Below are 55,051 nucleotides of genomic sequence, written 5' to 3'. Positions count from 1 at the left end.
TCAACCTCATTATCTTTATAGATTACTACAAACTCGTGTTTACAATGGGGACATTTAAAGGATAACTTAGTAACTTCATTAGTTACTTTAGTTTCCTTAAGCATTTTTGCTTTAATTTTGAAGCTTTTCTTACATAGATCACAATATGTTTTAATATTTTTAGTTATCATACTATACTACCTTTAACCATTTATTTAAATAATCAATATCTTTTCCTCTTATCCATTGCCCTAAATCTCTTCCTATATCATCTAGACTTTTAGTAATAACACAAGTTGTATAACATAAGCATTGTGGGTGTGGAATAGGTACCTTATTCTTAGGGAAATTACCTGTCCCTAATTCATAATCATTTTGATTAGCATAATCGTCACATTCATCTTCTCCAAAGTGTTTTACTTGTCTTTCATAATGTTGTGACGATAAATTCCAATGCACAGCTTCAACATAAGGATTTTCCATTGCTTTCTGAATGCTTGTAACATGAAAAATATGATTTACACTTGTCCTTAATAATCTTTGAGCATTATAATCAACTGTTTTATTTTTTACTCCTGGATATACTTTTGAGAGTTGCCAATCTTTCTTTTCTCCTGGTTTTAAATAATTCTCTAGGTCTTTAATTATCTCCAAATAAGATTTTTGAGATCCTAATCCATGTGTAATTACGTATTGTACATCCTTTTCCATACTTCTAGTATGTCTCCATATACGCTCAGAAAGGCCTCTATTATCTTTATACATTTTCCCATCTAATACCTTTAGCAATACATCATCACTAATGCTATAGGCAAAATTTATAAGCTCTTTATCAATATCAAGTTCATATTTGTCTTTTACATATGACACGAAATCTCCATTTACACTTGCTGCTATTTCTGCACCTGTCTTTATAGCTTCTGTTTCTAACTTAACTAAGTTATTATTTAACTCCATGATTTTATTTTTTATATATTTTTCATAATCCTTAGTCCAAGCTATAGTAAATCCACCTCTTGAAGTAGATGCTTTTCTAATTAGATCTTCTGCTATATCTTCATATAGTATTCTAATATTTTTTACACTAGTCGAAGTCAGCTTGTTTTTATCATTTATTGCTTCATTTAATAACTTTTTATAAAGAATATCACTATCACTCATTTAAGTTATTCCCTTCATTTTTACTCTTTCCGCTAAATTCACCTAGTTCTATTCCTTCTATTATTGATTTTTCATTCAGAATCTCATTAAACTCTTCTTCTGCATCTTCCGCTTTAGAATATTCATTAATATATGATTTTCTACTCCTTACATCTGCAATTACTTCATTTAATGCTATTTGTTTCTTTTCTTCTTCATCACTTGGAATAGGATAATTATGATTAAATGATATAGTAAAATCAATCTTATTCCATTCAGCTTTAAAATTAGGGATTTTACACTCTGATGCTATAGAAATTATATATGTTATGAGCTCTTTTAATATAGGCTCCCAATCATTCCACTTTTCTTCACATCTAGCAATTAAATCATTGTATAAATATCTCATAGCCTTAGCACTTGGAACATTATTCAAATCTTTAAGGCTTGGCATATCTAATATAAAGTTCATATCATCTTTGCATGTCTCTAAATAGTCATTTATAGCCTGTGCATTTCCCATGTTATATTCTAACCTTTGATGTATTGCTTGCTTTCCTGAAGCTGCAACAGTTTCAGCCGTCCTTATTGCATGTAGTGAATTAGGTGCTATACTAAGTTTATTTACATCATCTGGATTACCATCTATTATAGAGTCAGAACCAAACATTTGAAATCTTAATGCATCAGCAAAATCACTTATTCTCTTATTGTAATTTTTCTGTGGCTCAATTAAATCATATAAATCTGACTCTCCATATTCATCTCCAAGCTCTCCACCATTTTTTATTAACCAACAAGGAATCTTGTTAATTGTATATCCTATCTCTTCACTTTTTATTCCTATAGGATTATCTAAATCTTCTCCCGTATATGTTTCAATAGTATATGCTGCTGAAAGTACTTCATCTTCTTTAAATTTCATATATGAATATTTATGGATATAATATTTTTTATCCTTATCTTCCTTATTATAATTTCCTAAATCTTCTTGGAAGAACCTAATTTCTATTAAATTATCATCTATTTCTTTATAACTGAAATTATCTATATCATCATATCTTATTTTAACTTTACCATCTTTTGCTGAAATTCTTAGTAATACTCTTTTCTTTATTGTGCTGATTAAAAAGGCTTTTCTAGTTTTCTTCCAAAAGTGTTGAGTGTCTAATAGCTTATCAATAAATTGTCTTAACTCTTCACAATTATTCTTATCAGCTTTATTTATTGGAGTAATAATAATGCTTGGTTCTTTGCCAAACATCCATCTTGCCTGTTTTTTCAGCAATGGTTTTACTCTATTTCTAATATCCTGCGTAGGTTCATAATCAACATTATCATTGTTTACCCAATTTTGACCTAATAAATCTTCATCTATTTTTGCTGCATCTCTATTTTCCGATATTCCTTTATAAAAATAATAATCTTTTTTAGCTTTTTTTCGTTCCTCTATTTCATCAGAAGATAGCCTTAATAGTTTTTCTTTTACTGTACTCATTAAAATACGTTTCCCCCTCTCTTATAAGTTTCTTGATGTTTTTTAATTCCTTTTCCTTTGTCATAAACAGAATCATCATAAGGCTTACTCTTACCTTTTAAAATAACTGTGCTTATAAAATATCTTATAGAGTCCATGCAGTGATCATTTTCTTTTACTGGCTTATCTTCACCTCTATTAGTGGCTTTTTCATCCCAAACATAAGAAAAAAACTCCCTAAAACAATTGATACAACAGTTATTAAATGCTATTAAATCTTCATTAAGGGATCTTCCTACTTTTCGTATTCCATCTAAGACATCATTTTGAGCAGGTAATACTTTGTATTTTCCTTTTTCCCTTATTAATGCTATAAATGATGCGGCACTTGGATCTATAATAATATACTTAGGTATTATTTCCCCTAAGAATAATTCTAAATCATCATAATACTTATCATCAGGCTTTTGTTTTACTGAATCTCTACCTGAATAATAATACTCCTTGACTGCGTACCATTTTCCTTTATACTGTCCCCACAAAATGAATACAGTCGCATTTTGAGTACCATAGTCAATGCTTACATAATATTCGGTGTATTTTCTATCTACAGTCTCTACCTTATGTCTTTCTTCATCAAACATATCAAAAATAATGCCCTCAGCCATTACCCAAAGACCTAATATATATCTTTTAAAGAAAACTCCTGAGTACATTTTTTTATATCTATCTTTTACTTTTTCTGAAAGACTAAGATTGTCATCCATAGTAAAATGTAAATATAGTAAATTTTTTTCATTTTTCTTGTCTATCCAATTAGTTTTAAACCAATGATAAGGACCATCTGGATTACAGTTAAACCAGTATTTTGAACCATCAACAGAACATCTTCCAGTTGCCTGGTTAACAAAGCTTTCTGGCATCAATGCAACTTCATCAAAAAAACAACCTGCTAATGTTATCCCTTGAATTAAATCTTGAGATCGTTCATCTTTACCACCAAATATATAGAAATAATTTGATATTCCCTTTCTCGTCACAATAACTAGATTATCAGCTCTTAAATCCTCTACTTTATAACCTCTTGATTTAAGCATTAATTTCAACCAGAATAAAACGTTACGTCTAAAAGAACCTATTGTCTTACCACACATTCCAAAGTTTTGATATTTGAAATTTTCCATGGCCCAAATAATATAAGATAGCGACATAGATAATGTTTTACCGCTTCTTATGCTTCCATCTGCTATTATTCCATCTTTCTCCTTAACAGGAGATTCATTCATCCACCAAGTTAAAACTTTTAATTGTTTATTAGAAAATGGACTAAATTTAAATATAGCCTTTTTTATTTTATTAACTATTTTCTTCATCAATCCATACCTCAGCTACTTTACTTCCCAAAGCTTCAATAAATCCATCATCTTCATTTTCTTCCTCTGACTCCTCATCAATAGATGCCTTTATTCTTTTTATTTCAGTTTCAAGCTTTATGTTCTGTAGCTTTCTATTCTCTATCTCTAGCTTGATTTTTTCTTCATCATTTAATAAGTTACAATGCTTAGTTAGAAAATCCATAGCTTTCATTTTATCTAGTAGCTTAAATTTAATTCCATCTTTTCCTTGAGATACTTCGCTTATTAGTGTTGTATCTACCATAGTACTCTCTTTTAAATCTATATAATTATATTGATACTCCTTTTGCTCACCAGTTTCAGGATCTATTATTGGTTTAGGATTACCTTCTTCATCTACTCCCCAAGCTCTTTCTGTTTTCTTTCCAAACTTAATATAGTCTCCTATATCAGAAAAAGCTATGTCCATATATTTTTGAATTAAACCTCTTGTTAAAAATTCTTTATTTAACTCACTCGCTAGTAAGCTATTAATCTGATCATTAATCTTAGTGTTTTTTAGCAATCTATTAGCATTTACTGCTGCAGTTTCATAAGTACATTTATAAGCTTTTAAATATGCCTTTGTAGCATTAAATGATTTAGTATAGAAAATACAAAAAAGCTTTTGCTTATCAGTTAAATCAGTATTTTCTATAACCTCTATAACTTCATCAGCAACAGTTTCTTTTTTACTGTTATTCTTTTTATTATTTATCTTTTTATTGGAGCGTTCCTTATTCTTTTGGAGCGTTCCATTTATTTTATCCGACCATTTATCTTTTGCTTTCCATCCCCTCACCGTTCCAGGTGATATGGATAGTATTTCTGCAATTTTAACTAAATCTATATTACCATTATTCTCTTTATAAATCTCAAATGCTTTATCCCTTGCTGGACTTCTTACTCTAGCCATTACATATACACCACCCACCTTTATTCTTTATATACTATACATTCATTTGATAGTACCCATTATGAGTTCTCTTTACTTCCTTGCCTTGTTTTCTTAATCTCTTCGCTTCGCTCTTTGTTATTCTTTTCATTTTAACATCCACCTTTTCAAAATAAAAAAGAACTCCTATACCTATAAGAATTCTTTATATATATTTAATATTCAACTTTTCTCTCTAACTCTTCAACCCTATATTTAATGTTATTAATCTTATCATCATTCTCATCACAACTTTCTTCTACTTCTCTTAATTTCCATTGCAAATCATATATATCATTATCTAAACTATAAATATTATCTTTATTATTTTTCTCTTTTTCTGTTAAATCACTAATTTCATTAACTAAACATTCTACTTTATTAGTTAACTCTTCAACTTTATCAGAGAGTACTAGAAACTTAAATTCTTCTTCACTTATAGAATTTAATTCCTTATCTACTAATACAGTTCTTACTTCTTCATCACACTCTACACATTTAGCTGACCAACTTTCATTTCCTGATTCATCTATACTAATTTTAGCTTTAAAAACTTCACCATTACATTCTGTACAAACAGAAGGTATAGTTCTATAGTCTCCACATGAAGCATTTGCTAATTCTTCACCACAAGCTATACATACAAGTCTAACTCTACTGTATTCAGGATAAATCTTAATTTTTACTTCGCCACACTTTTGACATGCAGCTGTAATTGTTCTAGTTTTCAAAATAACAACCCCTTAAATATTGTATATGTTATATATATATTTACTTGGGATTAATTTTATTATTTTATTTTTGATGTAATGCACCATTTACTCTCTTATAGCTCCTAGCACTCATACATTCTTTTAAGCTATCTGTTTCCTTCATCTTTTCGATTTTCTTTTTACTACAGTAAGGGCATGCTATAAATCCACCCTTAATCTTTGTATTAAGTAAGTCTTCAGTTAGTAATACAAATTCTCTTTTACACGTTTTACATTTATAGCTTGTATATTCTTTCATACCCTCACCTCACTTTTATATAAAATAAAAAACACTCATATAATTTAATGAGTGTTTTTAACTAAATTTCATCTTATTTACTTACATGCAACTTTTGTTTCTTTTCCACATTCTGAACATTTATATACTTCATATCTATTTCCATTAATTACTTCAAATTTGTAAAAATTAAATACTCCATCTTCACAATTATTACATACATCATCTTCTATATCTGAATGATATATATTACCATCCGAAACATAAGCAAACTTTATATAATCTCTTATATTCTTTATATCAACCTTATAATTATTCATTTCTTTCATATAAAAATCCATGGCACAATACCTAGAGCAAAATAATTCTAATATAGCCCTACTACATTGTAAATTCATTTTATCTGTTAATTCTATTGAACAATTGTGGCATTTCATTTTTTCCATTAGCTGATTTCCTCCTATTTGCTTTTGTTTATGTAAAATGATAATTTAAAATTGTTAATCCTTTAGTATTTCAATATTAACCAAGTCTTTACAATTAATTAATACCATTTTTCTATCGTCATCATATTCCTCTATTATATCTTTTGTATCTATAGTGTATGATGTATATGAAGTTAATAAAATTTCTCTATTATTCTCTTCTGGATCAATAGTATAATTTTCTAACTTACCTTCATAAAGTATATTATGTTCATACAAGTATACTCTTACCCAAGCTCCCTTAGGTGCTTTCATAGCTTTATTCCAAACGTTACTTTGTGAATTCATATTGCAGTTCAATATTTTGTTAATATATTTTTCTAGTGAACTATCATAATATAGTACCCATAAACATCCTATTAATAATGATATTAAAATTAGAATTAAATTTTTATTCATTTCACTTATAACTAATTGTTTATTTATTAATTTACTAATCCCAAATAATAGAATTTCTGTAATGGATGTTATTATAAAACTTACTACTATACTTATTATAATCATATGAGTATCTTTAGAATCTTTTTCGCTTTTAAAATGTTTCTTTATACTTAAAGCCATATATCCTGGTATAAAATATAAAAATAATTTAGGTATAATATCTACAATATCATTTATCTTCATTTAATTACTTCCCCGGTTTTGTGAATCCTGGCTTAACACTTGTAGGTTTAGGATTTTCTCCTATTCCATCCCTCTTTTCAAAAATATTATTTCCTCCAGATGGTCTATGTAATTCACCCTTTTCAAATATTTTACTCCCTCTTTTCTCCGTCATAATTCTCACCTCCTAGCTATTAAATTCTACATATAATTATAAATCCCTTCAAAAAAGCACCTGTTAAATAGTTATTTTTTCAACTACAACAAGCGCTTTTCTATAAAAGGGTACTGAGAATTTATGAGAGAGATTTTAGTGTATCCTGGATCACCAATGGTTACAACACTCAGCACCTATCCATTAAGTTAATTCCATAATCTCGAAGGTAATTAACTTAACCCTTTTGGAGATAGTAGGCATCGAACCTACTCTAGATTAACTAGTACCAAGTCTTTTATCCCCACGTTACACCTAGCTTTTATACTAGGTGCTATAATTATAGGAGGTCAATCCACAATGAAAAACCCTGTCCAAGCTTTCCACAATATTATTAAACCATACTTCCTATATATAAATTATTCTAGTTTTATTCCAAAATTATTCCACCTATTCCACTCATTTATGCTTTGTATAGCTTGTCTTATCTTTTTGTTAACTTGGCTCTGACTTAAATGTACTTCATTAGCTATTTTGTATTCATTATATTTCTTACCATACTTCATTTCTAGAATTATTTTATGTTCTGGACTTAATTGGAATATTACATCTTCTATTTCACTTATATCTCTTTCTATAGTATCTAGTAATTCCTCTTGCTTTTCCCTCTCAAGTTTCTTTTCAGTTACTCTTCTTATCTTCATTTCTGTAACTCTCATTATTTCTCTTTCTGCATAGCTTATTCCACTTCCAGATGTTTGTACTCTTTCTTCAAAAGATGATGACATACTTTCTTCTGGATCTATATTAAAGTTACAATCTCTTAAGTCCTTTTCTATCTTATTTATTTGTTCATCTAATATTTTAATAGTCTTTTGTATGGATTTTATCTTCTTCTCTTTTTGATAATATCTTTTAACTTTTTCTTCTGTTTCTTTAAACTCCTTTTTATCCATTCAACCCCTCCTTAAACTCTCCATTTACTGCTATTATTTCTCTTCCATCTATATTTAATATCAATACTCCATCTATACATTTGAGCTTGTCTTGGTCTATTCTAGTGTTAATACATATATATCCTGCATTATTCCATCTACAAGATACTTTATTACACATATGTTATTCCTCCTTAGCTTCTTTTATTAAATCTAACCTTCTTAATATCTCATTTCTTTCAAAAGCTAGATTATCAGCTCTCACATTCATGATTGCCCTCTGTTTTCTTGTGATGCTAAATACATCTATGTTAATAACTTTATCTCTATGCTGCTCAATCTTCTTTTCTACCTTATCCAAAGCTTTCTTTAGTTTATCTTCTGCTATTCCTAATATAACTCTTTTATCTAATTCTAATTGTCTATCCTCGCTCATTCTTGCTGGATTCCAAAAGCTCAATTCCCATCCCTCCTTAGAGTGGACCATATAAGATCCACTCGTAATATGTCTTATTTCTGAATCATTAATTATCTATAAATATTATTCATCTGCTCTTTTTGATGATTAGTATGTTCTTTATGGAAATGAATTGCTTTCCCTTTTTCTTTCAATGAATTTACTATAGAAACATATGCATAAGCATAAGCCATACTATCACAGGCATATATAAATCCATTTCTATTGCTATTTCCACACTCTGGACATATAGTTTCATTGGCTGTAGTTGTTTCAGCAAACCAAATAAGTCCACATTCATCACAACAAAATTCTCTTTTATATTTAGGTAATTCTATATCAGTATTTAGCCATTTATCTAGTTTTTTATTTGCATTTTCTTTCATATATTCTTTCTCCTTTGCAGCCAAATCAAAATACGTTTTATAATTGAATGACGTATTACTTGGAACACTCTTCACTTATTATCTTTTCATAAGAATCCAATGCTCTTAATCCTATTTTAACAAGTCTTAATTCACTCTCACTTAGAGATAATGCCACTTCATCACTCTTACTTGCTTTTTGAAATTCTTCTGCTTTTGATACCTTATTTAATAAACTCTCTCTAAACTTATTCATTTCTTCACTCCTTTTACTTCGTAATATTATCAAATTACTCTTCTTTATCATTTCTAGTAGCTCCATATATCAATGCACAATAAAATAGTAATGCTATTAACCATATAACCACTATTTTCATATGCTACCCTCTCAATCTTTTATCCAATCTATCTATTTTCTTATCTATCCATTCTTCAATCTTTTTCTTATCATACATAAGTTCTAATTGCATTAACATAATATATACATCTGCAATTTCTTCTTCTACATTATGATCTCTCCCCCTTAAATCTTTAGACAAAGCTTGTTGTAGTTCTGCAAGTTCTTCCATCGCAACTATCTTCTGCATATCTTCTCCAAATGTGTCTATTGCTCTTGCTTTTATTTCTTCTCTGATTTCTCTATCTCTTTCACTTTTAATATCTCTATAAAGCCTTTCTATAGATGGCACTTTAAGAGTTGTTGTTTCTCTTAAATGCGTTACTATTTCATCTATGTTCTTTTTCCCTATATTTTCTTTTATATATTCTCTAACAACTGATGAAGAGTATCTATTTCCAACCTTATTCATAGCCTTATATCCTTTCAAATACCTTTTTAAATTCATTACAGAAGCTTTCTAACTCCTCTATATTTCTGAAAGCTAGTTTATATCCTTCACTTTCAAGTGCTACTCCTAGTCCTGTTTTTGCTTCATACACACCGTTCTTTCCTTTTAACTTAACTTCTTTTATGACAACCTCTTCTAATACTTCTAGTCCATCTGATTCTTTTGCTTCTGCCTTTTTGACAACATCGGTAATACGATTTTCTATTGATATTTCCTTCTCTAATTGTCTTGCTACTTCTGCTGCTATCTTCTTAGCATCTTCTTTTTCTATAGCTTTCTTAATATTCCTGTTATCTTCTAAAATATAGGCTGCTGCATTTTCTATCTCTAATTCTTCTAATATTTTCCCATAAGCATTATTTACTGCTGTTTTGCTTAGTTTAGGAAATTTAAACATAGTCCCTTCTACAACTTCTTTTCTTCCTTTACCACTTTTCATTAACCCTTCGATAAATTCCTTTACTTCTGCTTGTAACTTAGCCATATCAATATTCCCCTTTTCTAATATTTTTATTGATTCTGCATCTTCTCTCATAAACTCTTCTAGTTCACCTTGCATTTCTCTTATCTCTTTAAAAGTCCATCCTCTACTTACTAAAATAGCTGACATACTTCTATCTATAATCTTCATTACCTGCTCTGTCTTAGTTTTTGTTACCTTCTCTATAATTTCATTTATCTTTATTACTTCTCTTTCAGGCAACTTTTTAATTAAATTCATATCCTTATCTATTTCTCTATCTCTTTTTCTTCTTTCTTGCCTATTCATACGCCCTCCTATAGTCTTTCACACCACTCTTTTAACGGACCATAAAAAGTACCATCTAGTTCTATAATGTAATTGTTCTCATGTTCAAATAAGAAGTTCCATACAGAACCTAAAGTAAATTTACTATTAAGTTCTGTACACTCTTCTTTGAATCTAATAAAACTAAATCTAAGTTGCTCCATCAGAATGGCATGTCCCCATCATCTACTGGTGTCATTTCATCCTCAAAATTCATTCCACCAAAGTTATTTTGAGGTGTATTCCCTTGATTATTGTTATTACCTTGTCCTATAAACTCAAACGAATCTACTACTATATCAGTTGTATATCTCTTAGTTCCATCTTTAGCATCATAACTTCCAGTTCTGATGCTTCCAGTAACAGCTAGTTGTCTGCCCTTTGTAAGATATTGTGCTATTGTTTCTCCTGTCTTTCCAAAAGCTATACAATTTATAAAATCTGTTTCATCTTTCTTAAAAGGTCTTGTTACTGCTAAAGTAAATCTTGTTACTGCTGCTCCAGTCCCTGCTGCAAAATTAAGCTCTGGATCCTTTGTAAGTCTACCTAATAAAATTACCTTATTGATAAGTCATTCCCCCTTCTTATTCTCAATGAAGCTTTTTGTTGTATTCTCTTTGCATTATTTGTCCATTTTTTAAAGTCCTTATTTTTCCTAACTATAAATATCTCTTTTTTTAACTCTTCTTTACTTCTTCCACAAGCTATTATATGATTAGTTCCTCTTTGCACCATTACATATTTGAAATGTGGGAAACATAATCTTAGGTATGTTCTAAAATCACAATCTCTATAATTAACATCTTTTTTAGTTTTTCTTCTCATATAAGGCTTTAAATACGCACTTCTATATTTCCTCATTATTTTCATTCCCTCTCTCTATTCTTTCAAACTCTATTACCCATACCCACGGATTAGCTTTATAACTATAAGTTTCTATATCTTCGTTTTTTATTGTGCTATCCCATAATTTCCTAAATTCATCTTCTGCTAATGGTGGAAATTCTTCCTTAATTCCTTCTCTTTGTATATCTTTCTCTGTTATAACTAGTAGTCTTTCTGCTTTTACCTTAGTTACTCTTAAGTATGTTCGAGCATATTTTTTAGGCATATGGATTGAAGGCTTCCATTGTATTGACTCATAGTCAATATCCTCTATTCTTTCATCAGCCCTATATAAAACTACTCCTCTATCCTTAATCGTTTCATCTTCATCTAATATATCTCCAATAAACCATGTTTCTCTTACATAAAGAATATCTCCTGGTTTATATGGCGGTCTAACATGCTTATCTATAATTGCATTATCTATATCCTCAAAACTCCCCTTCCCAAATGCTGCTTTACCTTCATCGCCTTTTGGTACTGAACAGGATACAAAACCTATAAAATCCATATCTTTAACATCTTTTATAATTCTTCTAGTAACTGTCTTTCGTCCTTCAATTATTGCCTTAACCATTTCAGTATTAAATAATATTGGCTTCTCACTCATTCTTGATCTCCTTTTTTATTTTTCTATATAATTCACGACATTCTTAATTGTCATATTAATACTTCCGTCACCATTCTTGGTTATCTCAAACCTTGAAATATCCTCATATGCTTCTTTACTAATAGTTATGTCTATCTCTCTGTCTATTTTTAACTTTATTTTATTTATCTTCTTTTCCGCATAAACCTTATCTATTTTTATTTCTTCATCAACATGTCCAGACATAAACATTTTAAAGTTATCAGCAAATCCATCTTCCTTAATTATTTCTTCTGCAAACTCATTAATGTTTATAGTTTCATTTTCTTCTAACTGTTTTCTAATTTCTCTTCTCATGCTCTCTGCTTCTACTGCATCATCTGGATAAGTTTGTCTTATCCATCTTTCACTTAGATTTATAAAATTTCTAGTTTCATCTCTTTCATTTGTTATTTGAATACATCCTAAGAAGTTATTTATCCAATAGTTTGATCCATATTCTTCATCATCAGATTTCTTTTTATCTAATACCAATAAATCAAAATCTGTATTTTCTCTTGTAGGTTTTATAAACGCTGCCTTCTCTATTCTTTGACTACTTGCTGGTAAACCTGTTGCTTGAGTTACTAAATCAACACCTACTTTATTTTCAATAAAGTCTATTTGATGTATAAAACTCTTTTTATAATCTAATTTAAGTATTCCTATCATTGGTCCTTGATCTGTTATTAAAGAAACTATTATCAAATCACATGAAGGGATATTTATATTTGCCTTCATTCTTATAAATAATTGTCTTGCTAGCTCTTGTGATAGTCCTATTAAATTGCTATCTACCCCATTTAAATAATCTTGAACTACTTCCTTTACTATATTTCTTTCTTCATTAAATTTTGCATATTTTAAATCTTCACTCTTTAGGCTTTTTTCTATATGCTTATAAAGATATTTATAGACATCCTCATTAATCTCTAACATATATTCATTTAATATAGGTTCTCCACTATTTGAATCTAAAACATGAATTACAGCTTCTTGAATATTTATATCATTTATATATTCCATTATCCTGACTTTCTCCTTACTAAATTAAATTTTTCAAACAATGCTTTAGAGCTTCATTTTCTCTTTCAAGTGCATCATTTTTATTTTCTATTTCATTAATCCACTTTCTAACTTCCAAATTTTCATTCGAATACTTTTTATTTAGTTCTCTTAACCTTTGTGTTTCTTCTAACAACTCTTTTAAGGAAATAACTTTTGTGTATATACCACATTGTAAGTAGACATTGTTACTTGTAATACCCATGGCTGATAATTTTTCATGATCACATTTAGGCATATTAGTTTTTCCTCCTTATTATTTTTACTTTTCCATAACACTCTTCACAATTGCTATCACATCTTAATGGGCATTGTTCATAATCAATACACTCACCACACATTTTTTCATAGCAACTATCAAGTTTATTAAACTTACACTTTTCTACGCTTGTAATTAATATTTTTTCTTTCGATGCTGCTTTACAGAGTTTTAATCCTATAAAAATTGAAATCACTATACATACTAAAATTGTAATCAGATCTATCATATTCATCTTTCTACACCTACCCTCAACACATTACCTTTAAGATCTCTTATCTCTTGTGTCAGCATATTTACTTTAGCCTCTTTAGTAATTCCATTTACTTTATACCTACAACTTGTCCAATTAGATTCTTCTATGCCCTTATTGTTTATTTCAAGTGCCTTGGCTGCATATTCTTCAAACTTTTTAGTATCTCCATTTAATAACCTAACTATACTTTTCATGCAGTATTCAACACATTCTTTAGTAACACCTTGATTAATTAGAGTATTATTCATTTTTAATTACCTCCTTGCAAAAGTGCCCTAACATTTATTTTTTATTCCTATAGAATGAATATTCTGTGAATTTAAGTGTTTAGGTAATTTGCTCTATCATAAGCTAAAAGACTTCTTAAAATTTCACTATTCATTCTTTCATTTTTAAGTTTTTCTTTGCAAACATCATAGTTTATCCTTTCTACATCTCTTTTGTATCTTAAATCAGCTATTTCAGGAGTTCCTTTAGCTATGTCTAAAGCCATGTTTGAAGGATAGTTATTCCCCCTACTTTTTAAAGATATTTCTTTAACTGCTAGAGCTTTTCTATATTCCTTTTCCGCTATTGCTAAGTTAATTCCAAGTTCTTTAAGATGATCCGTTATATTATCTAAATTCATCTTACTTTTTTCTAACAACTCAACTTTTTCACTAGGCAATGACATATTTATCACCTCTCCAATTGAATAGGACCTCTAAATCATACTTATATCTAACTTTCTTTTTAATCATTGACACTTCTATTCCATTTTCTATGCACCAATCCATTGGAATTGATTTTCGCTCTCTACTTTCTATAAATTTCTTTATCTTTATAGCTTGTACTGCATAACACTTTTCTTTATCTCTAAAACATATAATGAAATATGCTTCTATATTTTTATGATTTATTACACTTAATCCCTCAATTTGATTAGATTTAATATTGTTTAGTGGTAAACTAGATCCTTTTGTGTTCTTTAACTCTAGTAAGAATAATTTGTTATTAGTCATAACTTGGCAGTCACATATATTCTTAGCCTGAAATCTTACTTGTTTATTTTCTATATCCCTGTTATATGCTGCTGTTCCATCTTTAAATCTATAGTACCAATGCTCCTTTGAAACAGAGTTCTTAAATTCTTCTTCAAATATCTTACCTATATTTTTAGCCATATAATTTACCTCCCATAGCTGCTCTTATGACATCCTTTTTGTTATATCCCACTATATTATCCTTAACTGAAATTCTTGAAGGTTTTATTAATCTATAAGAATCCTTTTTAGGCACTAGTAATATTTTCCCAATTTCCTCTTCAGTGAATATTTCTTTAGAACTAAACATTCCATTTAGTCTATCTTGAAGCTCTTTCTTATACTTAATATCTATTCTCCTATCCATATGTGGAGATTCTTTCCCAAGATGATGATCATAACAAAGATTAAGTTTATTGTGAGGGCAATTTATCATTGCTGGTTGCTGCTTTCTAAAAACTATATGATGTTCTTCTGCGAATGGACTTCCACAAACAATACAATACTTATCTTCCTTCATTACATTGCTTCCTCTTCTAAAAGTCTTTTTATAATATAAACTTGTCCTTTTCCTGTAACTCTTGTAGTAAACTTTGTTTCTACTCCATTACTTCTTTGAATTACAAATTCCGATTTCTCAAATAATCCTTGCTCTAACGCTCTTTGCATTGGCTTAGTTGAATTCTTTTGTATTAATCCCCATTCCCTCAATTTATTCCAAAGTCTTTTTTCACCAATTTTCAAGTCATTCTTAGTTGCCAAGTGTGCAACATCCCTAACTAATATTGAATTTGAGCTTGATGATATTTGGTTTAAAAATCTGTTCTTGTTTTCAATTTCTCTATCTTTAGCCTTTATCAATTCATCTTTTTTCTTCAAAGTATTTTGAGCTATCAATAAAGCCTTTGCTAATATGTCCTGCTCGCTTTCTTCTTCATCTATTGGTATATATCCACCTGTTTTCCTTATCTGCGGTAGTACCTCTGATGTTATCCATCTTTTAAATTTTTTAGCTCCCTCTAACTTACTACTAAGTATTAAAGAGTAAAGTCCACTTTCATTTATAATTTTCATGTTTCTATTTTGGCTACCGTCGTAAATTGCTACGTCAGCTTTATCTTCATCATCTACATGACTTTTTAATGCATCTCTTGTATTTGAATATCCTAAAACTTCAGCTATATCCTTTCCTATAAACCAATTTTCACTTTCTTTTGTAATTACCCTTACTTGTCCAAATTCAATATTCTTAAATATTTGTATATCATTCAATTGTTCTTCCCTCCTTAAATAACCAAGGAATATAACTAGATGCTATTTCTCCAGTTTCTAAAGACTTAAAGCAAATGTATTTCTCTCCCTCTGGCATATATACATATAGTCCGTTTTCCCTAGCTTGTTTTATTAAATCAGTAATTTTCTTTTTATAGTAAATAGGATCATCTTTTCTTAATTTCATCTATTCACCTCGTTTATTTTCTTTTCTAATTTAACTAAATTTAAAGCTGTCTTAGTTATTTCTGCGCTGCCTTTTTTTATATACTTGTATTTATTAAGTAGTGCTAATTCTGCTCTAGTTACTAATAACAAATTGTCTAAATCAAAATTTTGAGTATTACCATCTGCAAATACTATTACATGATTTTTAGGGATCTTTCTCTCGTGTGCTTTTTCCCAAACTATTATTGATTTTAATCTCCACTTATTTGGATCAGCTATTTTTACCATTACATATCCATCTTTAGTGAATCTCTCACTACCAACCGATCTGTAATTTATAGGTTTATTCCCCTTCTTAAACCAAGTCTTTTCACAACCTTTTGCACAAATTCCTTTCTGCCCTTTGTTGTGGGGAGTTCTCCCTTTCTTAAAACACCCTGTAAGTCCAGTATTTAGTTTATATCTCTTTATTGCTGCTGATATTTGTCGTGTGGTAAAGTTCATTTTAAACTTTTCACTCATTAATTTTTGAATTTCTTTGTGATGCCTACCTGGTGCTATCTCTTTTAGATAAGCTTTTTCTTCATCTGTCCACACTTGGCCTTTTGCTCTATCCATTTCTAACCCTCTAACATTTTAGGAGCTTGCACTTTGCTTCTTCCTAAAGTTTCAGCTTTAAACTCTTCTGCTCTTAAAACTAAGTTAGCATTAGATATAATTTGTGAAGCTATTTCCTTAACTGCTTTAGCTCTTTCTATCTCTTCTTGCAACTTCTCACCTTGTAACTCTTCTTCTGATAGCCTCTCTAGTTGCATAAATAAATGATTGTTTAAATCCCCTAAAGTATTTTTCATTTTACTTCTCCCCTTTATTATTTGATTATCATATGATAATAGAAACATATAATCGTAACTATTTATTCCCATTCTCCTTATTCTAATGAACGATTTATTATTTAATATTAAATTTCCTACATGCTGAGTAAAAATTATATTTTTCACCAGTTAATATTTTATATAAATATTCATTAGTTGCTGATACTTCAGGAAGTAATCCTTCTTTTTTATCCTTAGATGTGTCCCAGGCTGTACAATTTCTAGCTATAGTTTCCATAATATCTCGTATAGTAATTTTATTTAATATTAACTTGCTTACTAAGCCAGCATAAGGTTCATCTTTATTAACAACTAAATAATTATTTAATTTCTTACAGTCAAGTTCTCTTGAATCTTCAATAATTTCTAAACAACCATATAAAGCAATTTTCCCTTTATCATTAAGATACTTATCTATATCCTCTTTCTTTATTACAATAAACTTTTCATTTAAATCTACCATTATATATATCCTCCCTATTATAAAAAACATTAATTATATTCTTATGCTTCCAACCTCTAGTCACTAGTTTTTTGTTATGTCTATTACTTAACTGTAATAAACTAAACCCCTTTTTTGTTAAGATTACTAATATCCTTATGCATACCTGGATTAAATCAAAAACTTCTTCTGCTATGTGAACATCATCATCTTCTTTTATTGCTTCCTGAAGCTCTTTATATTCTTTCCTAAGTTTCTTGCTAACTTCTTCATAAGAATCCTTTCTGTTATTTTCATGAGTTTCTATATTCTCATCTAATACCATTAATCTTAATTTCACCAACTATACCTTCTCTTTCTGCTATTGTCATAATTAACTTTATTGAATCCTCAGCTGATTTTCCTTTTTCATATTCTATTTTAGCTTGTATTGTTAATTCATTAATTCTATTTTGTAAATTCTTTATCTCACAATCTTTAGCCTTAATTACTTGCCTTAGATATATGTTTTCAGTTACTGGATTCTTGAGCATTTCTTTAAGAATTTCTTTATCCAACTCTTCACTTGCTGCTAAAGTATCTTTATGATTTATCCCCTTAATTTCTATACTCTCATATAATTTTACTTTACTAACTCCCATCCCTTATTCTCCTATTCAGCCTTCATAATATTTCTTAATCTATAATTGTACCCTTGCCCTTTTATTAAAGTTATGTTTTTACCACAGGACTCCACAATTCTACCAGCTAAGGCTTCATCCAATTCTAAAAGCATATCTATATCACACTCTGTTGAAAATATAGTTGGAATTTTATTTAGATATCTATGATTTAATATAGGGTATATATGCTTCATATCAGCTTCTGTCAGTTCTCCAGTTAATTTACCACTCTTAACTTTATCTTTAAACAAATCATCTATAATAAGCACTTGTGCTTGTTTGTATCTGTTAATTAGTCTGTTATAATACTCATCATCCATTGTATTAGCCTTAAGTTCCCTCATAACCTCTAGGTATGGCATATAAACCACTTTATAATTTTGGTTTAATAATGCTGCTCCTATAGCTATAGATACATGACTTTTGCCTGATCCACTTTGTCCAAGCACTCCAAAACTATTTTCTCTTTCTGAATAAATTTCTTTAAATTGGTTAATATAATTACTAGCCTTAGTTTTAAGGTTGGTGGTTAAGGAATCAAATGGTTTAAATTCATTTAGTTTCTTAACCTCTTCTGCTTTAATACCGTAATTTTCCCAAAGCCTTTTTATATAATCCATTTCATAGCAACTACACCTTACGCATCCCGTGTCCTTTAATATCCATGTAGTATCTTTACATCTATTACATTTATAACTAGTACTCTGTCTCAATGTCTTTTCCGTCCCATTCTTCATCTGATCCTGTGAATTGGCTATAATCATATTTGATTTCGCCTGGCTTATCACTCTTTCCAGAACTTCCTCCAATGACATTAGTATCATTCCTTCCTTTGCTCTGCCAATTTTGTAATATACCCAAAACATATTTATAATTATTAATCTTCGCTCTGTTCATTGCTTCTTTAGCTGCATCCATTAACCACTCTTTACTATAGACTTCTATATCTGCAGCTATTTGTTCCATTAACATTGAACTAATAATAAATCCACACTTTTCAAAGTGTTTAAATACTTCTAAATTACCTTTAACAATATAACTACTATTACTATTACTAGTAGTAGTTGTTGTTTGGATATTGGATTTTGGATATTGGTTTATGGTTATTGGTTTATGGTTATTGGTTTTGTCGGCTTCACGTTCACTTATCGTTGACGTATCGTGGTACGTATCGTTATTAATATTGGACAAGTATTCTTCGATAAATAACTTTATAGAAACATTTTTAACATTCATTAGCATGTCTTTTACTAAATTTATATCCTTGACATTAGACAAGTCTTTTTTTATACAATCAAGCATTGGTTTTCCTCCTCTGTTTAAATTGTATTTCCCATAATGAATGATACATATTTCTTTAGTTTCATTGTTATATTTAATGAGTTTATGAAAATTTATAAATCTTTCCATCAAACTATTTACAGATTCTATGCTATATCCTAAATCAAATGCCATCTGTTTCTTTACTATCCTATAGACTCCTATCATGTTTGTGTTAGGATTAGTAAGTAAATATAGATAAAAATACTTATCTTCTGGAGTCATTTCCTCCATAACTTTAGGATCCTGCCAAAACTCTGTATATACTAATCTAAACGGCATATTATCCCTCCTTTTAAGGGGCATAAAGCCCCAAATAATTAATTATCAAATGGTGTACCTTCAAACATACTACTTTGATTTGTTTCATTTACAATATAGTTAGGTTCTACAATTTCTTCGGAAGTAACTGGTGCAGCATCTACATCAACATAATTAAAATTGCTTACTTTTTCTTCTTTAGCTTCTGATTTATAATCCAAATCTAATGCTTTAGCCATTTCTACTGATTTAGGAGCAAACTTAAGAACATCAATTAGCACTGTTTTTTTAGCCATACTATCAAAATTTTTAAACCAAACTGAATTTTTATTTACTGAACCTTTATAAGTATAATTTTTTGAAAATTCTCTTGCATGTTGATCTACTCTCTCCCTTGACCATACTACAAAGTCAAATCCACCATTTTTTAATTTATATACTGCATAATAATGAGTTATTTCTTCACTTGGAACATCCGCAGGTTTATGAATCAAACTTTTATTTAATCCATATTCATAAGAAAACTCATCACCTTTTCTTACTTCATGCGCATATATAGCTTCATATTCACCAGTGTTAAATGCCATCTTTAATATGCCTTTATAACCCACTTGAAAGTTTATTTCTACTATCCCTTTTGAGGTATTCTTATAAGGTATAACATAAGCTTCTCCAAGAACTGTATTAGGTTCTAATCCACATTGCGCACTTTGCATTAGTGCGCTTAAAAAACTTGTTGTATCAGCCTCCCAAAATACAGGGTTTCCATTGAATAGACTTAATGCAATTCTGCTGAATCTTTCAGGTGTCATTGCCTTTCCAACTGCTTTCTTTATTTCAGGTAACATTTTCTCTAATGCACTTGCCATTTTCTTTTGTGGTGTAATTTGTGTTGAAGGAGTATTGACTCCTTTATTAGTTACTAAACCACCGTTAACATTTGCCATTTTTCATTCCTCCTAAAAAGGTAAATTTTTATTTTCTAAATTTGAATATGGTGGTACTCCAACATTGTTGATTGCTATAGGAAAGTTCTTGTACCATTCAATAGCCTTACTTTCAAATACTTCATTGTGTTCATCATCATTAAAAACCTCAAATTCCTTATAACACACCTTTAAGCTTTTAATATTCTTAAAGTGTTCATATGACATTTTTGCTTCTTGAGGTGATTACCAATAATAATTAACTGTCTTCCAATTAATTATTTCATTATCTTCATTTAATAGAACATTTGCATAAATTTTATGTGGGTATATATCACTCCAATGTTTCATAAATTTTCCCCTTATTTACATTTACTTACCCTCATACTTACATATTCTGTTGTACCTTTTTTTACTGCATCATAAGTTGTAGGATACTTTTCCTTTAACAACTTATTATCTAATGAATCCTTACTTACCATATATCTACTTAGCTTATAAGAACCATCTGTAGCCTTTTTACTATTACCCATTTCTAAGAATATTTCTTGTTTAAGCCTTTCTTTTTCTTTCTCAAGTTCTTTTATTTTTTCAGATACATCATTATACTGAGTTAACTTATTATCATTTATGTTAATTTCATCATCATCAATTAGTGTTTGATTTTCTAATATCTCTTCTGTTTCCTTCTTAATTCCTGTTGGAGCTGGTGGAATCTTAGTTAATATGTGACTTTCCCAAAACTCATTACCTATAGCTCTAAGTGCAGCAATATCTTCTTCACTCCTAGGTACTACTTTCCAATTTATTTCTTTACCTAGCATATAAATTATTAAAAAGTAATTTAATCCTGTAACTCCCATATACCATTGACATTGACAATAATATGAATCAGGAATCTCTTCTCCTACCCACATTTTCTTTAAAAATTCCGAACCAGTTTTAATTTCTAATCCAAACTTCTCACCTTCAGGAATATATTTGATTTCTCCTGTATCTCTGTTTTCCCAATAGACATAATCTTTTTCTAAAATACCTATTCCATCAATGTTTGCACTAAAATATTCAAATTCCTTATCTATCATCATATATGGATATTCATATGCCTTAAGTTCAATATTAGTTTCCTTTTTAAAGTCCTCCTGGATCCATTCTCTAATCAATGGCTCCATACGATTACCAAACTGTGTATGAATATTCCCTTTGAACTTTTCAACTAAACCAAGCTTTTCATTAAATACTGTTAATGCACTTCCATAATTACTAAATCCAGCTATAGCTCCTATTTCTGAGCCACCTATTGAATTACATCTTATAGATAACCATTTATCTCTTTCTTCACTATCTTCTCTTGTGTCAAAAATTACTTTTGCACTTTTAAATAAGTTTCTATCTTCTATCATTCCAATCATAAAATTCACCTATCCTATCTTTTCAATTTCTACCTGATTACTTTCAGTATTCACAACTTCAGTAACAAAGTATTGATATTCGTCAATAGTCATTTCTGCTAATAGCTTAGCTTGTGAAACTTTATCTAATGATTCAAACTTATCTACACATATAAGCTTAAGCTCACCACATTGAACCTTAGCAATTTTCATACTTAATGCAATCTTTTCACCATCTGATAACCCATCTAATAAAGTACCATTAATTCTTACCCTGCCATCTACATCAACTGAAATCCCTTCAATTGGCATTTTAGCAGTCTTTAAAAGCTCTCCTGGTAAATTTCTAGCCTTCTCTATCTTAGTAGTAAGTTCATTTGAATAAACTTGTTTTGATGCCAATATTCCGTCCCTAGTTTCAATAATTCTATCCCAATCTCTTAGATAACTTACCATTTCAGCAACCTTATCAGCTTCATCTTGAAGCGGTTTTATATCTATTTGTTTATTTTCTTTTAAGTATTCTGAAGCTTTTCCTATTCTAATTTCTTCTTTTTCTATTTCAGATTTAACCTTTTCATCTACTGCTATTTTTTCAGCTTCTTCTTTTTCATCCAAGCTTCTTAATTCTTGTTCTTTAGCTGTAATTTTATTTTGGTTAATATAAATAATTTGCCTTTGTTCTTCAACCGAATCAAATACTTCTCTCTTCTTTTTATCCTTTAAGATAGAATATTTTTGAAGCAACTGCTGATATTCTTCATCAAGTTTATTATCTAGCTTGTTTAGTTCTAGTTCTAAAATATTATTAGAATTTTCTATGAAGTTATTAGCCTTTGAGATCTTACCTTGTGCAAGAGTTATAATGTCCTTTATATCTTCACATTCTTCCTTGTATTTTAAAGTAACCTTTGATTTTTGATTTTCTCCATTTGCCTTAATACTTTCAATTTTTGTATCAAAGTTCTCTTGTAATGATCTTGCCATATCAATTAATCTGTTAACTTCTTGCGCCTGAGATACTTTTGCATAATATTCTTGTATTTTTACACTTCTCCAGTCTTCTCCGTCATATTCTACTGGTAATTCTTCATATAAAGTCCTTATTCTAGATTCTAGCTCCTTAATCTCTCTATTGACTTCTTCCCTTGTTTTGTAGTATTTTTGTTCTATACTCTTAAGAATGAGTAGAATATGTTGTGAGTAGTCGATATCATCCACTAGGTCACCAAACCAATTCATGATATCCTGCTCACTCCATTCAATTTCTAACATGCTTAGCAATGATTTTGTTTGTTCCTTAACACTAAGATTTACCCAATCCAAAGGCCTAAATATATCTCCATTTATAAGACTTCTAAGAAATTTCTCTGTACTTGGAACTCCTTCATCAGCTTTTCTAACTTTTAAATAGTCACCTTTTTCTGACCTTATTCTTCTATCAACTTCAAGACCATCATCAAGTTCAACAAATAATGTTGCTTCTTCTTCACCATGTTTTATTATTTCTGTCCTTCTATTTTTATTAGTGAATGTTTTTTCTATAGCTTCAACTACAGATGTTTTACCACTTCCCATAGGGCCTTTAAAAATATTTATCTTTCCTGGTTCTAGCTCTAATTCATCTACACCTAAAAAATTAGAAACTTTTAAAAATGATATTTTTGACATATACTTTCCTCCTTCTATAACTTTGAAATTTTAATAAACAATTTTGTTATTATTGATTCATCTTTAGTAGCTGTTCTAACAATGATAAATATTCCTAAAACTCCAAGTATTCCAGAACCCCAGATACAAGTAATTTTAATTAGAAACATTACTGATAAATATAAATAATAGCTTAACATTTTTACTCCTTTACTTTTTTTAAATATGTTAACCTTTTGTATATAAGAAAGAATTTTTATTCTTTCCTTAACTCTTCTAATATAAGTTCAGCACCTTTTCTTGAATATTGAGCTATTAAAGCTATAACTAACCTTTTATTAAAATCATCAATTAGCCTGTCAGTAATTTTACCTTCTACCTCAACTTTAATCTCTCTCACTTCTACACCTTCTCAAAATCCTTTTTAATATCTTATTCTTTTAATGAATATTTGCTACAGATTTCAAATTAAAATGATATTTACATCTGCTACATCTGATATCAAAAACTATACTTCCACTTAATTCAAATCTAAAAATTAGTTTATTGCATTTTGGACATCTTACTTCTTTAAGCATTACTATGCCTCCCTTTATTTCCTTATCCCCCCTTGTATTATTAATATATAGTTGAATAAACTAACTATATTGACTTGAACTAAATTCAAGTTTTTCATCAAAAAAAATTTCTACTACTTTATCTGGAGTTAAATTTAGAATGTTTTTTATTGCTTTTATTTCTGATGCTTTAAATTCAATGATTCCATTTTCTTTTTTAGAGTAAGAAGTTGCATCAATTTCAAGGTTTTGACTAATCATTTTTTGTGTCAAACCTTTCTTAACTCTTTCAGCTTTTAGTAAATTAGTTTTCAAAATTACACCTCCTAACTTGAATTCTATTCAAATCTTATATTTATATAATATTGAATTGTATTCAAGTTGTCAATAGTTTTTTGAAAAAAATTTGATATTTATTCAAGTTTTATTTCTTTTGATTCAAGTTGTTATATAATTATTTTGAATGGAGGTGTTTTTATGAGTATATTTAGCGATAGATTGAAAGAATTAAGAAAAGATAGACGACTAACTCAAAAGCAATTAGCTAGTAAGCTTTTTATAGATGATACATCTATATCAAAATATGAGAATGATAAGGCAATGCCTGAAAACGAGTTGCTTCAAAAAATTGCAGATTTTTTTGAAGTATCAGTTGACTATTTGCTTGGACGAGATACATTTAATAACTTAAGAACTCCATCTCAAAAAAATCTATTTGCTGGTCCTGGTAAATTAGTAAATTTACAATCAGATTTGAATAAAAAAGAAAAAATAATAATTGAAAAAGAAGCCCAGCAAATGATAGATAACTTAGACAATGCTGATGTTGTTGAGTTTTGTGGTACTCCTGCTGATGAAGAAGATAAAGAATTTTTAAAAATGGCATATGAAAGATTTCTATCTGATGTTAGAGTATATAACAAAATGAAATATACACCTAAAAAATATAAAAAGAATTAACAATTTTTAAATGTAAAGAAAGGGTTAATAGGCATTCAAAACGGGGGATGCGGATTATGGATTTAAAAGAAATAGTAAGCAATTTAAAAACAAAGTTTCAAACTAATGATCCAATTGAGATATGTGAGAGATTAGGTATATGGATATATATATTACCACTTGGCAATGTAACCGGTCATTATACTTATATGAAAAGGAAAAAAGTATTTTTTATAAATGAAAATTTAGATGAAATATCACAGCATTTTTGCATTGCTCATGAACTGGGCCATGCAATTTTGCATACTAAATCAAATGTTTACTTCAATAGTTCAAAAACATTTTTTGTACAAGCTAAATTAGAAAACGAAGCAGATAAGTTTGCCGCTGAACTATTGATAGATGATAACTTTATATTAAACTATGAAAATATGTCAATTGAAACAATTTCTAAATCAACTGGCATAGAAAAGAAATATATTCAATTAAAATTTAATAAATACTAATGATATTTATGCCTATCTTAGAGAGCCAGTGAGCACCAACCCTAAAATGTATAATATACTTACGTAAAAAGAGTTTTCAACTACCCGTAACTTTAAATTTATAGCCTAAACTAAAAGTTTAGGCTATATTAGTTCAAATTAATTATTTGCTTGAGGTGATTGTATGATAGCTGCAATATATAGTAGAAAGTCTATTGCTACTGGTAAAGGTGAATCTATTGAAAATCAAATTGATTCATGTAAAGATTATATAAAAAGATTTTATCCATCTGTTACTGAATTTAAAATTTATGAAGATGAAGGTTTTTCTGGTAGCAATACTAATAGGCCTAGATTTCAACAGCTTCTTAAAGATGCAAAAAATAAAGAATTCAACATTTTAATTTGTTATAGATTAGATCGTATTTCTAGATCTGTTGCTGATTTTGCAACTACTTATAGTTTATTAGAAGAAAATTCTATAAGTTTTATATCCATAAATGAGCAATTCGATACTGCTACTCCTATGGGTAGGGCCATGATGAATATTTCAGCAACTTTTGCTCAACTAGAAAGAGAAACTATCGCAGAACGTGTAAGAGATAACATGATTTATCTGGCCAGAACAGGTCGTTGGCTAGGAGGTCAAGAACCATATGGCTATAAGGCAGAAAAAACTGTATATCTTGACCAAAACTTCGAAGAAAAAACATTAATGAAGCTAAGCCCTATAGAAGAAGAATTAAAAATAATTAAATTAATATATGAGAAATATATTGAATTTAATTCTATTACTCAGGTTAGCAATTTTTTAGTTGATTGTGGAGTTAAAGGGAAAAATGGTGGCGATTGGAGTACAATTCAAGTTTCAAGAATACTCTACAACCCACTTTATGTTAAATCGGATATAAATACACATAATCATCTTAGAGAACAAGGAATAAATGTGTATGGAGATCCAAATGGTTCAGGCTATTTAACTTATAATAAAACAAAGAAAAAAAGAACTAGCAGAGATATTTCAGAATGGATTTCTGCAGTATCGAAACATGATGGAATAATTGATTCTAAAACATGGTTGATGGTCCAAACTCTTCTAAATAACAATAAAAACAAAAAAGTAAAAAGACTTGGGACAAGTGATAACTCTTCACTTTTAACAGGAATACTTAAGTGTAGTTTTTGTAATTCTAATATGATTATAAAACAAGGTAAAATGTCCGTTAAAGAAGGAAAAAGAATTGATTACTATGTTTGTAGTAAAAAGGATTCTACTAAGGGCAAAGCTTGTAATAATAAAAATATTAGAATTGACAGATTAGACAAAATTGTTATTGATCAACTTAAAAATTATAATAAAAACTCTTTAATCTCAGCTTTAGAAAGTGCACTTTCTACAACTGATGACTCTGATGATAATACTAAACTTCAAACACTAACTACTTTAATTGAAGAAAATGAAAAAAAGATTAATAATTTAGTTAAACAATTATCTTTAAGTACAAATGAAACAGTATCAGAAATTATAATGAAGGAAATAAATAATATTAGCAAAGAGAATTCTATTATTAAAGATAAATTAAGTACCAACACAAATAAAATTGAAAAAACTAGAATGGAAATTAATAATATAAATATAGCTCTAGATATGCTCAAAAGATTTGATACTACTTTTGATGTAATTACTGATATTAAACAAAAAAGATTAATGCTTAATACAATAATCAATAAAGTCCTATGGGATGGCTTAGAATATAAAGCAAAAATAGTTATACTTGATGATAAAAAAAAATAACTTCTTTAGAGGGAGATTCTAGAAAAAATCTGTTGTTAAGTAGCAGTAGGACAAAACTCCGTTCCAGCATCTATACAATCAACAGCTTCTTTCATTATTTGAATCTCCCCACTAGATTTCTTACATATTAATAGATTATTTTCTATTTTTCATTTTGTTACACTATATTTTTATATAACAAAAAAAGTAGAAGACAACTCTTCTACTTTTTAAAGATTATATTCTCAAATTCTTCTTTACTCATATTTATATTACTTATTAGTGGAAATTTACTTTTTTCTTGTTTTTCATCTTTTACTGAAATCTTTCCTAGTATATCTCCAGTTTCTACATCAGAACTTCTATTAAATACCTCTACTTCCACTATATCCTTTTCTTTATATCCATAAGTTATATCTTCTTCTTGTATTATATTTCCTAATCCCGCAAGATTTTCTCTTTGTAATATATCTTTATTAGATATTTCAGCAAAAGTATTTGTGCTTATGACATAATTAAAGATTTTTTCTGTTACATTCCATCTATCTACACAATTTAAAACAACAATAATGATATTTCTACCATTGTGATTAACAGATGAAACTAGGCATTTTCCTGCCCCTCCAGTATATCCAGTCTTTACCCCATTTGCACCAGGTATTCTATACAATATTTTATTTATATTTTGATAATCTCTTGTGAAATTATATTTATCTTTATATATAACTTTTTCTCCTACAATTTCTCTAAAAACATCATATTCCATTCCTTTAGCTGTTAAAATTGCTAAATCATATGCTGAAGAATAATGTTTTGCACTATCAAGTCCATGTGGTGATTCAAAATGTGAATCTATAATCCCTAAACTTCTTGCAAAATCATTCATTATATTAGAGAAATTTTCTACTGATCCGCCTATATCTTCCGCTATAGCAATAGCAGCATCATTACCAGACCTAAACATTAATCCAAATAATAATTCCCTCATTGTTATTTTTTCACCAGCTTTATATCCTACAGTTGAACCCCTAATAGATGAAGCATTTTTACTGATGGTTACTATTCTATCTAAATCTCCATAATTTATTGCTATAAGGGATGTCAAAATCTTAGTAGTACTGGCCATTGGGACAATTTCATATCCTTTTTGATTCCATAGTACTTGCCTACTTTCTGCATCTATAGCTATGGCATTTCTAGCAGATACCTTTAACGGAAGTTTGCTATCAACTTTATTTCCATCAATATCAATATAATCTTCCTCAAGCATTTCTACTGTCTCATCATCCATATCTACATCATCGTCAATAAATGCTTTTACTGAATAAATATTCCATTGTAATGTCAATAATACTAATAAAATAGTAAAAATAACTTTTTTTAAAACTTTCATAAAATCACCCTCTACATTAACCATCTATGAGTAGTTTGTTCTAAAAGTTATTTTTTAAACATTTTTTTGCTATTTTTTTATTTTTCATTATGGTAATTATTAGAATAGTTTAGAAAGGAGTGTGAAAATGGCTTTAATATTAACACTTTTAATTATTATGTTACTACTTATTTTTCCTATTCCAATGAAAACTAAAATTAGTTTTAACGAAGGTATATTTAAATTAAAAATATTTAACTTAAATATTTTTTCATCAAATAATGGTATTGAAAATAAATTATTAAAAAAACTTATTAATAAAACTAATATAGATTTTAAAAAAGAAACTACAATAAAATATAAAAATAAAAAAGCCATTAAGCCTTCTCCCCTTAAGCGCAAAAAAATTATAAAAAAAATATCTATACGAAAGTTATATTCTAATATTTCTTGTAATAAATTTAAACCTCTTATAAAAATAGATGGTCATTTAACTTTTGGTATTGATGATGCTGCATATTGCGCAATTCTTTATGGCTTGTTATGTAATACTCCTACTTTACTTAGATTAATATTAGAAAAAGCTTTTAAAGTTAAAGATATAAAGCTTAATATTATCCCTAAATTCAATACTAATACTATATATTTTGGTATAACTAGTATATTTTACTTTAATGTTGCTAATATTATATATATATTATATTTAATGTATAAATCTTTTGAAATTGAGGAGGTGACTCCCGAATAGGGAGGTATATTATGTCAAATGAACATCCTGTTGAAAATTTAATGAAAAGTACTATGGAAAATCTAAAAGATATGATAGATGTTAATACTGTTATAGGTGAAGCTGTAGAAACACGTGATGGTAGTTACATTATACCAATATCAAAAGTAACATTCGGTTTTGCATCTGGTGGAAGTGAATTTGGAAACCAATGTAAGCCATCCCCTGATAAAGATGCTAAACATCCTTTTGGTGGTGGTTCTGGAGCTGGTGTCACAGTTAAACCTGTTGCATTTTTAGTTCTTAGAGATGATGCTGTAAGACTTCTTCCTGTTGATCAAAATAATACATATGATAGAATTGTAGATTCTGTTCCTCAAATTATTGATATGATTAAAGGCTGCTTTAATCATGACAAGAAGAAGGCACAAGATAAAAATCTTGATGTTGAAAATAATCCATGTGATTCTAACCCATGTGATGATAGTGACTCATCATCTAATAATTTATTCTAGAGTTTTTTTAAGTAGATGCTTGAAAATCAGAACTTTCCATTTATTTTTAAGCAAATAACACCAAATAAGAATTGTTTATTCTTATTTGGTGTTATATTTCTAATCACATCTTGCAATTTATTATAAATCCAGTTCATATTTTTAAGATGTCTCTTTCGTGGCTACCTATTATATTTCCTTAATTATTTCATTCATAGCTTCTATTGTTTCTTCATCTTTTTCTGAATACAAATCTAAAGATGGCAACTCATTTAATTCTTTTAATCCAAATTGTCTTAAAAACTCTTCAGTTGTCCCAAATAAAATAGGTCTTCCTGGAACCTCCAACCTACCAACTTCTTTAATTAAATCTTTTTCTAATAATTTATGGATGGCACTTTCGGATTTTACTCCTCTTATCTCATCTATATCAACTCTTGTTATAGGTTGCTTATAGGCAATTATAGCTAAACTTTCTAAAGAAGCTTGTGATAAAGATTGTCTTTTATTTTTCTTTAATAATTTTTGTATATAATCGCTATTTTCGGCCTTTGTAACTAATTGATATTCTCCATTTATTGATATTAGTTTTATTCCTCTTTTTTCTTCTTCATAATCTAAAATCATTTCATTTAAAATATTTGATATTGTTTTAGGTGAAACTTCTATAGAATTACTTAAATCCTTAATAGTTAAAGGTTCTCCACTTACAAATAATAATGCTTCTATTGCAGATTTTATTTTAGGTTTTGATGAAACTTCTTCAAATTCATATTGCTCAACTTCAGTTTTACTCACCTATTTTTCTCCTTTCAATTAATATGTCATCAAAATTGTCATTTTGATAGGCTTTAATCATCCTAAGTTTTATAAGTTCAAGAAGTGCTAAAAATGTTACTACCGCTTCTAGCTTACATTCGCTCTCTCTTATTATATCTCTGAATTTTACAATTCTTTCCTCTTCAATATTACGTAATAGCTCGTCCATTTTATCTTCAATCTTATATTTATCTATATAAATTTTTCTTTGAATTATATTTTCCTTATTTTGCTTCATAAGGAAATTTTCTATTAATTTATTATAAATATTATAAAGATCAAGTAACGTAATATTCTTAAATATGTCTTCTTCTTTTTTATCACTTTTAATTTCTTCAATTATTTCTGGTTTCTTTGTATATATGTCTCCAGAATTTATGTACTTTTCTTTAAAGAATAATGCAGCACCTTTAATTTTCTTATATTCTATAAGCTTTTCCATAAGATTTTTTTCTATATCTTCTTCATTTTCTTCTGAAACTTTAATATTAGGTAATAGTTTTTTAGATTTTATTTCTATAAGAGTAGCCGCAACTACTATGAATTCAGATGTAATTTCTAAATCCATAATTTTCATATCATCTAAATATTTTAAATATTGACTAGTAATTTTATATATTTCTACATTATAAATATCCATTTCATTTTTTTTAATTAAATGCAGCAGCAAGTCAAATGGACCTTCAAAATTTGCTACCTTTACTTTGGGCATTTCCATAAATATCATCCGCCTTTGATAACACTATATTCCTTCCAATATATAATATCAATTTTAATAGTAAAGAACAACCTTTGTTTTATTTTGCGATGCAAAATAGTGAAAAAATGAAAAATATCGGATATAAGTATCTGTACTTAATATCCGATATTTTGCCATATGTATTTAAAGATGCAATTACTTTATACTATACGCCTTTTCTAAACATGTTTTTCATATTGAACTTGAAGTTTTCAAATATTCCGCCAAGTTTTATATCTCTATCTGAATATAATTCTACTTCCCCAATTTTTTCTTCTCCAAGATAAACTTCACATTTACCTACAATATCCCCTTGCTTATATTCCTTTTTAACTTCGTCAATTACTATTCTCTTTTCTAATTCTGCATTTGTTCCTTTTGGTACTATTGCCACTAAATCTTCCTTTGCCCTAGCAACCAAGAATTTATCAGTTTGTTTACTTAAATAAATGTTTTCTACATCTTCATCTTTTGATAAAAGCTTTTTACCTTCAAATTTAGAGAATCCATAATTTAAAAGCATTCCTGCATCCCTATTTCTTACTTTATATGTTGGTGCACCCATAATAACAGATAACATTCTAACACCATTTCTAGTAGCTGTTGCAGAAATACAATATTTTGCCTCTTCAGTATATCCTGTCTTTAATCCATCGCAACCTTCAAAAAATCTTACAAGCTTATTATGATTAACTAATTCTATAGGTGATTTTCTTCCTTCAGAAATAGTTTCCATATAAATTCCTGAATATTTTAATATTGTTGGATGCTTTAAAAGCTCCAATGACATTATTGATATATCTCTTGCAGTAGATAAATGACCTTCTATAGGTAAGCCATTACAATTTTTGAATGTTGTATTAGCCATACCTAATTCTTGAGCCCTTTTATTCATCATTTCTACAAAAGCATCTTCTGTTCCGCCTAAATATTCAGCTAATGCTACAGCAGCATCATTACCCGATGCAATGGCAACACCTTTTATTAACTCTTCTACAGTTCTTATTTCTCCTGTATCTAGAAGCATTGTGCTTCCACCCATCTTTTTAGCATTTTCGCTACATGTTACCTTATCTTGTAATGTTATTTTTCCACTATCTACAGCTTCCATAGTTAAAAGCATAGTCATTATTTTAGTTACAGATGCTGGTGCAAATTTTTCATCGATGTTTTTCTCATAAAGAATTTTCCCACTTTTTGGCTCTATTAATAATGCTGATTTGGCATCTACATTTATTCCTTCATCACTAAAAACCTCTGTAGTCCATTCTTCATAAGTTTCTATTGAAGTATCATATGGTTCTACATCTGCTTTTACTGGTACTACAGATATAGATAATAAGCTTAAAACAATTGCGACAACTTTATTCATAAATTTTTTATTCATCATATTGCCTCCCTTCAAAGCTTATTATTACCAATAAAAATAAAAATATGATAAAAAGAACTAAATTCTTATTATCATATTTTTTTATTTATTCTACAATATCGTATATTAAAGGAATTTCCTTATCTAGAGAGTTAGATATAATCATGTTCTTAATTATATCATTCTTAGCTTTTTCTATATTACTTTCATCGTTACTATGAATATAAGCCAGTATATCCCCCTCTTTGACTATTTCTCCTCTTTTTTTATTTAAAACTATACCTACAGATAGATCTATTATACTTTCTTTTGTTTCTCTTCCTGCTCCAAGTTCCATTGCAATTAAACCAAAGGCTTCTGCATTTATTTTTGAAATCACACCACTTTGAGCAGCTTTTACTTCAACTACATATTTTGCTTTAGGGAATTTATCAGTATCATCTATAAGACTTGCATCCCCACCTTGGGCTTTTACAAATTCCTTAAGCTTTTCTAGTCCTTTACCATTATTAATATTTTCTAATAATAATGCCTTACCTTCTTCGAAGTTTCTTGCTGTCTTTCCACAAACAAGCATATAACTACCTAAAGTTAATGTTAATTCTAATAAATCTTTAGGTCCATTTCCTTTTAATAATTCTATAGCTTCTTTAACTTCAAGAGAATTACCTATTGCATATCCTAAAGGTTGATCCATGTCAGAAATTACACCTATAGTTTTTCTTCCTACTGAACTTCCTATATCAACCATTTCTCTTGCTAGAGCTTTAGCATCTTCGGGAGTTTTCATAAATGCTCCATCTCCAACTTTTACATCTAATACTATAGCATCTGCTCCTGAAGCAATTTTCTTACTCATTATACTTGATGCTATTAATGACATATTATCTACTGTTGCTGTAACATCTCTAAGAGCATATATTTTCTTATCAGCTGGAGCAATGTTACCTGTTTGACCAGTTAATGCTATTCCTATTGTATTTGAATTATTTATAAATGTTTCTTCAGAAAGTTCTACTGAAAATCCATTAAATGCTTCTAATTTATCAATAGTTCCACCAGTGTGACCTAATCCTCTACCTGACATTTTAGCAACTGGAACTCCAAGTGATGCAACTAGAGGTGTTAAACAAATACTAGTCTTATCACCAACTCCACCAGTAGAGTGTTTATCTACCTTCACTCCATTTATTGAAGATAAATCAATCTTATCTCCTGAATTAACCATTGCCATAGTTAAATCCGCAGTTTCTCTTTTATTCATCTTATTAAAGAATATAGCCATAAGTAATGCTGATGCTTGATAGTCTGGCACTTCTCCCTTTGTAAATCCATTTACAAAAAACTCAATTTCTTCTTTAGATAATTCTAGACCTTTTCTTTTTTTTAATATAATGTCATACATTCTCATAAGAACATGACCTCCTACTTTAGTATATTATTTTTAAACTTTTATCTATTTAATTTGCTATATTGCAATAACCAGTTTACTTTTCTAAATTTTTAGTAGCCATTGTATATTCATTATTTTTTATTTAACATTCTCAATTTATCTTACTTCTAAAATTATAAGATGCCATATTAAATATTCCCTATTATTATGCTCTAGGATGAGAGTTTTTATATACAATATTTATTTTATCATTATTAATTATTTCATAATATGTGTCCATATAAGTTAGAACTTGATTTCCTAAAAGTTTTTGCACAGCTCTTACATTAGCTCCATTTTGTAATAAATGTACCGCAAAAGAGTGTCTAAAAGTATTTAAATTGACTTCTTTTTTAATTCCTGCTTTATGAGAATATTCTTTTACTATTCTCCATACACCTTGTCTTGTTAAATGATTTCCATTTAAATTAACAAATAAGGTTTCAACTCCTGCAGATGCAACTTGATCTCTTATTTTTAAATATTCCTTCAAAGCTTCTGTTGCACTTCTTCCAATTGGAATAAGCCTCTCATAATTTTTATTATCATGACATTTTACAAAGTTTAATTCTAAATTGATATCATAAACATTTAATCCAATTATCTCTGAAACCTTCATTCCAGTAGCATACATAAGCTCTAATAAAGCATTATCCCTTATTCCCTTATTGCAATCTTTATCTACAATTTTAATTATTCTGTCTACCTCATCTATAGTTAATATCTCAGGCAACTTTTTAGTTGTAGTTGTATTCTTATAGTATATCTTAGGTATTTCACTTACAACTTTTTGATCTTTTAGATAATTATAAAAACTTCTAAGACTTATAACTATTCTGTTTATTGATCTTTCTGACTTACCTTGGCTAAGCAAGTATTGTATATAACCAAGTACTGATACATTATCCGTTTCATCAATACTCATATTTTTACTTTTTAAATACTTAACATATAAGTTTACGTCAGTTACATAGGCATAAACAGTGTTTTCACTTTTATGACTTTTTAATAAAGCTTCCTTATAATTATTCACAATTTCTTTCATAATTCTCCCCTATCCTAATACATTATTAATTCGACAAAAAAATTCTTATTCCTTCTTTATTTTCATTGGATTAGGTTAATTTATAAACTTTCGTTACTACCATTCTTATTAACCCTGGGCTCATATAGCACTCAATTATAACCCCTATGGCAAATAGGATAACAAAGAAACTTAATTTCATTACTAGTCCATTTAACATCAACTTACTACTTCCAATTCCATTAAAAAACTTTTCTTTTAACTTCACTGAAGATAACTCTAAAGAAATAATACTTATACCTATAAAAAAAGGTATATAAAATATGTTTTGTGGAACTGTCGATGTTAGAGCAATCCAAATACCTTTTCCATCAAATGTAGTTAATAAAAAACTAAAGGTATAACCTAAAGTAAATCCCTTTATTAGGTCTATTATTAAAATTATCGGCGCTCCAAAGACAGTAAATCCTAGTGCTATTATAAGTAATATGATTATTATATTATTTTTTATTATGCTTATAAGCAATTCATTTGTTTTTACCTCTTCAACATTTATACTTTTAATGAATCCTGTAAAGTAATCAGCTAAATCCTTTGCATCTACTCCATCCATATATTTTATGGTATATGAACCTAGTAATATACCTACAAAGAAAAAAGTTAGTACAAGTAAATAGAATATTTTATTTTCTCTAAAGTTTGAATTCAACTTTTCTATTAAATTCATATTATTCCTCCTCCATAGTTGCTATAGAACATAATATGTTTAAAGTTTCCTTATTATTCATAATTGAATATATGTAAAATATTTTTTTTATTAAAAAAATAAAAAAATGGAGTGAAGCTATAAAAATAGCTTTTCTCCATTTATTTTTATCATAATAAAATTTATAAGTATGAAAGTACACTTATAGTTTTACCATCAATTATTTCACCCTTTTTTATCATTTCTTTAAGATCATTTATATTTAATACTTTTACACTTGTAAACTCATCCTCATCTTCATTTTTTTCTCCTAAAGATAAATTCCAAGCTTTATATAAATGTATAATTTCATCACAAAATCCAGGTGCCGTTGCAATAGATCCTAAATATTCTATTTCTTTTGCAACATATCCAGTTTCCTCTTGAAGCTCTCTTTTTGCACAATCCATTGGATCTTCTTTTTTATTAAGTTTACCTGCTGGTATTTCTAATAATGTTTTATTTAATGGTAATCTAAATTGTTCTACTAATATTATATTTTCTGAATCTAAAAATGCTATAACTGCACAGGCTCCTGGATGTTTTATAACATCTCTATTGGCATTTTTTCCATTAGGTAACTTTACATCAATGTTTACAAAATCCATAAAATTTCCTTTATGAATTAACTTTTCATTTAATATTTCTTCATTTAAAATCATTATATTTCTCCTTATAAATCAATACACTTTTTTTAACTTTGTTATACCATATTAAATTTAAACTATATTATAAATATTATATCATAACTTTTAATATATAGATCCAACAATTATCTTATTTGCTTTAAACTTAAAATCAATTATTTCATGCTATTCTTTATTAATCTGAACAAATTAAGTAAATATTTTTAACGAAAAAGAGATGTATTCATTATAAAACACATCTCTTATTACATACCTTCTTTATAATTTAATAAATTATTTAATTTCTTATTTAAATTTTGAATCTCTCAATCTCAGATATAAGATAATAGTCAACTTACTTCTCTTAATAAATCTAAAAATAAATACACTTCCTAATCAACTAGAATAAACTCAACTGATAGAAAGTGTTCTATATACTTAACTTAATATTTATTTATTGGTATCAAATACACTTTGTTGCTATAAACAACATAGATTTGACTTTTTCAAATTACTTGTTCAACAGTCATTTTACTAATTTTCTTCTGCTATTAGCTAACTTTATTCTTAAGTCTTAGCTTATCAGCTATTATTGCAATAAATTCACTATTTGTTGGCTTACCCTTTTCATTGTGTATTGTATAGCCAAATAGTTTATTTATAGCATCAACTTGACCTCTGCCCCAAGCAACTTCTATTGCATGTCTTATAGCTCTTTCAACTCTTGAAGCTGTTGTATTATACTTTTTAGCTATTGATGGATATAATTCTTTTGTAACAGCAGACAATAGTTCCATATCGTTAACAACCATTGTAATAGCTTCTCTTAAATACATATATCCTTTAATATGAGCTGGCACTCCAATTTCATGAATTATGTTTGTAATTTCAGTTTCTAAATCTACTGGACCTTTAGATTGATGTTTAACTTCTTGTTCTACTACAGCAGATTGCTTTCTAACAACATCATTTGAAGATCCATTAAACATTTCTCTTATTCTCTTAGTGAAAACATCCATATCGAATGGTTTTACAACATAATAATCAGCACCTAAAGTAATAGCTCTTTGCGTAATTTTATCTTGACCAACTGCAGAAAGAACTATTATTCTTGGCATTTTTTCTAAATTCATTGAATTTAATTTTTCAAGAACTCCTAAACCATCTAAATGTGGCATTATTATATCTAAAACTACTAAATCTGGTTGCTTTTCCTCGATAAGAGCTAAGGCTTCCCTTCCATCCTTAGCAACTGCAGTAACTATAATATCCCTTTGATTTAATAAATAATCATTTAAGATACTGCAAAACTCCTTGTTATCATCAGCTATTAAAACTGAAATTTTTGAATCATTCATACTTCTCTCCCCCATCTTCCCAAAATACTCCAATTAATTCGAGTACATATTAAGTTCTTTTAAAAATTTATCTTTTAAAATTCATCTATAACCATTATATATAGACATAACAGAAAAAAACAATCCTTTTCAAGATTAATTTAATATCATTATAACACAATTTATTTGGTTTTAATAGTTTTTTTACATTTTTTTCAAAATTTTATTATAATATTTATTTTTTATATAGATAAATTTCATTTTTCTGACAGTAAAAATAATAAGAGTACAATTAGTACTCTTATTATTTTATATAATTATAACACTTTTTGTATTATAAAACTATTCAAATTTATTAATTTTTTATTCAATTACTCCTGCATCTTTTAACATCCATTCAATGTATATCCCATAACCTACATCTGGTTTATTTATTAATACATGAGTTACTGCTCCAACTAATTTATTATCTTGAATAATGGGACTTCCACTCATTCCTTGAACTATTCCACCTGTTTTTTCTAAAAGTTCTTCATCTGTAACTTTTATTACCATACTCTTAGGTCCAGGCTCCTCCTGAGGTAATAATTTTACTATTTCTATATCATACATTTTAGGTCCATTTTCATCTATTGTTGTTATAATTTTTGCTGCTCCTTCTTTTATTTCATTTCTAAATCCTACTTTCAAAGGTTTATTAAAAGCAGAGTTTACTAAATCAGCACTTGCTTCTCCAAATATACCAGCTTCTGTATTTTTTTCTATTGTTGCTAAACTTTCTTTTTCGTTAACAAATAAGCCTTTCAACTCTCCAGGTGAACCTTTTTCACCTTTTCTAACACTTATCACTGAAGAATTTAGTAAATCTCCATTTCTTACTATAAAAGGTTTATTAGTATCACCATCTGTTATAGGATGCCCTAAAGCTCCAAATATTGAAGTATTCTTATCATAAAATGTTAATGTGCCTATACCTGCAGTTGAATCCCTAACCCAAAGTCCTAATTTATATTCATTATTTTCTTTTTCTAAGTCTATTTCTTTGTTTTCTATATTACCATTTCTAATATAATCAACATTTATTTTAGAATTATCAAGGTTTTTAATTTTTTTTGATAAATCCTTTGAACTTTGTATTTCTTCTCCATTAATCTTTATAAGTACATCCCCAAGTTCTATACCAGAATTTTTGGCAGGACTTTCAACCTTACCTTCTACTGATTCTATATCAGAATGTCCTACAACTAAAACACCTTTAGTTGATAATTTTATTCCTACACTTGTTCCACCTGGATATACCTCCAAGTCATTCACTTTAGATACTGCTACCGACTTAACAGGAATAAATCCTAAAAGTTTTACTTGAAGCTTATCCTTCTTTATTTTGCTGTTCTTCATAAATATATTATCTGATAATACTACATCAGAAGTTGAGGCAGCTTCATTTACATATATTTTTTCTGGAATACTACTTAAACTAAAGAAAGTAATCAAACCCAGAATCAACATTGGAGTTATTATTACGCCTAAATATTTTAACTTTTTCATCCTCATATCATCTCCTCCTTTGCTTCTGTATTTAACTTTCCCTCATCTGCATTCTTATATGCTGTATTAAGTTTGTTAAAAACGTTAAAAATTTTAAAGATATAACTTGAAAAATATAAAAAAATAAAATCATGGTAAATAACCATGATTTTAGTGTATTCATTTTTTATTAAGTTATGTATCTTATTTATGAATAACTTTTTAATATTTCTTGTTTTTTAAGATCTGCAAAAGCAACCATTTCTGAAGCATTTTCTAAAGTAACATCACTCACTTCATCGCCACTAGTCATCTTTGCAATTTCTTTAACTTTATCGTACTTATCCAACGTTCTAATTTGTGTATATGTTTTTTCATTTTCAACCTTTTTTGATACAAAATAGTGACAATCAGAAAGTGCTGCTATTTGAGGTAAATGTGTTATACACAATACTTGGTGTTTGGTAGACACTTCATACATTTTTTCTCCAACTCTTTTAGCAATAGTTCCACTTATTCCAGTATCTATTTCGTCAAAAATAAGCGTTGGTATTTTGTCTTTATCCACAAAAACACATTTAAGAGCTAACATAATTCTTGAAAGCTCACCACCTGAAAGAACTTTTTCTAATGGTTTTAAAGGTTCTCCTGGGTTTGTAGAAATTAGAAAAATAACTTCATCAAAACCTCTTGAATTAAAGTTTTTACTTTTTTCTATTGATATTTTAATTTCTGATTTTTCCATTCCAATATAAGATAATTCATACTTTACTTTTTCTTCAAGATTCACAGAATTCTTTTCTCTTATATTATGCATTTCTTCAGAAACTTGTCTCATTTCATCTTCCAATTTTTCTTTTTTTAAATTTAATTCTTTAATTATTTCTTCAGAATTAATAAGTTCATCATATTGTAATTTTAATTTTTCTAAATAATTTAAAATTTCTTCTACTGATTCCCCGTACTTTTTCTTATATAAACTAATTTCATATATTCTAGAATTTATCTTTTCTAATTCAAATTCGTCATAATAAATTTCAGATGATAAATCTCTTACTTCCCTTGAAATCTCTTCCAAAGTATAAAGAGCTTCTTCCATTCTTTCTCTTTTATCTATTAATTTTTCAAAATGCTTTTCAACTATAGATAATTCATTAACAGCTTTTGATATTCCTTCAATAACTGAAATACCTTCCATTGGATTATCTAAAATAGAATAAGTTTTACTTAATGCTAAAGAAATTTTTTCTGCATTTGAAAGTAAATTAAATTCCTCATTTAAGCTTTCTTCCTCACCAACTTTTAATTTAGCCTTTTCTATATCATCAATTTGAAATTTTATATAGTCCACTAGTTTTTCTCTATCTGCATTCCCATTTAACTCTTTTATTTTTTCTAAAATTAAATTTTGCTCTTTTCTTAAATTTTCAAATTCCTCTAAATATGGATTTAATTCCTCTCCTATAAAGTCATCTAAATAATATATGTGAAACGCTCTATTTAATAAATTTTGATTTTGATGTTGCCCATGTATATCTAAAAGTTTTTCTCTTATTTTTCTTAGATATGAAAGTACTACTGATTTTCCATTTACTTTTATTATGCTTTTTCCAGATAAAGTTGTTTCTCTTGAAATTATTAATATTTCTTCATCATCAATATCTAACTCTTTTAAAACTTCAATAAGTTCTTCATTTTCAATTGAAAATATTGCTTCAACAAAAGTTTTTTCTTCGCCATATCTTATTAAGTCTTTTGAAAATTTTCCGCCTAAAACATAATCTATAGTATCAATTAATATAGATTTACCAGCACCTGTTTCTCCGGATAATATATTAAACCCTTTTCCAAATTCAACACTTAGTTCCTGAATTAAAGCAAAGTTCTTTATATTTAATTGTAATAACATATTATATCACCTTTAATTTTATAAAATCATTTTTCTAACTTTCTCTACTAATTCTTCAGCTTTATCTAAATTTCTTACTAATATAAAAATTGTATTATCTCCAGCAATTGTTCCTGCGACTTCTGTATCAAATAATGTATCTATTGCTTCAGCAACTGCCATAGCAGATCCAGTTAGTGTCTTTACAACAACAAATTTATCTACATTTTCTACTGATACAGCTGCATTAGATAAAATGCTAGATAACTTATCATTAATATCCTTAGATTCCTTAGATGATGCAACATATCTGTAATTTCCTGAAGCACCTTGCATCTTTATTAGCTTTAGTATTTTTATATCCCTAGAAACTGTTGCTTGGGTTACGTCAAATCCAGCTATTTTTAACTCTTCTGCAAGCTCCTCTTGTGTTTCTATTTCTTTTTCACTAATTATCTCTAATATTTTGTTATGCCTCTTTGATTTCAAATTAATCACCTTCACATTCTTTCCAGTTATTTAGAATTTTTGCCCGTAGTACTTTAAAATAATCATAATCATCAAATAAAACTATGTTTGCATATTCTTTTGCTTTTTTTATCTTTATTATAGTTTGATTGGTTGTCTTAATAGCTTTTTGACCATCGAAAGTTATATACACTTCTTCATCTTCATTTTCTGCTTTAACTTCAATTTCACTACCACTATTTAAAACTATTGTCTGCATTCCATGCGGATGAGGACAAATTGGAGTTATAGTAATTACATCTACATCGGGATAAATAAAGGGTCCTCCAGCTGAAAATGAATATGCCGTTGATCCAGTAGGTGTTGCTATAATTAAACCATCACCTTTAAAATTATAATATCTTTTACCATCTATAAATATTTGAAACTTCACCATTCTTGATAATGTTCCTCTTGCTACAACTATATCATTTAGAGCTAATGATTCATTTTTTATGTCTTCTAAAGGTAAATCGCATGTTAATAGCATCCTTTTTTGAGAAATATAATTACCTTCTTTTAATTTTAAAAAAGCTTTATCCATTTCAGAAACTTCTATACTTGATAAAAACCCTAAATTTCCAATATTAATTCCTAAAATAGGTACATTTAATTTCCCATTTATACCTCTAGCAACACTTAAGATAGTTCCATCTCCACCTAATACTATTATAAGATCAAGTAGCTCCTTAAATTCATAGTTTATTATATCATAACTATTTAACATAATTATTTCTATATTATTAAAATATTTATAAAGCTTTTCTTTTACTTTCATAGCAATTTCATTCTTTTCATCTTTAGATGGATTGATTGCAATGGCAACTTTCTTCATAATCATTCCCCCCTTATACTGTGCCTAATATATAATGTAAGGTTCATTTAAGACTTCAAGTTATTTCTTGAAGCCTTAAACAAAAATTATTATCAATATATTTTATAGTGAATTATGAGATTCATTTACTATTTTTTCTATATCATCTATGGTAAATGTTGATTCCTTATTTTTATCTTTAGTAAAGTAAACTAAATATTCGATATTTCCCTCTGGTCCTTTAATTGGAGAATAGCTTACAGATAAAATATTTAGGTTTTGACTAATTAAAAATTCTACTATGTCTAAAACTACTTCTTTATGAACATTTATATCCCTAACTACACCTTTTTTCCCTACTTTTTCTTTTCCAGCTTCAAATTGAGGCTTTATTAAAGCTACAACTTCCCCACTTTCGTTTAATAAACTTAAAGTAGCAGGCATTATTTTCTTTAATGAAATAAATGATACATCTATTGAAGCAAAATCTGTTAATTCACCTAAATCTTCAGGAGTTACATATCTTATATTTGTACGCTCCATACATACAACTCTTGAATCTGTTCTAAGCTTCCAAGCAAACTGTCCATATCCAACATCAATTGAAAATACTTTTTTTGCATCATTTTGTAACATACAATCAGTAAATCCACCAGTAGAAGCTCCTATATCCATACACACCTTATCTTTTAAGCTTACTCCAAACTCCTTTATAGCTTTTTCAAGCTTTAATCCACCTCTACTTACATATGGTATCTCTTGCCCTTTGAATATAATATCTGCATCAACATTAATCTTTTCTCCAGCCTTATCAACTCTTTGTCCGTCTACAAATATTTTACCAGCCATTATACTAGTTTTAGCACGCTCTCTTGATGTGAATATGCCTTTTTCAACTAAAAGTATATCTAATCTCTCTTTTTTCCCAGACATCTTTATCTCCTTTATTTGTTAAGTTCTATGATAGCTTCTGCTATTCCTTCTGGATCTAATTTATTTTCTTTATATAATAAATCTACATTCCCCTGTGGAACAAACTTATCTTTAAATCCTAATGCTTTAAATTTATTTCTAAAGCCTAGTTCATACAGCTTCATTAAAACATAGCTACCAAATCCACCATTTATTATGTTATCTTCAATAGTTACTATATCATAGCCTTCTTTTACTAGATTCTCTAGCATATTATTATCTAATGGTTTTACAAATGTAGCATTTATTATTGTAGGATTAATTCCATTAGATTTTAATATTTCTTTAGCTAATAATGCATGTTGAAGCATTTTTCCAACTGCAATTATAGCAATCTTTTCTCCAGTTACAATCCTTTCCCATTTACCATAACTTATTTCTGTTAATGGATTCATTTCATTACAGCAATCTGTACCTCTAGGGTATCTTATCGCTACTGGGCCATTTTGTGTAAAAGCCCATTTTAGCATAACCTTTATTTCATTTAAATGTTTAGGAGCTAAAACTGTCATGTTGGGAACTTGAGATAAATAAGATAAATCAAACATTCCTTGATGAGTTTCTCCATCTTCTCCTACTAATCCTGCTCTATCTATTGCAAAAATAACTGGCATATTTTGAATACATACATCATGAATTAATTGATCAAAGGCTCTTTGCAAGAACGTAGAATATACAGCAAAAACAGGTTTTAAGTTTGCACTTGCAAGACCTGCTGCAAGAGTTGTTGCATGTGCTTCTGCAATTCCTACATCAAAAAATCTATTTGGAAACTCTTTTGCAAAGCCCTTAAGTCCCGTTCCATCTGGCATGGCAGCAGTTATTGCAACTATTCTCTCATCTTCTTTTGCTAAATCTAGCATAGCATCACCAAATACCTTCGAATATGATCTTTCACTTGGAATATATGCTTCTCCACTTTCTAAATCAAACGGGCTTACTCCATGGAACTTATTTGGATTTTTTTCTGCTAGTTCATAACCTTTTCCTTTACTTGTAACTACATGTATTATAACAGGTTCATCAATTTGTTTTGCCTTTTCTAATACTTCCGTCATCGTTTCTATATCATGTCCATTTATAGGTCCTATATACTTTAATCCCATATCTTCAAAAAGCATAGATGGTACTACAAATTGTTTAATGCTATCTTTAAATCTTGATATACAACTTGCTAATTTTTTACCTGCATTAGAATTACTTAAGGTTTCATTTATATTTGATTTTAGTTTGTTATATCTAGGTTCCATCCTTAAGTTATTTAAATGTGTTGATAATCCACCAACATTAGGTGATATAGACATTTGATTATCATTCAAAATAACAATCATTTTTGTTTTCTTAAATCCTACATCATTTAATGCCTCTAAAGCCATACCACCAGTTAATGCTCCATCGCCTATAACTGCAACAACTTGATTATCTTCATTTTTAATATCTCTGGCTCTTGCCATTCCTAATGCAGCAGATATTGACGTACTACTATGTCCTGTATCAAAAGCATCATATTTACTTTCACATCTCTTTGGAAATCCACTTAATCCATTATACTTTCTAAGATTATTAAATTGATCTTTTCTACCTGTAAGTATTTTATGAACATAGCTTTGATGACCAACATCCCATACTATTTTATCTTTTTCTAAATTAAAACTTTTAAATAGACTTATAGTTAGCTCCACAACTCCTAAATTAGAAGCTAGATGCCCTCCTGTCTTAGAAACGCTATCTATTAAAAATTCTCTAATTTCTCCAGCAAGTACTTCTAATTCAACATTTGATAACTCTTTGACTTCTCCAGGAGAAGTAATCTTATCTAATATTTTACCCATAATTAAACCTTTCTTTCTATTAAGATTCTCTATTTAATAAATCTAAAGTTATTGTTTGCAAATTTATCGATTCTACAGAAAGGCCTTTCAACAATTCAATACATTCTTTTGTTAAATTTTCGCATTCTCTTTCACAATATTCTAAACCAAATAAAGATATAAAATTGGACTTATTATTATTTTCATCGCTTTTAGTATTTTTACCAAGCTTTGAAATATCCCCTGTTATATCTAATATATCATCCTTAATTTGAAAAGCTAAACCAAGCTTTAATCCAAAATCATTTAGTATTTCTATATCTTTTTTAGGAGCATCTGCAAGAATAGCTGCTGCTATAATAGATACCCTTATTAATTCTCCAGTTTTTTTACTATGCATATAAAGAAGTTCTTCTTTAGATATTAATTTCCCCTCATTTATAACATCTACGATTTGCCCGCCTATCATGCCTTCTGGTCCTGCTGCTTCTGCTATTTCCCTTGATGCTAATAATGCTTTAGCTCCATTTTTTATTGAAAATTTTATCATTAAACTCATTGCTTCATTTAATAACATATCTCCTGCTAATACAGCTATATTTTCACCAAATTTTTTATGATTAGTCGGCATCCCTCTTCTTAAATCATCATTATCCATACATGGAAGATCATCATGTATAAGAGAATAGGTATGAATCATTTCTATTGCTGAGGCCATTTCTATTACGTCTTTATAATTTTCTTTGTATAATCCATAAGTCAATAAAAATAATATAGGTCTTATTCTTTTACCTCCTATATTTAAACTATAACTTGCTGAATCATATATAATTTTATTATAACTTCCTTTATCATTAAAATATACATTTAAATACTTATTTATAAAATCTCTATGTTTTTCTATAATATTACTCATTCTTTAGCTCCACTTCCATATTTTCTTTTATTGTTGTTAGCTTTCCTTCTAAAGAATTTAGTGTTTTGTATAATTTATTAATAAGTTTAACTCCACTTTCGTATTCTTTCATTAAATCCTCAAGTGGAAGTTCATTATTTTCCATATTATTCAAAATAGTTTGTAGGCCTTTAACCATATCATCATAAGATTCTTTTTTTGCCATAAACTCTTCAACTCCTTAATCCATGGAAATAATTTTTCCTTTAACTTTTCCATCTTTAAATATTATATTAAATTCATCTAAATCCTTTATTTCTTCTTTAGATGAAATTATATTTTTTTGATTATCTTCAACAATTGTATATCCTTTTTTTAATACATTTATTGGGTTATGAGCTTCTAAAATATCATTTAACGATTTAATTTTAAGCTTTTCTTTTTCTATTTTATTAAAAACTAATTTTTTCATTCTATCTTCTATTCTATCTAGTTCCAAATAAGAATTAGATAAAATTACTTCTGGACTGTTTAAAGATAATATTTTTTTATAGTTCGATAATTTTTCTTTTTCATAACTAAATTTATTAAATACTATTTCATTTATTCTTTTGTTATAGTTATCTATTTCATACATTATATCACTTTCTAGTGGTACAGCAATTTCAGCAGCTTGTGATGGAGTTGATGCTCTATAGTCACTTACAAAATCAGATATTGTAAAATCAACTTCATGACCAACAGCTGAAATTATTGGAAGCTTAGATTTAAATATTTCTTTAGCTAACTCTTCCTCATTAAAATTCCATAATTCTTCTATGGAACCTCCACCTCTACCTACTATTATAACATCAACACTTTTAGTATCATTGAAATACTTAATTCCATTAATTATTGTTTTATAAGCGCCTTCCCCTTGAACTAAAGCAGGATATAAAACAATATCAATTAAACTACTTCTTCTTTTTGAAACATTTATTATATCCCTTATAACTGCTCCAGTTTCTGATGTTACAACCCCAATTCTTTTAGGCATTTTAGGTATTTCTTTTTTATACTGTTCATCAAAATAACCTTCATCTTGAAGTTTTTTCTTAAGCTTTTCAAATTTTATATGTAGTTCGCCAATTCCTTCTTTTTGTAACTTTTCTATATATAATTGAAGTGATCCTGTTCCTGGATAAATAGAACACCTAGCATTAGCTATAACTTCCATTCCTTCAGTTAATTTAAAGTCTAGATCCGCACTATTACTTTTAAACATAACACAATTAATTTTACTTATTGAATCTTTTAAAGAAAAATATATATGTCCACTACTATGATATTTTAAATTTGATACTTCTCCCTTTACTAAAAGATTATTTAATATAAAATCATTATCTAATGTCTTTTTAATGTAGTTATTAAGTTCATTAACTGTTAAAGTTTTAATTCTCATTATTCTCTAGCGCCTCACATGAATTTTTTATAAGTAGCGTAGTTGTTAAAGCTCCAACGCCTCCTGGAACTGGTGTTATCTTTTCAACTATTTGCTCTACTTTTTCGAAATCTACATCTCCAGTGATTTTACCATTTAAAGATGATGTTCCAACATCTATTATTATAGAATTACTATTTACATATTCATCAGTTAAAAACTTTGGTTTTCCTATTGCTACTACAATAATATCTGCAGCCTTACAAACTTCTTTTAAGCTTCTAGTTTTTGAATGACAAATTGTAACTGTAGCATTTTTATTTAATAATAATTGTGCTACTGGTTTTCCTACAATATTACTTCTTCCTATAACTACAACATTTTTACCTTCAAGTTCAATATTAGATCTTTCTAATAAGGTTATTATTGAATTTGGAGTGCAAGGCAAATATGTTTTTTCATTGCAATACAATTTGCCTTGATTAATATATGTTAAACAATCTATATCTTTTGTTGGGGAAATGGTATTTATTATTTTCTTTTCATTTAATCCTTTTGGAAGAGGAAGTTGCAATATTATTCCATCGACTTCTTTATCAGAATTTAATAATTCTATTTTTTTTAGAAGTTCCTCTTCTAATATATCTTCGTTAAGTAATAGTTTTTCAAAATTACAACCAAGCGAAAGAGCTACTTTTTCTTGATTATTAATGTAGTACACAGAGCCTCCATCATTCCCTACTAAAATTGATACTATCTTTGGAGGTCTAAGCCCTAACTCTTTTCTTTTTAATATGTATTCTTTTATTTCTTCTTTTATATCGTTTGAAACTTCTTTACCATTTATAATTTTCCCCATGAAAAATCCCCCTACTACATTTTATAAACTCTTAAATGCTTTATCTAAAACTCCATTTACAAATGAAACACTTTTTTCATCTGAATATTTTTTTGTTAATTCAATTGCTTCATTTATAGCAACCTTTTCCGGAACGTCTTCTACATAAAGCATTTCTGCAATTGCTAATCTTAATATTGAAATATTAACCTTTGATACTCTATCTATCTTCCAATTTGTTAATGCTTCTTCTATCTTTTGATCTATTACATTTATATTTTCTTCAACCTTCGCTAAAATTCCTTTTATATATTCCAAATCTATAGTTTTTAAATTCATTTCATAATCTTCTATAAATGTTTCTATTGTTTCCTCTAATGTATTTTTGCTTAAAGTCATTCCAAAAAGTAATTCCATGGCTATTTCTCTAGATCTTTTTCTATTCATCTTATCCTCCTAAGTGTTCTTACTACTAATATTATTAACCTTCTAAAACTTTCTAATCATAAATATACTACAACAAATTTATTTAAAGCACAAGGAAAACACCCTCTGAAAAATCAGAGGGTGAAATTAATTTTCCTTACTTTCTTCTTTTTCAGTTTTTGGTAAGTAAATGCTTTGAACGTTTATATTAACATAATCAACATTCAATCCTGTCATTGCTTCAACAGTCCTCTTGACATTTTCTTGAACTGCATTTACTACTTCTGGTATTTTCACACCATACTCTACTGCTAAATTTAAATCTATTATAGCACTATTTTCGCTTAATGTTACTTTTACATTTTTTCCTACATTCTTCTTACCTTTTAGCAATTGTGATATGTTGTTACCACCTATTTGTTGTAAGTCTTCTACGCCATTAATTTCTTCAGCTGCAATTCCTGCTATTACGCTAACAACTTCATCAGAAATTTTTACTATCCCTAGATTATCATCATAGTTTTTATTTTCCATGTACTTACCTCCCAAGCGTTTTGATGACAAAACTCTTTTTTTCTTATGTTTATTATATCAAACCAATAATTATATTACAATGAATTATTTCTTTGATTCTATTATCACATCACTAATTCCAGAAACATTTTCAGCTATTTCTTGAATTGATGCACTATCAGCTTCTGTTACTTCATCAGCTTTTACAACTACTCTAACTTTGTTACCTTCTATAGAACATAACACATCTTCAAATCCTTGATTTTTAACATTTACTTCTATTCTGCTTTCTTTATCGATAACCATAGTTTTTTCTCTTAATTCGTTATCTGCAAGATCTTTTTGTTCTTGAGATGTATTTACATCATTTTTTAATGAAGTTAATTGTTGAATTGTTGCAGCATCTTTTTGATCTCTCTCACTTCTTAAGCTATAGAAATAATCTTGAGTTCCTAAAGTTTCCTTATCATCTTTCTTTTCATTATCCTTATTTTCTTCTGTTCCTTGTGATATTACTTGGCTAAAATCTGTTGGATCATTTAACCCCGTCTTATTTAATTTTGCTGCAATAACTCCTACACATACTATAAGAGCCATTAGTGTGAAAATAATACCAAATTGTTTTTTTGTCATTTTGATTTCCCCCCATCTTCTTTTTCAATTTAATTATATGCTAATTTTTCATAGGATATACATTAACCTTATCTATTGAAATTCCATATAAACTTGATACAGCCACTTGTATATCATATTTAACCTTACTACTACTTGCACCTTCGGCTACTATAACCACTCCGCTAATCTCTGGTTTATTAGTCTGTAAAATATATGGCTCATTTTTGCTTCCTTCGACTGCCATAACAACTTTACTTCCATCTGTTTGTTGAGTATTAGTTCTTTTTCCACCTTGATTATCTGTTTCTTCTGTTGTTGCTTCTTGAGTAGTATTTTCAGTTGCGGGAACCTTTACTTCTCCACTTTTAAAGTAAATCATTACCTCAACTTCTCCTACGTTTTCTATTTTAGTTAAAAGATTTTTTAACTCTTTTTTTTCTTGGGCTTCATAACTATTCATTGTTTCTTCTGATTGACTTTGTATGTCAGATGAATTTTGTGTAGTAGTGTTTACACTTGTTGGTTTTGCTTCTTTTTTTCTGCCAGTTGTCAAAAAGCTAATAGCTAACAAAACAAAAGCTAAAACTAGTGCAATACAAACTGCATTTAGAAACTTTTTATCATTTATAACGTTAGCTAGCTCCTTTTTCCAATCACCTTTACCCATTTTCTCACTCCCATCAATTTACTTTATATACTTCTATTTTATCTTTAGAAACATTTAAAGCTTCTGCTAAGTAACTTATTATTTCATCTTCGTTATTTACTTTTTCATCCTGGGAAGATACGCTTTTACTATCTTTCTGTGTATTTATTATTATCTTTTGTATCTTAGAAACATCTTTATTTTTAACTCCTACTTGAACTTTATCAATGGAGTAATTAATGTTATTCATATCAACTTCACAATCTATATTGCTAACAAATTCTTTATCTGTAAACTTTTCCTTTAAAAGTCTATTACAGTTTTGTTCTAAATTTTCTTTAAATACATTTTCACTATCACTCTTATAATCTTTACTTACTTCAGCGCTTTCATTTTCAGCAAGTTCTATATACTTTTGCACCTGCAAAGAAATACTTTCTTCACCTTTACTAAATAAAGAAATTATAGGAGATAACATAACAGATATAAGTATTAATCCTAAAACAAATTTTAAATACTTTTTCATATTGTTATCAGGAGCTATAAACTCAATTGCCGTCATTAATATAAGCATAGTAACTAGGGTTATTACAAATCCTTTTATTTCTTCCATATCCCTCTCTACCCTCCTATAACAAATTTACCTGCTGATGCCATAATTCCAAGTAATATGAAAAACATAAGGCTTACCGATAAAACACAGGACATTATAAGTATCAGAGAATCTCCTGCCGCAGCAATTGAACTTGTTATTCGTTTATCACTTATTGGTTCTATAACTGCTGCTGTCAATTTATATACAAATGAAATTAATACTAATTTTATTATTGGATACAACATCATAAGTATTATTATAATTAGCCCAACAGAACTTACAGCATTTTTTATTATTAGTGAATATCCTGCTACAGATGCAATAGCATCTGAAAAAGCTTTTCCTACTATAGGTATAAAATTATCTATAGCAAATTTAGCAGTTTTTAATGTTACAGCATCAATAGTTGATGCTGTTATTCCCCTAACTGTTAATAATCCTATGAATATAGTTAAAATTATACCCTGGAGCCATATAGTAATTTGTTTTGTAAGCTTACATAAATTACTTATTTTATGTTCCGTTGAAATATTATTTGCAAATTCTAAAACAAATGTAATAAGTATTAGTGGTATTATTACCGTTGTATATATTCTTGGAATAATTAATGTTGCTCCAACTACTATAGGATCCATAGTTGCAGCTTGCGTAAAGCCTCCTACAGTTCCAATCATCATAACTAATACAGGTAAAATAGCTACCATAAAATCTGATAAATCTTTTATTATATCAGTTGCTATATTTATAGAAACTATAAAACTTTTAGATAATATAACTATTAATAATGCATAACATGCAAAAAATGCTATATTTGATATCCCTTCATTAGAAAATGCAGTTTGTAAGTTTTTAAGTAGTGAGCATATTATTGCAATTGCTATTATGCTTATTGATAATGCAAGTACAGTTTTTACTTCTTTAAATAAGAAACTTATAACAGCATCGCTAATAGTTTTAAAAGATAGATTTCCTTCTCCATTTTTTATATATCCCTTAATATATTCAACTGGATCTAAGTCATTCATTATTTCAATATCTGATTTCATATTATTTATATAGTTATATAGTGAATCTAATTTATTATTAACTTCCTCATTTTCTAACTTAATTTCTTCATTAGATGTTTCATTATTAATATTTATCTTATTAATATTCTTTTCATTAGCTAAAGCACTTTTACTAGGAAGAAATACAAAAGCTATAATAATTATACTTATAACTAATATAATTCTCTTTGTGAAAATATTTTTTATCATAAAAACACCTACAATATTTGTAAAATTGATTGAAGAACAGCCATAAGTATTGGTATTGCTAATGTTAATATCAAAATTTTAGCTGAAAATTCAACCTTATTAGCTATGCTAGCAGCTCCTGCATCTTTACATATTTCACTACAAAATGTAGCTAAATATGCTATAGCTAGTATTTTTAAAACAACTCCTATATAGACCATATCAATATTAGCTTTATCAGCTATATCTTTTATAAAGTAAATTACATCATTAAGTTGTGTAATTACAACCAAGAAAATTATAGCTCCTGCTGATAATGATATTAATGTTGATATATCGCTTCTTTTATCTTTAAATAGAAGAAACATAAATAAAGCAGCAAAAGCAAAGGCAACAATCTTAATAATATCCATAATAGCACCTATAGCATAAACATAGTTTTTACAGTATTAAATAGATTTCCTATAAGCCCTATTACTGTAATTAAAATTATTACTATTCCTACAATATTGGCTATTGTTGCAATTTCATCTTTACCACTAGCTTTTAAAACTTTCTCTAAGACTACAAGAAGGACACCCATAGCCCCTATTTTAAATATAATAGTTACATCTAGCATTTATTACCCTCCTACTAAATTAAAAAAATCGAAATCATAGCACCTATACATACTCCTATAGCTCTATACATCCTTACATTCTTCTTTGCTAATTCTTCAGCAGACCTACAATTTAATTTCATATTTTCTATTGTTAGGTTAAATAGTTTATCTTGCCCGTAAACTCCTGACTCTCCAAGTGGTCTTAAAAAATCATTTACTAATCTTTTATCCTCTTCATTTAAGTTAAATTCAGATTTATTTTTTTTATATTCACTTTCAAATGCTTCGTATACGCTTGTACTTTCTCCCTTTAACAGCTTATCAGAAACTGCTGATAAAATAGAATTTAGAGGAGCTTCAACCTTTAACGAAATATATTTCAAAGCTTCTGGAAGAGGTGTATTTGCATATATTACCTCATTATTTAAAAACAAAACTGATTTTAATATTGAATTAAGTTGCTTACTCCTCTTTTTAAAAATTTCACCATAGTAAAATCCTATATAAGTACAAGATAGAAAAATAATGATAACTGCTGTTATCTTAAGCACTTAAATTTCCCCTCCATTTCTATTGAATATATTTGTTCAATTGTTCCTACTCCATTTCTATTACTCAAAATAACTATTCTATCTAAAATGGAATTTTCTAGCAAATCCTTAAAAACCTTTCTTTTATAAACATCTTCTATACTATATCCATGAATAGTAACTATAATATTTACTCCAGAATTAAATGCCATATGAAGAGCCTCTATATCTCCATCGGTTCCTATTTCATCACAAATTAATATGTCCGGAGATAAACTTCTTATAGCCATAATCATTCCATCTTTTTTTAAGCAATTATCTAAAATATCACTTCTAATACCAACATCCAACTGTGGAACTCCATTAAAGCAAGCAGCTATCTCGCTTCTCTCATCTATAATAGATACTTTTTTTCCTTTCAAATTTACAATAGGCATCCCAGTTGAAATATTTTTAGCTATATCCCTTAAAATAGTCGTTTTACCACATTTAGGTGGAGATACTATTAAAGTATTAAATACTCTATCTTCCTTAGTTATGTACTTCATAATTTCATTTGAGCATCCTATCACTTCTCTACATATTCTTATATTTAAAGAAGATATATTTCTTATAGTTCTTACTTCTCCATTTACTAAAACACATTCCCCTGCTATTCCTATTCTATGTCCACCCCTAATTGTAATATATCCTTGCTTTATTTCTTCTTCATAAGCATATAATGAGTAATTTGATATCTTAACCAAAATTTGCTTTATATCCTCAACTGTAGTTACATATTTTAATATTATTTCCTTATATGCTAGATTAACTATTATTGGCTTATGAACTTTTATCCTTATTTCTTGGACAGGTTCTTTTAAAAGTATTTCTCTTAGTTCATTACTGATTTTTAAAGGCAATACTTTCAAAATCTCCTCCTCATTCCTCAATTCATCACTTCCTTTTCTAACGTTATATTTAAACTTATTTCTCTCTATCAAATAATATTCATACTTATAATTAAATATGTAAAATATTTTTAATTAACTATAAAAAAATAAAGTTAATTATTTATATAAGTTTTTCTATAAATATCTCTTACTAAATTAATATTAAAGAATAAAAAATAAAAACAATGAATATAAGAGTCAATTTTAAAATATTAAT

Annotated in this window: 79 protein-coding genes (1 of these 79 cut by a window edge); 5 read left to right on the top strand and 74 right to left on the bottom strand. The window is 28.2% G+C overall.

Annotated elements, in window-relative coordinates:
• The 45 genes from J2Z25_RS11825 to J2Z25_RS11610 form a co-directional block, all read right to left on the bottom strand.
• Positions 1-170, bottom strand: partial view of a hypothetical protein gene (locus J2Z25_RS11825; protein WP_209740730.1) — the 5' portion only. Its footprint begins 157 nt before the window's first position; only the first 170 of its 327 coding nucleotides appear in the window; it begins with the start codon at positions 168-170; its stop codon lies beyond the left edge, outside the window.
• 1 nt (position 171) lies between these two features.
• Complete coding sequence (locus tag J2Z25_RS11820; RefSeq protein WP_209740729.1) at positions 172-1,140, bottom strand: hypothetical protein; 969 nt, start codon at positions 1,138-1,140, stop codon at positions 172-174.
• Complete coding sequence (locus tag J2Z25_RS11815) at positions 1,133-2,617, bottom strand: phage portal protein (RefSeq protein WP_209740728.1); 1,485 nt, start codon at positions 2,615-2,617, stop codon at positions 1,133-1,135. Before J2Z25_RS11815 ends, J2Z25_RS11820 begins: the two co-directional genes overlap by 8 nt.
• A complete protein-coding gene (locus tag J2Z25_RS11810; RefSeq protein ID WP_209740727.1) occupies positions 2,617-3,969 on the bottom strand; it encodes a PBSX family phage terminase large subunit in 1,353 nt (450 codons plus the stop codon). The genes J2Z25_RS11815 and J2Z25_RS11810 overlap by 1 nt, the downstream gene beginning before the upstream one ends.
• The gene (locus J2Z25_RS11805) at positions 3,953-4,906 is read right to left on the bottom strand and encodes a terminase small subunit (RefSeq protein ID WP_209740726.1); all 954 of its coding nucleotides are present in this window, start codon (positions 4,904-4,906) and stop codon (positions 3,953-3,955) included. Before J2Z25_RS11805 ends, J2Z25_RS11810 begins: the two co-directional genes overlap by 17 nt.
• 194 nt (positions 4,907-5,100) lie before the next feature.
• The gene (locus J2Z25_RS11800; RefSeq protein WP_209740725.1) at positions 5,101-5,655 is read right to left on the bottom strand and encodes a hypothetical protein; all 555 of its coding nucleotides are present in this window, start codon (positions 5,653-5,655) and stop codon (positions 5,101-5,103) included.
• A 64-nt stretch (positions 5,656-5,719) separates the two neighbouring features.
• Positions 5,720-5,935 carry a hypothetical protein gene (locus tag J2Z25_RS11795; RefSeq protein WP_209740724.1) on the bottom strand — a complete coding sequence of 72 codons (216 nt, stop codon included), beginning with the start codon at positions 5,933-5,935 and terminating at the stop codon, positions 5,720-5,722.
• A gap of 77 nt (positions 5,936-6,012) precedes the next feature.
• Entirely contained in the window at positions 6,013-6,360 is a 348-nt protein-coding gene (locus J2Z25_RS11790) for a hypothetical protein (protein ID WP_209740723.1), read from the bottom strand.
• A 54-nt stretch (positions 6,361-6,414) separates the two neighbouring features.
• Complete coding sequence (locus tag J2Z25_RS11785) at positions 6,415-7,023, bottom strand: DUF6338 family protein (protein WP_209740722.1); 609 nt, start codon at positions 7,021-7,023, stop codon at positions 6,415-6,417.
• 4 nt (positions 7,024-7,027) lie between these two features.
• The gene (locus tag J2Z25_RS11780) at positions 7,028-7,177 is read right to left on the bottom strand and encodes a hypothetical protein (protein ID WP_209740721.1); all 150 of its coding nucleotides are present in this window, start codon (positions 7,175-7,177) and stop codon (positions 7,028-7,030) included.
• Between the two features lie 398 nt (positions 7,178-7,575).
• Positions 7,576-8,112, bottom strand: a complete 537-nt coding sequence (locus J2Z25_RS11775; protein ID WP_209740720.1) for an RNA polymerase sigma factor sigma-70 region 4 domain-containing protein — start codon at positions 8,110-8,112, stop codon at positions 7,576-7,578.
• Complete coding sequence (locus J2Z25_RS11770; RefSeq protein ID WP_209740718.1) at positions 8,105-8,272, bottom strand: hypothetical protein; 168 nt, start codon at positions 8,270-8,272, stop codon at positions 8,105-8,107. The genes J2Z25_RS11775 and J2Z25_RS11770 overlap by 8 nt, the downstream gene beginning before the upstream one ends.
• A 3-nt stretch (positions 8,273-8,275) precedes the next feature.
• Complete coding sequence (locus J2Z25_RS11765) at positions 8,276-8,551, bottom strand: hypothetical protein (protein ID WP_209740716.1); 276 nt, start codon at positions 8,549-8,551, stop codon at positions 8,276-8,278.
• Between the two features lie 68 nt (positions 8,552-8,619).
• Positions 8,620-8,934, bottom strand: coding sequence for a hypothetical protein (locus J2Z25_RS11760; protein WP_209740714.1), 315 nt, complete (start codon positions 8,932-8,934; stop codon positions 8,620-8,622).
• Between the two features lie 55 nt (positions 8,935-8,989).
• Entirely contained in the window at positions 8,990-9,169 is a 180-nt protein-coding gene (locus J2Z25_RS11755) for a hypothetical protein (protein WP_209740711.1), read from the bottom strand.
• A 124-nt stretch (positions 9,170-9,293) separates the two neighbouring features.
• Positions 9,294-9,722, bottom strand: a complete 429-nt coding sequence (locus J2Z25_RS18605) for a nucleoside triphosphate pyrophosphohydrolase family protein (RefSeq protein ID WP_245173302.1) — start codon at positions 9,720-9,722, stop codon at positions 9,294-9,296.
• A 4-nt stretch (positions 9,723-9,726) separates the two neighbouring features.
• Positions 9,727-10,530 carry a hypothetical protein gene (locus J2Z25_RS11745; protein ID WP_209740709.1) on the bottom strand — a complete coding sequence of 268 codons (804 nt, stop codon included), beginning with the start codon at positions 10,528-10,530 and terminating at the stop codon, positions 9,727-9,729.
• An 8-nt stretch (positions 10,531-10,538) separates the two neighbouring features.
• Positions 10,539-10,712 (bottom strand): hypothetical protein, encoded by a 174-nt coding sequence (locus J2Z25_RS11740; protein ID WP_209740707.1) that lies wholly within the window; start codon positions 10,710-10,712, stop codon positions 10,539-10,541.
• Entirely contained in the window at positions 10,712-11,116 is a 405-nt protein-coding gene (locus J2Z25_RS11735) for a single-stranded DNA-binding protein (protein WP_209740801.1), read from the bottom strand. The genes J2Z25_RS11740 and J2Z25_RS11735 overlap by 1 nt, the downstream gene beginning before the upstream one ends.
• Positions 11,104-11,409 carry a hypothetical protein gene (locus tag J2Z25_RS11730; protein WP_209740705.1) on the bottom strand — a complete coding sequence of 102 codons (306 nt, stop codon included), beginning with the start codon at positions 11,407-11,409 and terminating at the stop codon, positions 11,104-11,106. The genes J2Z25_RS11735 and J2Z25_RS11730 overlap by 13 nt, the downstream gene beginning before the upstream one ends.
• Positions 11,396-12,043 (bottom strand): hypothetical protein, encoded by a 648-nt coding sequence (locus J2Z25_RS11725; protein WP_209740703.1) that lies wholly within the window; start codon positions 12,041-12,043, stop codon positions 11,396-11,398. The genes J2Z25_RS11730 and J2Z25_RS11725 overlap by 14 nt, the downstream gene beginning before the upstream one ends.
• A 15-nt stretch (positions 12,044-12,058) precedes the next feature.
• Positions 12,059-13,087: a nucleoid-associated protein gene (locus J2Z25_RS11720; RefSeq protein ID WP_209740701.1), complete on the bottom strand. Its 1,029-nt coding sequence runs from the start codon at positions 13,085-13,087 to the stop codon at positions 12,059-12,061.
• A gap of 19 nt (positions 13,088-13,106) precedes the next feature.
• The gene (locus J2Z25_RS11715) at positions 13,107-13,364 is read right to left on the bottom strand and encodes a hypothetical protein (protein ID WP_209740699.1); all 258 of its coding nucleotides are present in this window, start codon (positions 13,362-13,364) and stop codon (positions 13,107-13,109) included.
• A 1-nt stretch (position 13,365) separates the two neighbouring features.
• Complete coding sequence (locus J2Z25_RS11710) at positions 13,366-13,620, bottom strand: hypothetical protein (RefSeq protein WP_209740697.1); 255 nt, start codon at positions 13,618-13,620, stop codon at positions 13,366-13,368.
• Positions 13,617-13,889 (bottom strand): hypothetical protein, encoded by a 273-nt coding sequence (locus tag J2Z25_RS11705; RefSeq protein ID WP_209740695.1) that lies wholly within the window; start codon positions 13,887-13,889, stop codon positions 13,617-13,619. The genes J2Z25_RS11710 and J2Z25_RS11705 overlap by 4 nt, the downstream gene beginning before the upstream one ends.
• A gap of 71 nt (positions 13,890-13,960) precedes the next feature.
• Positions 13,961-14,314, bottom strand: a complete 354-nt coding sequence (locus tag J2Z25_RS11700) for a hypothetical protein (protein WP_209740693.1) — start codon at positions 14,312-14,314, stop codon at positions 13,961-13,963.
• On the bottom strand, positions 14,301-14,804 hold the full coding sequence (locus tag J2Z25_RS11695; protein WP_209740691.1) for a Holliday junction resolvase RecU: 504 nt from the start codon (positions 14,802-14,804) through the stop codon (positions 14,301-14,303). The genes J2Z25_RS11700 and J2Z25_RS11695 overlap by 14 nt, the downstream gene beginning before the upstream one ends.
• On the bottom strand, positions 14,797-15,183 hold the full coding sequence (locus J2Z25_RS11690; RefSeq protein WP_209740689.1) for a hypothetical protein: 387 nt from the start codon (positions 15,181-15,183) through the stop codon (positions 14,797-14,799). The genes J2Z25_RS11695 and J2Z25_RS11690 overlap by 8 nt, the downstream gene beginning before the upstream one ends.
• Positions 15,183-15,935: a phage antirepressor gene (locus J2Z25_RS11685; protein ID WP_209740687.1), complete on the bottom strand. Its 753-nt coding sequence runs from the start codon at positions 15,933-15,935 to the stop codon at positions 15,183-15,185. The genes J2Z25_RS11690 and J2Z25_RS11685 overlap by 1 nt, the downstream gene beginning before the upstream one ends.
• Complete coding sequence (locus J2Z25_RS11680) at positions 15,928-16,122, bottom strand: hypothetical protein (protein ID WP_209740685.1); 195 nt, start codon at positions 16,120-16,122, stop codon at positions 15,928-15,930. The genes J2Z25_RS11685 and J2Z25_RS11680 overlap by 8 nt, the downstream gene beginning before the upstream one ends.
• Positions 16,119-16,721 (bottom strand): HNH endonuclease signature motif containing protein, encoded by a 603-nt coding sequence (locus tag J2Z25_RS11675; RefSeq protein WP_209740683.1) that lies wholly within the window; start codon positions 16,719-16,721, stop codon positions 16,119-16,121. The genes J2Z25_RS11680 and J2Z25_RS11675 overlap by 4 nt, the downstream gene beginning before the upstream one ends.
• A gap of 2 nt (positions 16,722-16,723) precedes the next feature.
• Positions 16,724-16,957, bottom strand: a complete 234-nt coding sequence (locus tag J2Z25_RS11670) for a hypothetical protein (RefSeq protein WP_209740681.1) — start codon at positions 16,955-16,957, stop codon at positions 16,724-16,726.
• 97 nt (positions 16,958-17,054) lie between these two features.
• Positions 17,055-17,441 carry a hypothetical protein gene (locus J2Z25_RS11665; RefSeq protein WP_209740679.1) on the bottom strand — a complete coding sequence of 129 codons (387 nt, stop codon included), beginning with the start codon at positions 17,439-17,441 and terminating at the stop codon, positions 17,055-17,057.
• A complete protein-coding gene (locus J2Z25_RS11660) occupies positions 17,425-17,760 on the bottom strand; it encodes a MazG nucleotide pyrophosphohydrolase domain-containing protein (RefSeq protein WP_342451347.1) in 336 nt (111 codons plus the stop codon). The genes J2Z25_RS11665 and J2Z25_RS11660 overlap by 17 nt, the downstream gene beginning before the upstream one ends.
• On the bottom strand, positions 17,732-18,061 hold the full coding sequence (locus J2Z25_RS11655) for a Spo0E family sporulation regulatory protein-aspartic acid phosphatase (protein WP_209740677.1): 330 nt from the start codon (positions 18,059-18,061) through the stop codon (positions 17,732-17,734). Before J2Z25_RS11655 ends, J2Z25_RS11660 begins: the two co-directional genes overlap by 29 nt.
• 11 nt (positions 18,062-18,072) lie before the next feature.
• Positions 18,073-18,819 carry an ATP-binding protein gene (locus J2Z25_RS11650; RefSeq protein WP_209740675.1) on the bottom strand — a complete coding sequence of 249 codons (747 nt, stop codon included), beginning with the start codon at positions 18,817-18,819 and terminating at the stop codon, positions 18,073-18,075.
• Entirely contained in the window at positions 18,779-19,708 is a 930-nt protein-coding gene (locus J2Z25_RS11645) for a DnaD domain protein (RefSeq protein WP_245173300.1), read from the bottom strand. The genes J2Z25_RS11650 and J2Z25_RS11645 overlap by 41 nt, the downstream gene beginning before the upstream one ends.
• A gap of 14 nt (positions 19,709-19,722) precedes the next feature.
• Positions 19,723-20,610, bottom strand: coding sequence for a recombinase RecT (locus tag J2Z25_RS11640; protein ID WP_209740673.1), 888 nt, complete (start codon positions 20,608-20,610; stop codon positions 19,723-19,725).
• A gap of 12 nt (positions 20,611-20,622) precedes the next feature.
• A complete protein-coding gene (locus J2Z25_RS11635; RefSeq protein WP_209740671.1) occupies positions 20,623-20,817 on the bottom strand; it encodes a hypothetical protein in 195 nt (64 codons plus the stop codon).
• A 134-nt stretch (positions 20,818-20,951) separates the two neighbouring features.
• Positions 20,952-22,001 carry a YqaJ viral recombinase family nuclease gene (locus J2Z25_RS11630; protein ID WP_209740669.1) on the bottom strand — a complete coding sequence of 350 codons (1,050 nt, stop codon included), beginning with the start codon at positions 21,999-22,001 and terminating at the stop codon, positions 20,952-20,954.
• Positions 22,002-22,010: 9 nt separating this feature from the next.
• On the bottom strand, positions 22,011-23,651 hold the full coding sequence (locus tag J2Z25_RS11625; RefSeq protein ID WP_209740666.1) for a hypothetical protein: 1,641 nt from the start codon (positions 23,649-23,651) through the stop codon (positions 22,011-22,013).
• Between the two features lie 14 nt (positions 23,652-23,665).
• Positions 23,666-23,800, bottom strand: a complete 135-nt coding sequence (locus tag J2Z25_RS18805; protein ID WP_280916397.1) for a hypothetical protein — start codon at positions 23,798-23,800, stop codon at positions 23,666-23,668.
• 86 nt (positions 23,801-23,886) lie between these two features.
• Positions 23,887-24,030 carry a hypothetical protein gene (locus tag J2Z25_RS11620; RefSeq protein WP_209740664.1) on the bottom strand — a complete coding sequence of 48 codons (144 nt, stop codon included), beginning with the start codon at positions 24,028-24,030 and terminating at the stop codon, positions 23,887-23,889.
• Between the two features lie 40 nt (positions 24,031-24,070).
• Positions 24,071-24,208, bottom strand: coding sequence for a hypothetical protein (locus J2Z25_RS11615; RefSeq protein ID WP_209740662.1), 138 nt, complete (start codon positions 24,206-24,208; stop codon positions 24,071-24,073).
• Between the two features lie 60 nt (positions 24,209-24,268).
• Entirely contained in the window at positions 24,269-24,502 is a 234-nt protein-coding gene (locus J2Z25_RS11610) for a helix-turn-helix domain-containing protein (protein WP_209740660.1), read from the bottom strand.
• A gap of 162 nt (positions 24,503-24,664) precedes the next feature.
• On the opposite strand from J2Z25_RS11610, the gene J2Z25_RS11605 reads away from it, so the two are divergent.
• The 3 genes from J2Z25_RS11605 to J2Z25_RS11595 all read left to right on the top strand — a co-directional run bounded on the left by J2Z25_RS11605 (position 24,665) and on the right by J2Z25_RS11595 (position 27,406).
• On the top strand, positions 24,665-25,147 hold the full coding sequence (locus tag J2Z25_RS11605; protein WP_209740657.1) for a helix-turn-helix domain-containing protein: 483 nt from the start codon (positions 24,665-24,667) through the stop codon (positions 25,145-25,147).
• 56 nt (positions 25,148-25,203) lie between these two features.
• A complete protein-coding gene (locus J2Z25_RS11600) occupies positions 25,204-25,632 on the top strand; it encodes an ImmA/IrrE family metallo-endopeptidase (protein ID WP_245173291.1) in 429 nt (142 codons plus the stop codon).
• 163 nt (positions 25,633-25,795) lie between these two features.
• Entirely contained in the window at positions 25,796-27,406 is a 1,611-nt protein-coding gene (locus J2Z25_RS11595) for a recombinase family protein (protein WP_209740653.1), read from the top strand.
• Between the two features lie 202 nt (positions 27,407-27,608).
• Here J2Z25_RS11595 and J2Z25_RS11590 read toward each other — a convergent pair whose 3' ends face one another.
• Positions 27,609-28,655, bottom strand: coding sequence for a D-alanyl-D-alanine carboxypeptidase family protein (locus J2Z25_RS11590; protein WP_375546341.1), 1,047 nt, complete (start codon positions 28,653-28,655; stop codon positions 27,609-27,611).
• Between the two features lie 250 nt (positions 28,656-28,905).
• Between J2Z25_RS11590 and J2Z25_RS11585 the strand changes: the two genes are divergently transcribed.
• Complete coding sequence (locus tag J2Z25_RS11585; protein ID WP_209740649.1) at positions 28,906-29,505, top strand: DUF2953 domain-containing protein; 600 nt, start codon at positions 28,906-28,908, stop codon at positions 29,503-29,505.
• Between the two features lie 11 nt (positions 29,506-29,516).
• The gene (gene ytfJ / locus J2Z25_RS11580) at positions 29,517-29,999 is read left to right on the top strand and encodes a GerW family sporulation protein (RefSeq protein ID WP_008679092.1); all 483 of its coding nucleotides are present in this window, start codon (positions 29,517-29,519) and stop codon (positions 29,997-29,999) included.
• 168 nt (positions 30,000-30,167) lie between these two features.
• Here the strand turns inward: ytfJ and scpB are convergent, their stop codons facing one another.
• The 28 genes from scpB to spoIIIAA form a co-directional block, all read right to left on the bottom strand.
• Positions 30,168-30,776: an SMC-Scp complex subunit ScpB gene (gene scpB / locus J2Z25_RS11575; RefSeq protein ID WP_008679095.1), complete on the bottom strand. Its 609-nt coding sequence runs from the start codon at positions 30,774-30,776 to the stop codon at positions 30,168-30,170.
• Positions 30,769-31,515 carry a segregation/condensation protein A gene (locus J2Z25_RS11570; protein ID WP_008679097.1) on the bottom strand — a complete coding sequence of 249 codons (747 nt, stop codon included), beginning with the start codon at positions 31,513-31,515 and terminating at the stop codon, positions 30,769-30,771. Before J2Z25_RS11570 ends, scpB begins: the two co-directional genes overlap by 8 nt.
• A 187-nt stretch (positions 31,516-31,702) precedes the next feature.
• A complete protein-coding gene (locus J2Z25_RS11565) occupies positions 31,703-32,923 on the bottom strand; it encodes a D-alanyl-D-alanine carboxypeptidase family protein (protein WP_209740647.1) in 1,221 nt (406 codons plus the stop codon).
• Between the two features lie 88 nt (positions 32,924-33,011).
• Positions 33,012-34,316, bottom strand: coding sequence for a pyrimidine-nucleoside phosphorylase (locus J2Z25_RS11560; RefSeq protein WP_209740645.1), 1,305 nt, complete (start codon positions 34,314-34,316; stop codon positions 33,012-33,014).
• A 187-nt stretch (positions 34,317-34,503) separates the two neighbouring features.
• Positions 34,504-35,382, bottom strand: a complete 879-nt coding sequence (locus J2Z25_RS11555) for a tyrosine-type recombinase/integrase (protein WP_008679103.1) — start codon at positions 35,380-35,382, stop codon at positions 34,504-34,506.
• A 70-nt stretch (positions 35,383-35,452) separates the two neighbouring features.
• Complete coding sequence (spoIIM, locus tag J2Z25_RS11550) at positions 35,453-36,088, bottom strand: stage II sporulation protein M (RefSeq protein WP_008679105.1); 636 nt, start codon at positions 36,086-36,088, stop codon at positions 35,453-35,455.
• Between the two features lie 161 nt (positions 36,089-36,249).
• Positions 36,250-36,768, bottom strand: a complete 519-nt coding sequence (locus J2Z25_RS11545; RefSeq protein ID WP_209740643.1) for an NUDIX domain-containing protein — start codon at positions 36,766-36,768, stop codon at positions 36,250-36,252.
• A 515-nt stretch (positions 36,769-37,283) separates the two neighbouring features.
• Positions 37,284-38,090 carry a sporulation transcription factor Spo0A gene (spo0A, locus tag J2Z25_RS11540; RefSeq protein WP_008679108.1) on the bottom strand — a complete coding sequence of 269 codons (807 nt, stop codon included), beginning with the start codon at positions 38,088-38,090 and terminating at the stop codon, positions 37,284-37,286.
• Between the two features lie 342 nt (positions 38,091-38,432).
• Complete coding sequence (gene spoIVB, locus J2Z25_RS11535) at positions 38,433-39,623, bottom strand: SpoIVB peptidase (protein ID WP_209740640.1); 1,191 nt, start codon at positions 39,621-39,623, stop codon at positions 38,433-38,435.
• Positions 39,624-39,804: 181 nt separating this feature from the next.
• On the bottom strand, positions 39,805-41,505 hold the full coding sequence (gene recN, locus J2Z25_RS11530; RefSeq protein WP_209740638.1) for a DNA repair protein RecN: 1,701 nt from the start codon (positions 41,503-41,505) through the stop codon (positions 39,805-39,807).
• An 18-nt stretch (positions 41,506-41,523) separates the two neighbouring features.
• Positions 41,524-41,973 (bottom strand): arginine repressor, encoded by a 450-nt coding sequence (locus J2Z25_RS11525; protein ID WP_035285282.1) that lies wholly within the window; start codon positions 41,971-41,973, stop codon positions 41,524-41,526.
• A 1-nt stretch (position 41,974) separates the two neighbouring features.
• Positions 41,975-42,826, bottom strand: a complete 852-nt coding sequence (locus tag J2Z25_RS11520; protein ID WP_008679116.1) for an NAD(+)/NADH kinase — start codon at positions 42,824-42,826, stop codon at positions 41,975-41,977.
• A 102-nt stretch (positions 42,827-42,928) separates the two neighbouring features.
• Positions 42,929-43,738, bottom strand: a complete 810-nt coding sequence (locus J2Z25_RS11515) for a TlyA family RNA methyltransferase (protein WP_209740636.1) — start codon at positions 43,736-43,738, stop codon at positions 42,929-42,931.
• A gap of 11 nt (positions 43,739-43,749) precedes the next feature.
• Positions 43,750-45,609 (bottom strand): 1-deoxy-D-xylulose-5-phosphate synthase, encoded by a 1,860-nt coding sequence (gene dxs, locus J2Z25_RS11510; RefSeq protein WP_209740634.1) that lies wholly within the window; start codon positions 45,607-45,609, stop codon positions 43,750-43,752.
• Between the two features lie 19 nt (positions 45,610-45,628).
• Positions 45,629-46,504: a polyprenyl synthetase family protein gene (locus J2Z25_RS11505; RefSeq protein ID WP_008679119.1), complete on the bottom strand. Its 876-nt coding sequence runs from the start codon at positions 46,502-46,504 to the stop codon at positions 45,629-45,631.
• Complete coding sequence (gene xseB, locus J2Z25_RS11500) at positions 46,497-46,709, bottom strand: exodeoxyribonuclease VII small subunit (RefSeq protein ID WP_008679120.1); 213 nt, start codon at positions 46,707-46,709, stop codon at positions 46,497-46,499. The genes J2Z25_RS11505 and xseB overlap by 8 nt, the downstream gene beginning before the upstream one ends.
• 15 nt (positions 46,710-46,724) lie before the next feature.
• The gene (gene xseA / locus J2Z25_RS11495) at positions 46,725-47,924 is read right to left on the bottom strand and encodes an exodeoxyribonuclease VII large subunit (protein ID WP_209740632.1); all 1,200 of its coding nucleotides are present in this window, start codon (positions 47,922-47,924) and stop codon (positions 46,725-46,727) included.
• Positions 47,914-48,762 (bottom strand): bifunctional 5,10-methylenetetrahydrofolate dehydrogenase/5,10-methenyltetrahydrofolate cyclohydrolase, encoded by an 849-nt coding sequence (locus tag J2Z25_RS11490; RefSeq protein WP_209740630.1) that lies wholly within the window; start codon positions 48,760-48,762, stop codon positions 47,914-47,916. Before J2Z25_RS11490 ends, xseA begins: the two co-directional genes overlap by 11 nt.
• A gap of 21 nt (positions 48,763-48,783) precedes the next feature.
• On the bottom strand, positions 48,784-49,188 hold the full coding sequence (nusB, locus tag J2Z25_RS11485) for a transcription antitermination factor NusB (protein ID WP_209740628.1): 405 nt from the start codon (positions 49,186-49,188) through the stop codon (positions 48,784-48,786).
• 126 nt (positions 49,189-49,314) lie between these two features.
• Positions 49,315-49,701: an Asp23/Gls24 family envelope stress response protein gene (locus J2Z25_RS11480; protein WP_008679124.1), complete on the bottom strand. Its 387-nt coding sequence runs from the start codon at positions 49,699-49,701 to the stop codon at positions 49,315-49,317.
• A gap of 84 nt (positions 49,702-49,785) precedes the next feature.
• The gene (locus tag J2Z25_RS11475; RefSeq protein WP_008679125.1) at positions 49,786-50,313 is read right to left on the bottom strand and encodes a SpoIIIAH-like family protein; all 528 of its coding nucleotides are present in this window, start codon (positions 50,311-50,313) and stop codon (positions 49,786-49,788) included.
• A gap of 40 nt (positions 50,314-50,353) precedes the next feature.
• Positions 50,354-50,962, bottom strand: coding sequence for a stage III sporulation protein AG (gene spoIIIAG / locus J2Z25_RS11470; RefSeq protein ID WP_008679127.1), 609 nt, complete (start codon positions 50,960-50,962; stop codon positions 50,354-50,356).
• A gap of 13 nt (positions 50,963-50,975) precedes the next feature.
• A complete protein-coding gene (gene spoIIIAF, locus J2Z25_RS11465; RefSeq protein ID WP_142690184.1) occupies positions 50,976-51,554 on the bottom strand; it encodes a stage III sporulation protein AF in 579 nt (192 codons plus the stop codon).
• 8 nt (positions 51,555-51,562) lie between these two features.
• Positions 51,563-52,792, bottom strand: coding sequence for a stage III sporulation protein AE (gene spoIIIAE / locus J2Z25_RS11460; protein ID WP_209740625.1), 1,230 nt, complete (start codon positions 52,790-52,792; stop codon positions 51,563-51,565).
• Between the two features lie 8 nt (positions 52,793-52,800).
• Positions 52,801-53,184, bottom strand: a complete 384-nt coding sequence (gene spoIIIAD, locus J2Z25_RS11455; RefSeq protein ID WP_209740624.1) for a stage III sporulation protein AD — start codon at positions 53,182-53,184, stop codon at positions 52,801-52,803.
• Between the two features lie 8 nt (positions 53,185-53,192).
• Positions 53,193-53,390: a stage III sporulation protein AC gene (gene spoIIIAC / locus J2Z25_RS11450; RefSeq protein WP_008679136.1), complete on the bottom strand. Its 198-nt coding sequence runs from the start codon at positions 53,388-53,390 to the stop codon at positions 53,193-53,195.
• Positions 53,391-53,404: 14 nt separating this feature from the next.
• Entirely contained in the window at positions 53,405-53,923 is a 519-nt protein-coding gene (gene spoIIIAB, locus J2Z25_RS11445; protein WP_008679138.1) for a stage III sporulation protein SpoIIIAB, read from the bottom strand.
• The gene (spoIIIAA, locus tag J2Z25_RS11440) at positions 53,911-54,834 is read right to left on the bottom strand and encodes a stage III sporulation protein AA (RefSeq protein ID WP_209740798.1); all 924 of its coding nucleotides are present in this window, start codon (positions 54,832-54,834) and stop codon (positions 53,911-53,913) included. Before spoIIIAA ends, spoIIIAB begins: the two co-directional genes overlap by 13 nt.
• Between the last annotated feature and the right edge of the window lie 217 nt (positions 54,835-55,051).

Origin of the sequence: Clostridium tertium (assembly GCF_017873245.1) — a bacterium.
In the GTDB taxonomy this organism is placed as follows: domain Bacteria; phylum Bacillota; class Clostridia; order Clostridiales; family Clostridiaceae; genus Clostridium; species Clostridium tertium.
The sequence above is the reverse complement of the archived record's forward strand: the minus strand, read 5'-3'. Positions and strand labels throughout refer to the sequence as shown.

What these genes read in the sequence shown, in the direction of transcription:
- J2Z25_RS11820 (WP_209740729.1), bottom strand. Translation starts at nt 1,140, where the DNA reads ATGAGTGATAGTGATATTCTTTATAAAAAGTTATTAAATGAAGCAATA.
- J2Z25_RS11815 (WP_209740728.1), bottom strand. Translation starts at nt 2,617, where the DNA reads ATGAGTACAGTAAAAGAAAAACTATTAAGGCTATCTTCTGATGAAATA.
- J2Z25_RS11810 (WP_209740727.1), bottom strand. Translation starts at nt 3,969, where the DNA reads ATGAAGAAAATAGTTAATAAAATAAAAAAGGCTATATTTAAATTTAGT.
- J2Z25_RS11805 (WP_209740726.1), bottom strand. Translation starts at nt 4,906, where the DNA reads ATGGCTAGAGTAAGAAGTCCAGCAAGGGATAAAGCATTTGAGATTTAT.
- J2Z25_RS11795 (WP_209740724.1), bottom strand. Translation starts at nt 5,935, where the DNA reads ATGAAAGAATATACAAGCTATAAATGTAAAACGTGTAAAAGAGAATTT.
- J2Z25_RS11790 (WP_209740723.1), bottom strand. Translation starts at nt 6,360, where the DNA reads ATGGAAAAAATGAAATGCCACAATTGTTCAATAGAATTAACAGATAAA.
- J2Z25_RS11785 (WP_209740722.1), bottom strand. Translation starts at nt 7,023, where the DNA reads ATGAAGATAAATGATATTGTAGATATTATACCTAAATTATTTTTATAT.
- J2Z25_RS11780 (WP_209740721.1), bottom strand. Translation starts at nt 7,177, where the DNA reads ATGACGGAGAAAAGAGGGAGTAAAATATTTGAAAAGGGTGAATTACAT.
- J2Z25_RS11775 (WP_209740720.1), bottom strand. Translation starts at nt 8,112, where the DNA reads ATGGATAAAAAGGAGTTTAAAGAAACAGAAGAAAAAGTTAAAAGATAT.
- J2Z25_RS11770 (WP_209740718.1), bottom strand. Translation starts at nt 8,272, where the DNA reads ATGTGTAATAAAGTATCTTGTAGATGGAATAATGCAGGATATATATGT.
- J2Z25_RS11760 (WP_209740714.1), bottom strand. Translation starts at nt 8,934, where the DNA reads ATGAAAGAAAATGCAAATAAAAAACTAGATAAATGGCTAAATACTGAT.
- J2Z25_RS11755 (WP_209740711.1), bottom strand. Translation starts at nt 9,169, where the DNA reads ATGAATAAGTTTAGAGAGAGTTTATTAAATAAGGTATCAAAAGCAGAA.
- J2Z25_RS18605 (WP_245173302.1), bottom strand. Translation starts at nt 9,722, where the DNA reads ATGAATAAGGTTGGAAATAGATACTCTTCATCAGTTGTTAGAGAATAT.
- J2Z25_RS11745 (WP_209740709.1), bottom strand. Translation starts at nt 10,530, where the DNA reads ATGAATAGGCAAGAAAGAAGAAAAAGAGATAGAGAAATAGATAAGGAT.
- J2Z25_RS11740 (WP_209740707.1), bottom strand. Translation starts at nt 10,712, where the DNA reads ATGGAGCAACTTAGATTTAGTTTTATTAGATTCAAAGAAGAGTGTACA.
- J2Z25_RS11730 (WP_209740705.1), bottom strand. Translation starts at nt 11,409, where the DNA reads ATGAGGAAATATAGAAGTGCGTATTTAAAGCCTTATATGAGAAGAAAA.
- J2Z25_RS11725 (WP_209740703.1), bottom strand. Translation starts at nt 12,043, where the DNA reads ATGAGTGAGAAGCCAATATTATTTAATACTGAAATGGTTAAGGCAATA.
- J2Z25_RS11720 (WP_209740701.1), bottom strand. Translation starts at nt 13,087, where the DNA reads ATGGAATATATAAATGATATAAATATTCAAGAAGCTGTAATTCATGTT.
- J2Z25_RS11715 (WP_209740699.1), bottom strand. Translation starts at nt 13,364, where the DNA reads ATGCCTAAATGTGATCATGAAAAATTATCAGCCATGGGTATTACAAGT.
- J2Z25_RS11710 (WP_209740697.1), bottom strand. Translation starts at nt 13,620, where the DNA reads ATGAATATGATAGATCTGATTACAATTTTAGTATGTATAGTGATTTCA.
- J2Z25_RS11705 (WP_209740695.1), bottom strand. Translation starts at nt 13,889, where the DNA reads ATGAATAATACTCTAATTAATCAAGGTGTTACTAAAGAATGTGTTGAA.
- J2Z25_RS11700 (WP_209740693.1), bottom strand. Translation starts at nt 14,314, where the DNA reads ATGTCATTGCCTAGTGAAAAAGTTGAGTTGTTAGAAAAAAGTAAGATG.
- J2Z25_RS11695 (WP_209740691.1), bottom strand. Translation starts at nt 14,804, where the DNA reads ATGGCTAAAAATATAGGTAAGATATTTGAAGAAGAATTTAAGAACTCT.
- J2Z25_RS11690 (WP_209740689.1), bottom strand. Translation starts at nt 15,183, where the DNA reads ATGAAGGAAGATAAGTATTGTATTGTTTGTGGAAGTCCATTCGCAGAA.
- J2Z25_RS11680 (WP_209740685.1), bottom strand. Translation starts at nt 16,122, where the DNA reads ATGAAATTAAGAAAAGATGATCCTATTTACTATAAAAAGAAAATTACT.
- J2Z25_RS11675 (WP_209740683.1), bottom strand. Translation starts at nt 16,721, where the DNA reads ATGGATAGAGCAAAAGGCCAAGTGTGGACAGATGAAGAAAAAGCTTAT.
- J2Z25_RS11670 (WP_209740681.1), bottom strand. Translation starts at nt 16,957, where the DNA reads ATGAAAAATACTTTAGGGGATTTAAACAATCATTTATTTATGCAACTA.
- J2Z25_RS11665 (WP_209740679.1), bottom strand. Translation starts at nt 17,441, where the DNA reads ATGGTAGATTTAAATGAAAAGTTTATTGTAATAAAGAAAGAGGATATA.
- J2Z25_RS11655 (WP_209740677.1), bottom strand. Translation starts at nt 18,061, where the DNA reads ATGGGAGTTAGTAAAGTAAAATTATATGAGAGTATAGAAATTAAGGGG.
- J2Z25_RS11650 (WP_209740675.1), bottom strand. Translation starts at nt 18,819, where the DNA reads ATGAAGAATGGGACGGAAAAGACATTGAGACAGAGTACTAGTTATAAA.
- J2Z25_RS11645 (WP_245173300.1), bottom strand. Translation starts at nt 19,708, where the DNA reads ATGCCCCTTAAAAGGAGGGATAATATGCCGTTTAGATTAGTATATACA.
- J2Z25_RS11640 (WP_209740673.1), bottom strand. Translation starts at nt 20,610, where the DNA reads ATGGCAAATGTTAACGGTGGTTTAGTAACTAATAAAGGAGTCAATACT.
- J2Z25_RS11635 (WP_209740671.1), bottom strand. Translation starts at nt 20,817, where the DNA reads ATGTCATATGAACACTTTAAGAATATTAAAAGCTTAAAGGTGTGTTAT.
- J2Z25_RS11630 (WP_209740669.1), bottom strand. Translation starts at nt 22,001, where the DNA reads ATGATTGGAATGATAGAAGATAGAAACTTATTTAAAAGTGCAAAAGTA.
- J2Z25_RS11625 (WP_209740666.1), bottom strand. Translation starts at nt 23,651, where the DNA reads ATGTCAAAAATATCATTTTTAAAAGTTTCTAATTTTTTAGGTGTAGAT.
- J2Z25_RS18805 (WP_280916397.1), bottom strand. Translation starts at nt 23,800, where the DNA reads ATGTTTCTAATTAAAATTACTTGTATCTGGGGTTCTGGAATACTTGGA.
- J2Z25_RS11615 (WP_209740662.1), bottom strand. Translation starts at nt 24,208, where the DNA reads ATGCTTAAAGAAGTAAGATGTCCAAAATGCAATAAACTAATTTTTAGA.
- J2Z25_RS11605 (WP_209740657.1), top strand. Translation starts at nt 24,665, where the DNA reads ATGAGTATATTTAGCGATAGATTGAAAGAATTAAGAAAAGATAGACGA.
- J2Z25_RS11600 (WP_245173291.1), top strand. Translation starts at nt 25,204, where the DNA reads ATGGATTTAAAAGAAATAGTAAGCAATTTAAAAACAAAGTTTCAAACT.
- J2Z25_RS11595 (WP_209740653.1), top strand. Translation starts at nt 25,796, where the DNA reads ATGATAGCTGCAATATATAGTAGAAAGTCTATTGCTACTGGTAAAGGT.
- J2Z25_RS11590 (WP_375546341.1), bottom strand. Translation starts at nt 28,655, where the DNA reads ATGCTTGAGGAAGATTATATTGATATTGATGGAAATAAAGTTGATAGC.
- J2Z25_RS11585 (WP_209740649.1), top strand. Translation starts at nt 28,906, where the DNA reads ATGGCTTTAATATTAACACTTTTAATTATTATGTTACTACTTATTTTT.
- ytfJ (WP_008679092.1), top strand. Translation starts at nt 29,517, where the DNA reads ATGTCAAATGAACATCCTGTTGAAAATTTAATGAAAAGTACTATGGAA.
- J2Z25_RS11570 (WP_008679097.1), bottom strand. Translation starts at nt 31,515, where the DNA reads ATGGAAATGCCCAAAGTAAAGGTAGCAAATTTTGAAGGTCCATTTGAC.
- J2Z25_RS11565 (WP_209740647.1), bottom strand. Translation starts at nt 32,923, where the DNA reads ATGAATAAAAAATTTATGAATAAAGTTGTCGCAATTGTTTTAAGCTTA.
- J2Z25_RS11560 (WP_209740645.1), bottom strand. Translation starts at nt 34,316, where the DNA reads ATGAGAATGTATGACATTATATTAAAAAAAAGAAAAGGTCTAGAATTA.
- J2Z25_RS11555 (WP_008679103.1), bottom strand. Translation starts at nt 35,382, where the DNA reads ATGAAAGAAATTGTGAATAATTATAAGGAAGCTTTATTAAAAAGTCAT.
- spoIIM (WP_008679105.1), bottom strand. Translation starts at nt 36,088, where the DNA reads ATGAATTTAATAGAAAAGTTGAATTCAAACTTTAGAGAAAATAAAATA.
- J2Z25_RS11545 (WP_209740643.1), bottom strand. Translation starts at nt 36,768, where the DNA reads ATGATTTTAAATGAAGAAATATTAAATGAAAAGTTAATTCATAAAGGA.
- spo0A (WP_008679108.1), bottom strand. Translation starts at nt 38,090, where the DNA reads ATGAATGATTCAAAAATTTCAGTTTTAATAGCTGATGATAACAAGGAG.
- spoIVB (WP_209740640.1), bottom strand. Translation starts at nt 39,623, where the DNA reads ATGAGGATGAAAAAGTTAAAATATTTAGGCGTAATAATAACTCCAATG.
- recN (WP_209740638.1), bottom strand. Translation starts at nt 41,505, where the DNA reads ATGTTATTACAATTAAATATAAAGAACTTTGCTTTAATTCAGGAACTA.
- J2Z25_RS11520 (WP_008679116.1), bottom strand. Translation starts at nt 42,826, where the DNA reads ATGAAGAAAGTTGCCATTGCAATCAATCCATCTAAAGATGAAAAGAAT.
- J2Z25_RS11515 (WP_209740636.1), bottom strand. Translation starts at nt 43,738, where the DNA reads ATGTCTGGGAAAAAAGAGAGATTAGATATACTTTTAGTTGAAAAAGGC.
- dxs (WP_209740634.1), bottom strand. Translation starts at nt 45,609, where the DNA reads ATGGGTAAAATATTAGATAAGATTACTTCTCCTGGAGAAGTCAAAGAG.
- J2Z25_RS11505 (WP_008679119.1), bottom strand. Translation starts at nt 46,504, where the DNA reads ATGAGTAATATTATAGAAAAACATAGAGATTTTATAAATAAGTATTTA.
- xseB (WP_008679120.1), bottom strand. Translation starts at nt 46,709, where the DNA reads ATGGCAAAAAAAGAATCTTATGATGATATGGTTAAAGGCCTACAAACT.
- xseA (WP_209740632.1), bottom strand. Translation starts at nt 47,924, where the DNA reads ATGAGAATTAAAACTTTAACAGTTAATGAACTTAATAACTACATTAAA.
- J2Z25_RS11490 (WP_209740630.1), bottom strand. Translation starts at nt 48,762, where the DNA reads ATGGGGAAAATTATAAATGGTAAAGAAGTTTCAAACGATATAAAAGAA.
- nusB (WP_209740628.1), bottom strand. Translation starts at nt 49,188, where the DNA reads ATGAATAGAAAAAGATCTAGAGAAATAGCCATGGAATTACTTTTTGGA.
- J2Z25_RS11480 (WP_008679124.1), bottom strand. Translation starts at nt 49,701, where the DNA reads ATGGAAAATAAAAACTATGATGATAATCTAGGGATAGTAAAAATTTCT.
- J2Z25_RS11475 (WP_008679125.1), bottom strand. Translation starts at nt 50,313, where the DNA reads ATGACAAAAAAACAATTTGGTATTATTTTCACACTAATGGCTCTTATA.
- spoIIIAG (WP_008679127.1), bottom strand. Translation starts at nt 50,962, where the DNA reads ATGGGTAAAGGTGATTGGAAAAAGGAGCTAGCTAACGTTATAAATGAT.
- spoIIIAF (WP_142690184.1), bottom strand. Translation starts at nt 51,554, where the DNA reads ATGGAAGAAATAAAAGGATTTGTAATAACCCTAGTTACTATGCTTATA.
- spoIIIAE (WP_209740625.1), bottom strand. Translation starts at nt 52,792, where the DNA reads ATGATAAAAAATATTTTCACAAAGAGAATTATATTAGTTATAAGTATA.
- spoIIIAD (WP_209740624.1), bottom strand. Translation starts at nt 53,184, where the DNA reads ATGGATATTATTAAGATTGTTGCCTTTGCTTTTGCTGCTTTATTTATG.
- spoIIIAC (WP_008679136.1), bottom strand. Translation starts at nt 53,390, where the DNA reads ATGCTAGATGTAACTATTATATTTAAAATAGGGGCTATGGGTGTCCTT.